The sequence below is a fragment of the Flavobacterium sp. GP15 genome, from assembly GCF_014281985.1.
GTDB lineage: Bacteria > Bacteroidota > Bacteroidia > Flavobacteriales > Flavobacteriaceae > Flavobacterium > Flavobacterium pygoscelis.
Genome location: NZ_JACFTC010000010.1, coordinates 1 through 57,671 on the forward strand (window position 1 = coordinate 1; position 57,671 = coordinate 57,671).

Sequence of the window (57,671 nt, forward strand, 5' to 3'; positions counted from 1 at the left end):
GTAATTCGTAAGAGTCATGCTTCCTGCAGCTGAACAAGTCGCTGCTGTTGTGCTAACTACTGGAGTTACTGGTGTAGCCAACTGTGTTAGGCTTATAACAGTAAAACTAGTAGAAGCCGATGAGATACATCCGGAAGTCTTATTAGTTGCTTTAACCGTGTAAGCCGTTCCTATCCCACCTCCTGTTATGACTCCAGTTGCATTAACACTTGGTCCTGTAGGTGAAAAATCATAAGTATTGGCTGCATCGTAATTCGTAAGAGTCATGCTTCCTGCAGCAGAACAAGTCGGTACTGTTGTGGTCACTACTGGAGTTACTGGAGCATTATTAACTATAATTTTTCCAGTAGCATTTACTGATCCACATCCTCCAGATAATGGAATAGTATAATTAAATGTTCCAGATGCGGTTGGTGTACCACTAATTGTGATTTTATTACTTGACCAATTTGCAGTAACACCAGCAGGCAATCCAGTTACTGTACCGATTCCTGATGCACCCGTAGTAGTATGTGTAATTGCTGTTAATGCTGAATTAATACATAATGTTGGTGTAGATGAAGCAACTCCTACAGTATTTATAGTAATAAAATCAATTTTTCCGCTTAAAGTAGCTGCAGTACATGATCCTACATGTCCATTCGTTGTTATTGTATAAGTTCCAGCAACTGTTGGAGTACCACTAATAGTTACTGTTTTATTTGTTGTATCAACATTGGAGGTCAGTCCTGCAGGCAAATTTGTCACAACAGCATTAGTAGCGCTACCTGCAAAAGTATATACCGTATTTGTGATTGCTGCTCCTGTACAAATTGTCTGATTTTGCGAACCAGTAGTTAATGTTAGCGTAGAAACTGTATTAACCATAGCGGCTACAGCTAATCTAGAGTTTGAAGTACAACTATTATTTGTTGCATCAACATAATAAGTAGTGGTTGCAGATAAATTTGGAGTTATGTAATCAGTTCCTTCATAAAGCGAAGTTCCTCCTAGTGCATTTGCATACCAATTAACTTTTCCTGCTGAGGCTGTAGCTTTTAAAGTCAAAGTTCCTGGCCCACATCTTTCCGCTCCTGCAGTTGATGCTATTGTTGGTATGGCATTAACTGTAGCAGTAACAGAAGTTCTAGTTGAAGTACAATTATTATTAGATACTTCTACATAATACGTTTTGGTTACAGACAAACTTGGGGTGGTATAAGTAGCTCCTGTAGCTATTGGTGTACCACCAGTTGCAACATCATACCAACTTATTGTACCCGAAGAAGCAGTAGCGCTCAAAGTAACACTTCCAGCACCACAAATTGTCCCTGGCGTAACAGCATTTATTGTTGGTATTGGATTTATAACAAAGTTTGTTGCTGCTCTACATGTGGAACCATTACAACTAGCATAAAAAGTCGTTGTTCCAGCAATATTTGCATTGGGTAATCCTGAACCCGATACACCAATAGGATTAAAAGTAGCACCCGTAAATATTGAAGACCCTCCAGTAGCTGTGGTAAACCATTCAATTTTGCTATTATCAGTACATCCACTCGCAATTAAATTTCCTGAACCTCCTACACAAATAGACACACTTGTAGTAGTGGGAGCACCAGAAACAGAATTTATAGTAATTGTAGAAGTAGGTAATGAAGTACATGAATTAGCATTAGTAGTGGTTACCTCATAATTACCAGCTACTAAACCAGAGAATTGTCCAGTAGAATTAGACACTGCTGCAACAACTGGAGCTAAACCAGTTAACGAATACGTTATACCCGAACCATTAACAGGCGCAGTCACTTTTATTGTTCCTGTTGAAGTAGTACAATTCGGTTGTGTAGTAGTTACTGTAGGCGCTCCAGGTAATGCCAAAATATTAACATCATCAATATTAGTAGTAGATCCTTTAAAATTTATACCTGAAACATTCGCTTGACTTCCTCCTTGGTATTTATTTGCATAGGACCCAAAACTATCAGTAAATGCAGTAATTTGTCTGTTTGGATTAGCTGTTGTTCTTGTAGGATCTAAATATATTGCTTGAGCATTAGCATTGTTTACACCTGTAGTAGCAGAACTAGTAATTTTACCTTTTAAGGTTATTGTTACTGTTCCATCTTTAGCAATATTAAAATCACCTATTAAAGGTTTGTTTGCAGTGTTAGTATACGACAAAAGACCCGCTGGACCAGTAGCTTCTATAGAATAAACTGCTGTAGCGGATAAAAAATCTATACCTGTAGGAAAAGCGAAGTCTAAGAAAACTTTTGCAGCATTTCCGCTTCCAATATTTTTTATTTGAATTTCATAGGATACTTCATTATTAACCGAATTACAAACTGATGAAGTTAACGATTTTACTTTAGTCTCCAAAATTGGAAAACAATCTGAATTAATCTGAAGATTTTCAGCTAAATCACCAGCAGCAAAAGTTGCTGAATAACCAGCAGCTCCATCCATCGCTCCATGAGTACTTGTTGGAGCAGCTCCATTGTTAGTTTTTCCAGCCGAACCCGCACTTACATTGCGTGTAATTGTAGATCCTGCTGCATTATATCTAATAATTCCGCCTCCGCCTCCGCCTCCGGGACCATGCTCATTACCACCATCATTCTCAGTGTTACCACCGTTACCTCCTTTTGCATCGATTGTAATTGTCGCTGTGCTAGGATTAGAAATATTTAAAAATACACTTCCTCCAGCTCCACCTCCACCTGCACCATCGGGAGCGCTTCCATAAGCACCTGCAGCACCATTGCCACCATTCGCTTGAATTTTACCTGTTCCTATAAGGTTTCCTGCATTTATTAATATGATAGCACCACCAACTCCACCTTTTACACCAGTAGTAGCATTATTGGCGTCACCACCACCACCACCACCACCCATGATGAGTCTATCCAAAGGAGGGGTTGTAAGATAAGATGTAAAACCAGGTCTTCCTCCGCCTGTTTTTGGAGAAACATCACCATTACCACCTTGCCATCCTAAACCACCTAAACCACCGTAACCACCGTTACCACCACCACCACCACCGGCATTGTGATCGTTACCTCCACCTCCTGCATTTCCTGGCGCTCCTCTACCAGCAGATCCTCCTGGCATCTCTTGAGAAGTATCTCCTACTTCATTAAATCCATCCCACATGTATCTGGGTGTTCCCGCTATTCCTTCTCCTTTACCTGAAATTGCAGTATTGGTTGTTGCACCAACATAGGTTGTTGAATTATTATTGCCAGAAACTAAAATAGGGCTAAAGCCTCCTCTAAATCCTCTTGCATTACCATCAATAGTAAAACCAGCAAAATTAAAAGTACCCGAAACATTAAATGCAATAACGCCACCTGAACTACCATTAAATGGCGGTGTGGTAATATTTGCGTTTAATGTTAAATTAGAATATTGTGGAACTCTAACAATTTGAAATGTCCTTTTTCCTCTTGTTGCAGTTGGAGGTGCGTTGTAAAAACTATTTTTAACACCACCACCAGTACCAGTACCTTTAAAAGTTAGATTCCCTCCAGTAAGCGGTACGTTATTTGTCGCTATTACATATTCAAAAATACCTGTATTGCCAATATTGGTAAATCCAGTACCTCCAAGACCATCTGTATATGAAGTAGAGGAACCTGAACCATATTGAGCACTATTAGTATAGTTAATTTCTGCGTCTTGCATCTGAATGATCAAAATCAAATCACCAGTTGCAATTGCTAAAGTACCAAAGTTATTTTGATACTTATCTGTTGCTGGCACTGCCCCTACTTGTATGGATTGTGCCCCTGCATTCAAAGTAAGTGTATTACTTAAAACAGGATAATAGGTATTTACAGCACTAGAAATAGTTATGGGACCATCTACTCCAGGAGTTCCACAAACTTGAGCATTTGCAGAAGAGAAAGTAAGAAGCCCTACAGTAAATACTAAAAATAAATATTTTACTGATTTAGATATATTCAAAAAAGATAATTTCGGAGCGTAGTTTTGATTCATATACTTGATATTCATTAACTATTATAATTTAAATGTTCACCATTAAATGATGAATCGATATATGTTGAAAAAGTAATATAACTGCAAAAAAGGTTGATGTATTTTAAAGATACAAAAACCAATACACTTATATACGTTAATTTACTTATTTTGGTTTTAATTTTTATTATATATTATTGAAATTTATGAATAAAACAATTTAGAAAAACACAATCAAACTTATTTTTTAATTAAAAAATAATAAAAGTGAAATTTTTATCACAAATAACAAGTTATTATTAAAAACTGTAATGTCATAATTATTAAAACGTTGCAAATGTATATAAAAAACTATTAACAATTTTTGGATATTTGTATCAACAAATGATTATTTTTATAAATTAAAAAAAAGCTGTCTTTGAACGTTTTTATTGGTATTTAATCGAAGTTATTTAGTAATCTAAAAAAAATATTTTTCGTTAAAAAATTAATCTTTTAAGATTTTTAAGATTTTAATACAGAAAACTAAGATTTTTAGCTCTTTAAAATCATAATTTTAAAACAAACAATAGGTAAGAAAAAAAATATTTAATTAATTTTAAAAAAAAAAGTAAAAATTAGAGCATTATTACTATTAAAAAAGAAATAATAGAGTAAATTCTTATCTAAAAAACATTTTAAAGTATTCTCTTGTAATTAAAGAAATAACAACTATTCTATAAAGATAAATCGCAAATTCAATTTTGTTACTGATACTTTTGAAAAAACATTAAACTATTATTTTATATATAATTAAAACACTATCGTTAATTTTTACAACAGCAAACTATTTTAAATATACTTTAAAAGTATAACCGTTTTTAAAATTTAAAAAAGACCAATAGACGAACAACTTGATTAATTAATATCTTTAGTAATCAACAACCTATTTCTTTAAACATAAATTCAAAACAATTTCTTCAAATAACTTCAGCATATGTTTATTAGTAGGATAATATCAATCTATTTTCTATTTATTTTAGCTCTTTTAAATACCAAAACAATGGCTCAATCTACTATTACAATTAATGATGTATTAGAGGATCAAAACTCCATATGTATTATCAATACAAATGCTCTTCCTGCAGCAAAAATTTTAAAGAAATATTTAGATAAAAGTTTCACTAACCCTTTTCTAATTAAAGATAATTTTAAAACCAAAAAAGCATCTATTCATCTTATAATAGAACCATTAAAAAGTAAAAAAGAGGAGCCTTCTTTTTATATTAAAAGTGACGATAAAGACATCTATTTAATCGCCACTAACGAACAACAACTTATTTATGGGGTTTACACTTTACTAGAAGAATGGGGTTTCAGAAAATTTACTGCTACTGATTATTATATACCAAAAACAAATCAATTCATTTATCCTAAAAATTTTAAAAAAACATATCGACCTTCTTTTGAATATCGTGTGCTCTATTACCCCGATGCCTTTGATAAAGATTTTAGAGAATGGCATAAATTAGATTGGCATAAAGATGATTTTAGTATTTGGGGACATACATTTAATGAGCTTTTACCATCAAAACTATTTTTTAAAAACAATCCTGAATATTTTGCTTTTTATGAAGGAAAACGAAGAGCTGAGTCAATTTGCATGACAAATGAAATGGCTTTACAAAAAATAATTGCAAAAATAACTCAAATTATTAGCGACAATCCCAATGCAACTTTCCTGTCTGTTAGTCAAAATGATGATACCGTTTTTTGTCAATGCGATCAATGTAGCATTTTAAACCAAAAACATGGTGGTCCTCAAGGGTCTCTTTATTTCTTTTTAAATAAAATTGCAAAGCATTTTCCAAAAATAAAAATAGTCACTTTAGCATATCAACACACATTTCAACCGCCAATTAATCTAAAAATAAGTCCAAATATTTACACTTTGGTATGCCCAATTGAATTAAACCGCGCTAAATCAATTTCTAGTGACAACAATAATTTGTCATTTGAAAAAACATTAAATAATTGGAAAAAATTGACGCCAAATTTATATTTATGGGATTATACAGTTCAGTTTTCAAACTATTTGTCTCCTTTTCCAAACATTAATACTTTTTCAGAAAATTATAAGTTTTTCAAAAAACAGCATATCAAAGGGTTATTTGTGCAAGGTTACGCAGATGGCCCCGGAGACTTTTCAGAATTAAGACAGTATTTGCTAGCCAAATTATTGTGGAATGCAGAAATAGATATAAAAGCAATCACAGCCGATTTTTTAAAAGTATTTTATGGCAATGCAGCTCCATACGTTCAAGAATACCTGAACCTCTTAGCCATAAATCAAGAACAATCAAAAAAAGCTTTAGACATTTACTCTGGTCCAATTCAAAACAGAAATACATTTTTATCCCCTAAAGCCATGGATGAATATGATTTATTATTAAATGAAGCAACAATATCTGTACAACAGGATTCTATTTTATCTAATAGAATAAAAAAATTGAGGCTTGCATTAGAATTTGTTTATTTCGAACAATCTAAATTTTATGGCACTGATACCCACGGAATGTTCCTTACCAATTCTGAAGGCAAGAAACAAGTAAAACCCGGTCTCACCGAAAGAGTACAACAATTTACCACAGTCTGTAATGAATTAGGGATATACGAACTAAGTGAAGACGGAATATCTCCCAATAAATATTATGAAAACTGGTTAGAAATTAGCAAAAACACAACAGTTCATTTGGGAGAAAAATTAAAGGTGAATTTTCTAACTCCACCATTTCCAGACTTTTTAGGAAAAGGATCTGCTTCTCTTGTTGATGGAATAAAAGGACACACGGATTATAATATGAATTGGGTAGGATGGTATGGAAATAATCCTGAAATAGAAATTATTACCAATAAAATAGCCATTAATCGAATTAAAATTAACTTTTTAGACAATCAGAGAAATTGGATTTTTATTCCAAGAAAAATCAAAGTATATGGCTATATTAATAACAAATGGATTTTTATAAATGAAGTTGAAAATATAGCGTTAAAAGAAAATTTTGAATTAAAATCTAAATCCATTGAAATAATTGATTCAAAATTAAGTGGTTTAGAGCGGATAAAAATTGAAGTAGAAAACCAAACCGAATTACCTTTTTGGAGAACAAGAAAAAACAAAAAACCTATGGTAATGATAGATGAAATTGAACTTTATAATCAATAAAAAAATGTTGGATTTAATGAAATTTCGCAATCTAAATTCAGATAAAATCTCAAAAAAAAGACTTTAATTGCATAATGTCAAAAAGAAGCATTTAATCAAATAATTAGCAGACTTTAAAAATGGATATAACCTCTAAATTCAGATAATTTTATTGATTTTGAGCATTACTTTCAAAAACACTATCTTTGCAAAAAATTTAAGCAAATGACTACTTTTGAGCAATTCAATCTTCCTAAATCTGTACAAAAATCAATCGATGATTTAGGATTTACAACTCCTACTCCTATTCAGGAAAAAACTTTTTCGGTGATTATGTCCGGAAGAGATATGATGGGAATCGCTCAAACGGGTACTGGTAAAACATTCGCTTACCTATTACCACTATTAAAACTATATAAATTTACGCCTGGACACACTCCAAAAATAGTAATTCTAGTCCCTACACGTGAACTTGTAGTTCAAGTAGTTGAAGAAGTAGAGAAATTGACAAAATACATGTCTGTTCGAACTATTGGAATTTTTGGTGGTGTAAATATTAACACTCAAAAAACGACAGTTTATACTGGTTGCGATATCCTTGTAGGTACACCGGGAAGAATCATGGATTTAACTTTGGATAATGTAATCCGTTTTGAAGAAATGCAAAAATTAGTAATCGACGAATTTGACGAAATGCTTAATTTAGGTTTCCGCACGCAACTGACTTCGATTTTGGCTATGATGCCAAAAAAACGTCAAAACATACTTTTTTCGGCAACCATGACCGATGAAGTAGATGCCATTTTGAATGATTATTTTGATTACCCAGAAGAAGTGACACTTTCTGCATCGGGAACACCGCTAGAAAACATCAAACAAATCACCTACCAAGCTCCCAATTTTAATACTAAAATAAATCTTTTAAAACATATTTTACACAACAACGAAGAAATGAGTCGTGTTTTAGTGTTTGTAAATAATAAAAAAATTGCCGATTTAGTTCAAGAACGAATAGAAGAGGAATTTGAAGATCAATTTGGAGTGATACACTCTAATAAATCACAAAATTATCGTTTGAGTACGATGGCTTCCTTCCAAGAAGGTAATTTACGTGGTTTGATTACTACTGATATTATGGCAAGAGGTTTGGATATTTCTAATATTACTCATGTTATCAATTTTGAAATGCCCGAACTACCTGAATTGTATATGCACAGAATAGGTAGAACTGGTCGTGCTGATGCTAAAGGAACTGCAATAAGTTTTATAGCGCCGCGTGAAGAAGAATATAAAGTAGAGATTGAAGTTTTAATGAATATGGAATTAACTATTGAAGAGTTTCCTGAAACAGTGGAGATTTCAACAAAGTTAATCGAACCTGAAAAAGACCGACAACCGATTAAGTTTTTGATGAAAAAGAAAAAACTGGAAGGTGATGGTGCATTTCAAGAAAAAAGTAAAAAGAATAAGAAAGTGAATCTTGGCGGACCGGGTGTAACTAAGAAAAAAACACATGGTTCTGTTAATAGAAACATGCTAAAAACGAGAGATAAGAAAAGAAAAGATAAAAATAAATAAAATCATTCTTAGATTTAAATTATTATAGGCAAAAATGGAAATCATTTTTGCCTATTTTTTTATAATATTAGTATTAAATAATCACATATACCATCCTGTTTTATTTATAAAAATAGCAATTTAGTAAGACTATAAATATTCAGAAAACTTCATCTAAAACTATAAAGTAATTTGTATTTTTGGCTGATGAAATTCAGTTCACTGAATTGAATTGAAAAACAAATGAGGCAAACACAACGTAAGAATGCATTTTAAACATCCCGAAATTTTATACTTTCTGTTCGCGTTAATTGTTCCTATTTTGGTGCATTTATTTCAACTGCGTCGTTTTAAAAAAGAATATTTCACAAATGTTCGCTTCTTAAAAGCACTTTCTATACAAACTAGAAAAAGTTCTAAAATTAAAAAATGGTTACTTCTAGCCTGTCGCTTATTAGTACTTACTTTCGTTATAATTGCTTTTGCACAACCATTTTACGAATCAAAAGACAGCAAAAACGCAAATAATGAATTATATATCATTTTAGACAATTCTTTTAGCATGCAAGCCAAAGGGAAGAAAGGCGAATTACTAAAAAGAGCGGTACAAGAATTATTAGAAGAAACACCCGAAAACGTCAATTTCTCTTTACTTACTGCTTCAGAAAATTTTTGGAATACCGATATTAAATCGATTCGCAATTCTTTACAAAATTTGAAATATAGTGCAACTCCATTTGAATTGGATAATATAATGGCAAAATTAAAAGCACATAAATCAGCTTTTAAAAAGGATATTGTAATCATCACAGACAGTATTGGAATAGATAAAAAGAACCTTAAAAATATAGATTTAGACAACAATATACATTTCATAATCCCTAAAGCGGTTCTTAAAAACAATATTGCTATTGACAGCGTTTACATTCATAAAACAGTAGATCAATTCTATGAAATTGGTGTTCAATTATCTACCTATGGTGATAAATTTGATCCTACCCCTATTTCCTTATACAACAATAAAACCCTAATTGCTAAAACTACTGTAACATTAGACAGCCCGAAAAAAACTATAAATTTTACCATTCCAAAACAGGCTTTTCATGGCTATGTTTCTATTAGTGACAAGGGTTTATCATATGATAATGTTTTGTATTTCAGCATTTCGAAAGCTAAAAAAACGAATGTAATCAGCATCGGAGAAGCTGTGAAAAACAATTTTCTATCTCGAATTTATACTGCTGAAGAATTCAATTTCATCAGCACTACTTTAAGCGCATTAGATTACAATAAACTAGAGGAACAAGATGCTATCGTTCTAAATGAGCTCGATGAAATCCCACAAGCATTAATCACTACACTGAAATCTTTTGTAGAAAAAGGAGGAAACTTAATCGTTATTCCTTCTGCTTCCTGTTCTATTTCTAATTTAAATTTATTGGCAACCAATTTTGGTAATCTAAAATTTAATACTTTAGAAAACACAGAAAAACAGATTACTAAAATCAATTTTAATCATCCAATATACAATAGTGTATTTGAAAAAAAAGTAGCTAATTTTCAATATCCAAAAACAAAAAAGACTTTTACTTTATCAAGTTCGTACCCTTCTGCGTTGTCGTATGAAGACCAAAGCATTTTTCTAACTTCAACTAATAATCCCATTGGAAAAGTAGCTGTTTTTGCCGCACCTATTTCTATTGAAAACTCTAATTTTCAGCAATCACCACTTATTGTACCTACTTTTTACAAGATGGCAATGTACAACCATAATAATGGCATTACTGCTTTAACAATAGGAAATAACAATCCACATATAACAGAGACTATCTTAAATAAAGATGCTATTTTAAACGTAAAAGGGGTTGAAGAACAGTTTATTCCAACGCAACAAATACTTAATAATAAAGTTAAAATGAGTTTTGGAGACTATCCAGAACAAGCAGGGAATTTTGCTGTATTTAATAAAAAAGAATGGGTAGAAAATATCAGTTTTAACTATGGTAGAACTGAAAGTGATTTGACTCCAGCTACTGAAAATATTTTATCAGAATACAAAAATTTCGAATCTATAAAATCACTTTTTAACACTTTACAAACTGATCGCACAGACAATCAAATCTGGAAATGGTTTGTTATCTTTGCATTGTTATTTCTATTTACAGAAATGGCTATAATAAGATTCGTAAAATAGAAAACCAAGCTCAAATAATTAAAATACAACTATGAAATTAATCATCAGAGACGCCAAAATTATCGATTCAAAAAGTCCTTTTCAAAATAAGACTGTAGATATTTTAATTGTTGATGGTTTTATACAGAAAATAGGAACCTCAATTCCGAATTTAGAACAACTAGAAGAGTTAAAATTAGATAATCTGCACGTTTCACAAGGTTGGTTTGACAGTAGTGTTTCACTAGGAGAACCAGGTTACGAAGATCGAGAAACGATTTCTAATGGACTTCAAGTAGCGGCTAAAAGTGGTTTTACCGCAATTGCTTTGCAACCCAACTCCTTCCCTATTATTGACAATCAATCCCAAGTTAATTTTGTAAAAAATAAAGCAACTGGATTTGCTACCCAACTTTATCCTATTGGTGCTTTAACAAAAGAAAGTGCAGGAAAAGATATGGCAGAGTTGTATGATATGCAAAAAGCGGGAGCAGTCGCTTTTGGTGATTACAATAAAAGTTTAAGTAATGCTAACTTGTTAAAAATTGCATTGCAATATGTACAAGATTTTGATGGCTTGACTATCGCTTTTTCTCAAGATGAAAATATCAAAGGTAATGGAGTAGCTAATGAAGGAATTGTTTCTACTCGTTTAGGCCTAAAAGGAATTCCAAATCTAGCCGAAGAATTACAAATAGCAAGAAATTTATTTTTACTGGAATATACTGGAGGAAAATTACACATCCCAACAGTTTCTACAAAAAAATCGGTTGAATTAATTAAAGAAGCAAAGAAAAATGGGCTAAAAGTAAGCTGTAGTGTTGCAGTACACCATTTAGTTTTGACTGACGAAAAACTTGAAGAATTCGATACGAGATACAAAGTTTCACCACCATTGCGAACAGAAACGGATAGAATAGCATTGTTGAAAGGACTAACTGAGGGTACAATTGATATGATTACATCAGATCATAATCCGATCGACATTGAGCATAAAAAAATGGAATTTGATGGGGCAAAAAGTGGAACAATTGGTTTAGAAAGTGCTTTCGGCGCATTGATGACTGTTTTACCTTTAGAAATTGTAATTGAAAAATTAACTGCTGGAAAAGAAACTTTTGGAATCGAAATACAAACTATCAATGAAGGATCATCAGCAAATCTCACTTTATTTAACCCAGAAATAGAAAGTATTTTCACAAAATCATCCATTCTTTCTAAATCTAAGAATTCTGCTTTTTTAGGTACCCCAATAAAAGGAAAAGTTTACGGAATTCTAAACCAACAAAAATTAATTTTAGCATAAAATAATGAACAATACTACAGAAACAGGAAAAACAGCAGCAATAACAAGCTATATTTTAGGAATTGGTGTTTTTATAGCGATGTCAATGAATTCTGAAGATAAGAATTCATTTGCTTCTTTTCATATTCGTCAAGGTTTGGGATTAACATTAACCTTTATTTCATTGGGATTAATCATCAGTAATTTTGATAGCTTAATGATTTCTGCTCCTATGTGGATATTTGTTTTAGTACTTTGGTCTTATGGCATCACGAGTGCTATAAAAGGCGAAACAAAACCCGTTCCTTTGCTAGGAACCTATTTCCAAAAATGGCTATCAAACATATCATAAATTTCAATTTCAAAGCACACAATCTTTGTCAAATCAATATATAAAAATGAGTTTATCTTTAGAATTTAAAATACGTGAGCCCAAAGTAAAACTAGATAAAAATCCACTTTTACTTTTACTTCATGGATATGGTAGTAATGAAGCCGATTTATTCTCTTTTGCAGAAGAGCTTCCTGAAAATTATTATATCATTTCAGCACGTGCCCCTTATGATATGCAATATGGAAGCTATGCTTGGTATGCCATCAATTTTGATGCAGATCAAAATAAGTTTTCAGATAATGATCAGGCTAAAGAATCAAGAGATTTGATTGCAAAATTCATAGATGAATTAATTCAGACTTACCCAATCGATGCGCAAAATGTGTCGTTAATTGGTTTTAGCCAAGGATCTATTTTAAGCTATGCTGTAGCGCTTTCTTATCCAGAAAAAGTGCAGAAAGTTGTGGCTATGAGTGGATATTTGAATTTAGATATTGTAGCAGAAGATTACCTTAAAAATAATTTTAGTAATTTAAAAATATTTGCCTCTCATGGAACTGTCGATCAAGTAATTCCAATTGATTGGGCGAGAAAAACGCCAGCAATACTAGAGAATTTAGGAATTGAAGTTACCTACAAAGAATATCCGATTGGTCACGGAGTGGCACCACAAAATTTCTATGATTTCAAAAACTGGCTTTTAGAGCAGCAATAAATAATCTTAAATTTGCAGTTTTCAGAAGCTATTTCTGAAAACTGCCTTAAGTGATAATTACTTCTGTTTTTGATACAACAAAGACTGATTTACTTCAAAAGAAATAGTTTCATCATTATTCACGAAATATTTCAATAAAACTTCACCCCAAATATCACCATCACTAAAATCAGCAATTATCCATCTATGGTTTAATATTTTGACTTTATTGATAATAAATTTATTCGCTCCAATTTGATCTTGACCTGTATAAGGATTCCCTTTTGGATTGGCATTAAAATCTAATAATTGCTCGGTAACAACAGGAATTAATTTTTCATATGCAATAGTTTTATTAGAACTACCAGAGTCAAAATAATTTTGTGCATTTTCATTATTTTCTAATGAGAAGTAATTTGCATCCGCCAACTTAGTAGTCACAAGATTGATACTGTCTCTCAGCTTTGCAGTAGTTTTTTTATATCTATCTTGTTCATATTTCACTTCTTTACTTAAAAACATATAAGTAAAAAGAGCTGTTAGAACACCAAGAATCGTTAGATAGAGAAATAATGATTTTTTCATTTTTTGAATTGGATTATAATGTGATTTCTAAATTATCATAAGCAAGGAAAACATTTTCTGGAAGACTTTTTTGCACCGCTTCATGAAATCCCATAACATGACTAATATGCGTAAGATAAGCCTTCTCTGGCTGTACCAAAGTTATAAAATCTAAGGCTTCTTTCAAATTGAAATGCGTATCATGAGGCTCTTCACGTAAAGCATTTATAACGAGTACTTTTAGATTTTTTAATTTTAAAATTTCGCTCTCTTCAATCGTTTTCACGTCTGTCAAATAAGCGAAATCATCAATTCTATAACCAAAAACTTGAAGATTTCCATGCATTACATTAACGGGAATTGCAGTTTTATTTCCTATAGAAAAAGGTTGATTATTAATAACTTCATTTGTCGCTACCGATGGCGCTCCGGGATATTTATTAACCGTTTCAAACACATACGAAAATCGACTTTTTAGGTTAGTAATAACTCTTTTGTTGGCATAAATAGGTATTTCGCCTTGTTTAAAATTAAAAGGACGAATATCATCAATTCCTGCGGTATGATCAGAGTGCTCGTGAGTAAATAAAATTCCGTCTACTTTACTACAATTCGAAGAAAGCATTTGTTGCCTAAAATCTGGTCCGCAATCTATGATATAAGAGAAATTATCCCAAGAAATCCAAATGGATACTCTTAGCCTTTTATCTTTAAAATCTTTGCTTTTACATACGGGATGGTCGCTGCCAATAACAGGAATACCTTGTGAGGTGCCGGTTCCTAAAAAATATACCTTCAAACTTCTTGATTTTATTTACAAAAATAGGATTAATTCTCTTTCATTAGAATGCTATTTCATTAACTTTGCAACATATTAGCCATATTAAAATAAAATGGACACAGAAATAAAATTAAAAGGTGATCGAATCATCGAACAAATACCTTCAGTAAACGATAAAGCCCTACGTATCAACCTGAATGAAAATATTTACGGAACTTTTGCAGAAATCGGAGCTGGTCAAGAAACCGTAAGACACTTTTTTAGATCTGGAGGTTCGTCTAGAACTATTGCAAAGGCAATGTCTGCCTACGATAAAGATTTTAGTGATGCCGTTTACGGAATAGAGGAAGATGGTCGTTATGTAACTGAAAGTCGCCTTAAAAAAATGCTTTCTCATGAAGTAAATCTAATTGAAAAACGTTTAAGTAGAGAAAAGCACCCCAACAAAATGTTTTTCAGTTATGCTAATACAGTTGCTACTATTGATTTTGCAAAACAATTCAAAGGACATGGTTGGGTTGGTATTAGCTATCAAATTGAGCCAGACGAAGATTACAACGAAATTATATTGCACATTCGATTTAAGGAAACAGATGTACGTTTGCAACAAGAAACACTTGGTATTCTTGGTGTAAACTTGATATATGGTGCTTATTACAAATACAACGATCCAAAACGTTTGTTGCGTTACTTATACGATCATTTAGACAAAGACCAATTAGAAATAGACACTATCAATTTCTCTGGTCCTCGTTTTGCAGATGTAGACAATCGTTTGATGAGTTTACAGTTGGTAAAAAACGGAATGACTGATGCCGTTATGTTTAATCCTGATGGCATTAATGTTTTGCCTGCTGCTATTTTATACAAAAAAAACATACTCGCTTTTAGAGGTAGTTTCCGTCCGGTTACAAAAGTAAACATGGACATGTATGAGAAATCACTAAAAATGTTTTTGAACGAGAATAAAGTAGAAAAAGAAAATACCTTGGTAGTTTTTGAAATTACACTTTCTAATCTTCGTTCTGATGGTGAAATTGACGAAAGAGATTTTATGGATCGTGCAGAATTACTTTGTTCTCTAGGACAAACCGTAATGATTTCTAATTTTCAAGAATACTACAAGGTTGTAGAATATTTCTCTAATTACACAAAAGCAAGAATGGGATTGGCGATGGGTGTAAACAACTTAATTGACATCTTTGATGAGAAATATTACCGTCATTTGAGCGGTGGAATTTTAGAAGCTTTTGGAAAATTATTTTACCGTGATATGAAAGTCTTTTTGTATCCAATGATTGATGAAAATGGTGAAATTATTAATTCTGAAAACTTAAAAGTACATCCTAGAATGAAAGAATTATACAAATTCTTTAAATTCAATGGCAAAGTGGTAGACATAAATGATTACGATGCGAGCATCCTTGATGTTTTCTCCCGTGAAGTTTTGAATATGATAAATAATGGCAAACCAGGTTGGGAAACTATGCTTCCTAGCGGTATTGCTGAGATAATAAAAGAACATCAACTTTTTGGATATGATCCAAATAAAGTTCTTAAAGAAATTAGTTAATTAATAAAATTTGAAATCCTTGACTTGTTTAACAATTAAGGATTTTTTTTATGGTATCATCATATTATTAAATGCCAAATGAAAGAAAAAAATTTAAAAATACTAAAAACAATATTCTTAGGTGGTCTATTATATGCGATTCTACAAGCTGCATTTGATCTTTATGATTTAAAAGAATTTAATTGGGTGAAATTCTTAATAAATACTATCTTTTTTGCGTTTTTTATGGGTCTGATGTTGCGTAAAAATTTTGTGAAAAATTAAATCCTAACGGGAAATTTTTGCTAAAAGCTTAATTTAATTTCAAACAAAGTTTAGAGAAAATAATTTCACTCGAAACTAAAGTTATTATTACCAAAAATATACCGTGAATTATGCTTTAATGTATATGTAGCGCAATTAGTATGTTAATAATAATCGCCCTTTTAATATTCTTTTATTTTCGAATAAAATAACTTCAATCTAAATTTTACAACTCTTCAATACAGAAGACAATCATAAAAATCAACTAATCAAATGAAAAAAAATATAATTTTAACCATCGCTTTTAGTACAATAATTTTAGCATCTTGTCAAAGCAAACAAAAAACAGATTCTTCAGTAATTCAAGAACCTTTAACAGAAGAAATGAGTTCCGATTTAAATTCAAATTCTATTGATTATAAAATCGCCGAAAATTATTTTGTGAAAAATAATGCAGGTAAACTAGAGCATCCAAAAATTGAAACTTTAGAAAAATTCAACTCTATTTTTGGTACGGCAACAACGATGGGCAAAAATGGAAAGCCAACCACAATTGATTTCTCTAAACAAGATGTAATCGCTCTTGTTTTGCCAGAGACTAATTTAGAAACTTCATTAAAAATAGTTAGCTTAGAACATGATTCAACAGCAGGAATAACATTAAAATTTAAAAAAATTGAAGGCAAAAAACAAACTTTTACAACCATTCCCAATTTTGCAATTATAGTAGATAAAAAAGATGATGCAAATGTAAATTTGCTACAAATAAATTAGTAACACTTCCTATAACAGATTATAGAAGATAAAGTAATTGACTTTTAGAAACAAACTAGAATTTTATTTTTTAAAACTTAAGCGTAAAATTCTACAATTTTTAAAACATTTAAAACAATAAAAAATCATACTTTTAGCTTAAAAACAACCTATTAGAAATTAGAATTTTGATACTCTTTTAAATCAATTCTCCATTATCATAGCCATTTGCTGTTCTAATTTCTTAATTTAAGAAAAGCTTGTATTTATATAAAATATAATTTTACATTTTTCAACAAAAAATATACATTTGATTACCTTTACACACTTAAAATAGGAACTATGTCTGTCGCAAAAAAAGATTATAAAAGAATTACCACGAAGTCACTCATTGAAATGAAGGCTAATGGAGAAAAAATATCTATGCTAACTGCATACGATTTTACCATGGCAAAAATCGTCGATTCTGCAGGGATTGATGTGATTCTTGTAGGCGATTCGGCTTCAAATGTTATGGCTGGACATGAAACGACATTGCCTATCACTTTAGACCAAATGATTTATCATGCTTCTTCGGTAGTTAGAGCTACAGAGAGAGCATTGGTTGTTGTAGATTTACCTTTTGGAAGTTACCAATCAGATCCTAAAGAAGCATTGCGCTCCTCAATTAGGATTATGAAAGAAAGCGGTGGACATGCTGTAAAGTTGGAAGGTGGAAAAGAAATTAAAGAATCGATTAAAAAAATATTGAATGCAGGAATTCCAGTAATGGGACATTTGGGTTTAACACCACAATCTATCTATAAATTTGGAACTTATACTGTTCGTGCAAAAGAAGAGGAAGAAGCAGATAAACTTTTGGAAGATGCTCAATTATTAGAAAAATTAGGTTGTTTTGCATTAGTATTAGAAAAAATTCCAGCACATTTAGCCGAAAAAGTGGCCAAAAGTATATCGATACCTGTAATAGGAATTGGCGCTGGTGGCGGTGTAGACGGTCAAGTATTAGTTATTCACGACATGTTAGGAATGAATAATGAATTTAGCCCTCGTTTTTTAAGAAGATATATGAACTTATATGACGGAATGACAACCGCTATCGGGCAATATGTTGCTGATGTAAAATCGAGTGATTTCCCTAACGCTAACGAGCAATATTAGAATACATCTACCACAAGGAAAATCTATTTTGATAATGTAATTTTATAAAAACTGAATTAAACATCGTCTAATTCAGTTTTTATATTTAGGTAACTATCTACAATAAATAAAAATCAAATAATTTTCGCTTCTGTACTAGTTTTTCATTCAGAAAGAACCGTTGAAATTTACAAAAAATTAGAAGCATTAATAAAGATTTAAATTTAACAAACCGATCTAAAAAAGCCCAAAATCTAAAAATAAATGAAAATCATATCAAATAAATCAAATCTCCAAATCCTTCACGAAGACAATCACCTTATCGTTATAAATAAACGTGTTGGTGATATCGTACAAGGCGATAAAACAGGAGACAAGCCATTATCTGATGTGGTTAAGGAATATATTAAAGATAAATATAATAAACCGGGAGAAGTTTTTTTAGGTGTTGTACATCGTTTAGATCGTCCTACATCAGGCATAATTGTCTTTGCCCGCACGAGTAAAGCACTAACAAGGATGAACGAATTATTTAGTAATCGAAAAACTCAAAAAACCTATTGGTGTATTGTCAAAAACAAACCTTTGATCGCTGAAGATAAATTGACTCATTATTTAAAAAGAAACGAAAAAAATAATAGTTCAAAAGCACATTTAAAAGAAGTTCCTGATAGTAAATTAGCTATTTTAGATTATAAAATCATAAAGGAACTCACTAATTATTTTGCCTTAGAAATTAATCTACATACGGGAAGACATCATCAAATACGGGCACAATTGTCTGCAATAGGTTCCCCAATAAAAGGGGATTTAAAATATGGTTTTGATAGAAGTAATCCTGATGGTGGTATTCATCTACATGCCCGAAAATTAGTATTTATTCATCCAGTAACTAAAGAAAATACAATTATAATTGCTCCCACTCCAGATGAAGTACTTTGGAAAGCATTATAATTTTAAAAAATGAACTTAAACTTCAACTTACTAGTATTATAAAATTGAGGTTTAAAAGTTTAAATTTAAAAATGGATTCTGCGATGATTTACCCAAAATCTAACATCCAAAAATGTATATTTGAAAGTTAAAAATTTCAACAGTAAAAATATGCAAATTGTCTTCGCCTCCAGCAACAAAAATAAAATTATAGAAATTCAAAGTATGCTTCCCAAAAGCATTCAAATTCTTAGTCTAGAAGACATTGGTTGCCTAGAAGAAATACCAGAAACCGCAGATACCATTATGGGGAATGCTATCCTGAAGGCGGATTATGTAACAAAAAAATATGGGTATGATTGTTTTGCTGATGATACAGGACTTGAAGTTTCCGCTTTAAATGGGGAACCAGGTGTTTACTCTGCAAGATATGCCGGAGAGCAGCGCAGTTCTGAAGATAATATGAATAAATTATTAGACAATTTATCAGATAAAAATAATAGAAAAGCACAATTTAAAACCGTAATTGCACTAAACATAAACGGTAAACAACAATTATTTACAGGTATAGCAGAAGGAGAAATCACTTTAGAAAAAACTGGAAACAAAGGTTTTGGATACGACCCTATCTTTCGCCCATTGGAATATACAGAAACTTTTGCAGAAATATCTTTAGAGATAAAAAATGAAATCAGTCACAGAGGAAAAGCAACCCAAAATTTGATTAAATTTTTAATAGGAATCAAATAAGTAGGCAAAAAATAGGTTTTTTACAACATAATATCCTATTCAAAGCATGAATTTCACTTAAATTTGAGTAAATAAAAAATACCAATTCTTAAATAAAATCCTAACATTCTGATAATCAAATCACAATAAATCATTAATTCTTAAAATAGCATTAGTTTATATGAATTATAAACAGTAATTTTGCACCCTATTTTAAAAATACATATGAATAAATTTGAACAATTAGGATTGAGTGAATCGTTACTGAAGGCGATTTTAGATCTAGGATTTGAAAGTCCGACCGAAGTACAGGAGAAAGCGATTCCCCTATTATTGGAAAAAGATACAGATATGGTTGCGTTGGCTCAGACAGGGACAGGGAAAACGGCAGCTTTTGGTTTTCCAGTTATCCAAAAAATTGATGCTAACAACAGAAACACACAAGCATTAATTTTATCTCCAACACGTGAATTGTGTTTGCAGATTACCAACGAAATTAAAAACTACTCTAAATACGAAAAAGGTATTAATGTGGTAGCAGTTTACGGTGGAGCTAGCATTACAGAACAAGCGAGAGACATAAAGAGAGGTGCACAAATTATTGTGGCAACTCCAGGAAGAATGCAAGACATGATTAATAGAGGATTGGTTAACATTTCTCAAATTAACTATTGTATTCTTGACGAAGCTGACGAAATGTTGAACATGGGTTTCTACGAAGATATCGTAAACATCCTTTCGACTACGCCAGACGACAAAAACACATGGTTGTTCTCTGCAACAATGCCTGCTGAAGTAGCACGTATTGGAAAACAATTCATGAAAGACCCAATTGAAATTACAGTTGGCGCTAAAAATTCAGGTTCAGCTACAGTTTCTCACGAATTTTACTTAGTAAATGCACGTGATCGTTACGAAGCTTTGAAACGTTTAGCTGATGCTAATCCAGACATTTTCTCAGTAGTTTTTTGTAGAACAAAACGTGATACACAAGCTGTTGCCGAAAAATTGGTTGAAGATGGATACAGCGCTGCTGCTTTGCACGGAGATTTATCTCAAGCGCAACGTGATGGTGTAATGAAATCTTTCCGTGGAAGACAAATCCAAATGCTTGTAGCTACTGACGTTGCTGCACGTGGAATTGATGTTGACAATATTACGCACGTAGTAAATTACCAATTACCTGACGAAATAGAAACGTACAATCACCGTTCAGGTCGTACAGGTCGTGCTGGTAAATTAGGAACTTCTATTGTAATTGTTACTAAAAGTGAATTGCGTAAGATTTCTTCTATCGAGAGAATCATCAAACAAAAATTCGAAGAAAAAACAATACCTTCTGGAATTGAAATCTGCGAAATTCAATTGTTACACCTAGCTACAAAAATTAAAGATACTGAAGTTGATCACGAAATTGACAACTACTTACCTGCAATTAATAGCGTTCTTGAAGATTTATCGAAAGAGGAATTAATCAAGAAAATGGTATCGGTAGAATTTAACCGTTTTATCAATTATTACAAGAAAAACAGAGACATTTCTTCTCAATCTGGCGAAAGACGCGAGCGTGATGATAGAGATGGAGCTCCAAGAGAGAACAATAATAGTGGCGCAACAAGATATTTCGTGAACATTGGTTCTAGAGATAACTTTGATTGGATGTCATTAAAAGACTACTTGAAAGAAACATTAGACTTAGGTCGTGATGACGTTTTCAAAGTAGACGTAAAAGAAGGTTTCTCTTTCTTTAACACAGATCCAGAACACACGGATAAAGTAATGGAAATATTGAACAACGTACAATTAGAAGGACGTAGAATCAATGTTGAAATTTCTAAAAATGATGGTGGCGGAAGACGTGATCACAATGGAAGAAGTTCAGGTGGAAGTTTTGGTGGTTCAAGAAGTGCTGCTCCAAGAAGAGAAGGTAGTTTTGCACCAAGAAGAGAAGGTTCATCAGGCGGTGGATTTAGAAGTGATAGAAATTCAGCTCCAAGAGAAGGTGGTTTCGGACCAAGAAGTTCATCTGCTCCAAGAAGAGAAGGTGGCTTTACATCGGACAGACCTAGAACGGAAGGTTCTTCTGATAGAGCTCCAAGACGTTCTGAAGGATCTGGTGATTCACCAAGACCAAGAAGACCAAGAAGAGACTAACATGCATTGTTAATCTTCTTATAATTATATAAGGAAACTACAAAATATTCAATCTTGATTTATTACTTTTAAAGTTTTAAATTAGCATATGAAATATTTTGTAGTTTTCTTTTTTTTAGTACTTTCCTCAACTGCCATTGCGCAAGTTAAAGAACCCTCCCAGAAAGTTAATGGTATCATAATCAGTAATACGACTAAAGAACCTTTAGTAGGCGTTAACATCATTAATGTAAATAAAGTAAGAGGAGCAACTACCGATTTAGGCGGTTACTTTGAGCTAGATGTGCAAGTAAATGACACCTTACACATTACGAGTTTAGGATTTCAATCCCTTCGGGTTCGAGTTACCAATGACTGGTTAAAAAATAAAAGCACAAAAATACAACTTACAGAAAAAGCCATAGCGCTAGAGGAAGTAGTCATTCGCCCATTTAACCTAACAGGTTATCTAGAAGTTGACACTAAAATCATTCCTGTTAAAGAAAATTTCAGATATAGTATTTCTGGACTTAGTCAAGGATATGAGGCGGGAGAATACTCTCCAAATGCCTTTGGAAGGGTATTAGGATCTATCTTTAATCCTGCAGATGTTCTTTATAACTTTTTTGGCAAAAATCCCAAAGAACTTAAGAAACTTAAAGAAATGAAGAAAGACGATACAGTTCGTAATCTTTTAGAATCTAAATTTGATAGAGAAATGATTGCCGTACTATTAGGAGTAGATAAAAATGAAATAGCCGAAATTTTACAACGCTGTAATTACTCCGAATCATTCATACAAACAGCTAATGACTTGCAAATTATGGATGCTATTAGCGGATGTTATGAAGAATATAAAGTATTAAAGAAAAAATAAAGTGATTTTAAATATTTAAAATAATTCCTCAATTATACTAAGTAGTTGAGGAATTATTTTTTGATAGAAATTCAAGTTATTACAATTCTCCAATAAAAAAATCCCATGGCCGTTTAGAGCTATGGTGATTAAAAAACTACTTTCAAAAAAAAAATCTCTTTGTAAGGATAATGTACTTTATAAAAGTAAAAATTAAATTTCATCTTGTACAATTTTAAAATAAATCATTAAATTTCGAAACAGAAAAAGACTTATACTAATTAGATAAAGAAAAGGTCTTTTTAAAGTAAATTCAGTTTCAAAATCAAAAAAGATTACATACATTTACTTACATAACAAGAACTAATTTTAAATATCTATTATCATGGCAAAAAGTCAAGACGCAAAGAAAACTGCGAAAAAAGAGCCTTTAAAAACAGCAAAGGAAAAGAAAGAAGAAAAAAGAGATAAGAAAAATGCTCCGAAAAGAGACTAATTACAAATAAAAAAGGCTGTTTAGAGTTCGAATACTCTTAACAGCCTTTTTAATATTTTGAGCTTAAATTTACCTTGAATAATTAGGAGCTTCTTTAGTAATTGTCACATTATGAGGGTGACTTTCGTTGATTCCACTAGCAGTAATACGAACAAAACGACCTGTTTCTTGTAAAGTAGGAATATCTTTTGAACCACAATATCCCATTCCTGCGCGAAGACCACCAATAAATTGCTGCATACTTTCGTTTAATTCACCTTTATAAGGAACACGACCGACAATTCCTTCTGGAACTAATTTCTTCACATCATCTTCAACATCTTGAAAATAACGATCTTTAGAACCTTCTTGCATTGCTTCAACAGAACCCATTCCGCGGTATGATTTAAATTTTCTTCCTTCAAAAATAATAGTTTCTCCAGGAGATTCCTTAGTACCAGCAAGCAATGAACCTAGCATTACGCAATCTGCACCTGCAGCAATCGCTTTAGGAATATCACCTGTGTAACGTATTCCGCCATCTGCAATTACAGGAACTCCAGTACCTTTGATAGCCGCAGCTACTTCAAGAACGGCAGAGAACTGAGGAAAGCCTACACCTGCAACAATACGAGTAGTACAAATTGAACCTGGACCAATACCAACTTTCACACCATCAGCACCATTTTCGACTAAATATTTGGCAGCTTCTGGAGTAGCGATATTACCCACAATAACATCCAATTCTGGAAATTTAGCTTTTACCGCTTTCAAAACGTCCACTACTCCTTTTGTATGTCCGTGAGCAGTATCAATAATTACAGCATCAACTCCAGCATTAACTAAAGCTGTTGCTCTTTCGACGGCATCAGCAGTAACACCCAACGCAGCAGCAACTCTTAATCGTCCAAATTTATCTTTATTGGCGTTTGGTTTTTGAGTTAGTTTGGTAATATCTCTAAAGGTAATCAAACCAACTAATTCATATTTATCATTTACAACTGGTAATTTTTCTATTTTATGTCCTTGTAAAACAATTTCTGCTTGTTCTAGTGAAGTTCCTTCCGGAACAGTAACTAAATTTTCAGTAGTCATTACCTCAACAATAGGTCTTGAACTATTTTTTTCAAAACGCAAATCTCTATTCGTAACAATTCCTTTTAAAATTTTATTATCATCCACAATTGGAATACCACCAATTCCAAATTCTTTCATCGCATTCTTAGCGTCTGCAACAGTCGAAGTTAATGGTAAAGTAACAGGATCGATAATCATTCCAGATTCTGCACGCTTTACTTTTCTAACTTTAGCCGCTTGTTGCTCTATAGTCATATTTTTGTGCAGTACACCAATTCCTCCTTCTTGAGCCATAGCTATTGCCATTGCGCTCTGAGTAACTGTATCCATAGCAGCAGATACAATAGGAACATTAAGCGTTATATTTCTAGAAAATTTTGATTGGATACTCACTTCGCGAGGAAGCACATTTGAGTAATTAGGAACTAATAAAACATCATCGTAAGTTAATCCTTCACCGATAATTTTAGAGTTGTGTGCGATCATTGCAATTGTAGTTGGAGTTTAATTGCGTGCAAATATAGACAATCTTAAGCGAAAAAACAGTTAAATCTTAGAATAATTAATTAATTTGCAATTCAAAGTCAATTATTTGACAAAAATTCGCATCCGTAATTCTAAACCATTCTCCAATATATTTATTTATAATGACTGAAATAAAAAAGCAATTCAAAGGTCTTTCAAATGAAGAAATAGTACAATCTAGAACAAAATTTGGATCAAATACTATTATTCAACAAAAAAAGAATGTTTTTTTGAACTCCGTACTTGAAATGATAAAAGAACCAATGTTCTTATTATTACTTACTGCAACAAGTATTTATTTTATAACTGGTGATTACGGTAATGGTATTTTTATGGGAATGGCTATCGTATTAGTTTCTGCCATTTCGCTATATCAGGAATCTAAAAGTAGATCTGCCATTAACGATTTAAAGAAACTTTCGCAACCTAAAAGCAAAGTCATTCGCAACGGCATAACATCAGAAATTCCGAGCGAGGAGATTGTCATTGGTGATCTGATCCAAACTGAAGAAGGCACATTTATTCCTGCGGACGCTACTATCATTCAATCTAATGATTTTGCAGTTAACGAATCTATTCTCACTGGGGAATCAATGGCAGTGTTCAAAAATGAAAATACGAATAATGACTCTGTTTTTCTTGGAACTATTGTTACAAGTGGTTTAGCAATTTGCAAAGTAATTGCTATTGGAAACCAAACTCAGTTAGGTAAAATTGGTCAAAGTTTAGAAGCTATAGTCGAAGAGAAAACACCGCTTCAAGTTCAAATAGGAAGCTTCGTAAAAAAAATGTCGCTTGTAGGTTTAGGAATTTTCATTTTGGTCTGGATCATCAACTATTACAATTCAAAAATGCTTCTTGACAGCTTATTAAAAGCATTGACGTTAGCGATGAGTATTATTCCAGAAGAAATTCCAGTGGCTTTTACCACCTTTATGGCGTTAGGTTCTTGGCGATTAATGAAAATAGGAGTTATTGTAAAACAGACAAAAACGGTCGAGACATTAGGAAGTGCCGATGTAATTTGCACAGACAAAACTGGAACGATTACAGAAAACAGGATGACTCTAGCAGAGTGCTACACTTTATCCGACAACCTTATAAAAGAAAATTATACAGATCCAAATAGTATTGAATTATTAACTATTGCTATGTGGGCAAGCGAACCCATTCCTTATGATGCCATGGAAATAGCGCTTCATGATGCCTATTCAAAATTAGAAATATCAGATGAACGACCTAATTTTAAATTAGTACACGAATATCCATTAGATGGTAAACCTCCAATGATGACACATGTTTTCGAGGATTTTAAAGGAACCCGAATTATTGCGGCTAAAGGCGCTACAGAAGCTTTAATAGCCACGTCAAACTTATCTGAAAAAGAAACGAAAGACATATTAGCAGCGATGAAAAAAATGGCTCTAGAAGGTTATCGTGTTTTAGGAGTTGGAATTGCTTCATTTATTGGTACTAATTATCCAAAAAAACAGCAAGAATTCACTTTTGATTTTAAAGGATTAGTAGCTTTTTACGATCCTCCTAAAGCAAATATAAAAGCAACATTCGAAACCTTATATAAAGCTGGTATTCAAATAAAAATAGTGACTGGCGACAATGCAGAAACAACCGCCACAATTGCCAAGCAAATTGGGTTTAGAAATGCCGACCAAACATTAAACGGAGATGAATTAATGGCAATGGACGAAACAACTCTAAGAAAAAGAGTAATGGAAACATCAATTTTTACCAGAATGTTTCCCGAAGCAAAACTAAAAATCATTAAAGCATTAAAGGATAATAATCAAATTGTGGCAATGACTGGAGATGGCGTAAATGATGGGCCCGCACTAAAATCAGCTCATATCGGAATTGCTATGGGAAAAAAAGGTACTGAAATTGCCAAACAAGCCGCAAATCTAATTCTTATTGATGATGATTTTTCTAAAATGATTGAAGCCATTGCAATGGGTCGGAAAATTTATAGCAATCTAAAAAAAGCAATTCAGTATATCATTTCAATACATATTCCTATTATATTAATAGTTTTCATTCCACTAGCATTGGGATGGATTTATCCTAATATTTTTTCTCCTGTACATGTTATCTTTTTAGAAATAATTATGGGGCCAACTTGCTCAATAATTTATGAAAACGAACCAATGGAAAGCAATTTGATGCAGCTCAAACCAAGGCCAATTACAAATACTTTCTTTAAACTCAAAGAAATCACAATTAGCATTATACAAGGAATCGTTATAACAATTGGTTTATTGTTTGTTTATCAGTATTGTGTAACCAATACGTTTTCTGAAGCCGCTACTAGAACTGTGGTTTTTATAACTTTAATCTCAGCAAACATTTTTTTAACCCTTACCAACCGTTCTTTTTATTACTCCATTTTTACAACATTGCGTTATAAAAATAATTTGGTTTTACTGATTATTTCTACCACTATTGTAACAACAGCTTGCTTACTTTTCATTCCTTTATTCGCCAACTTTTTCGAATTCGAAAGCCTTTCTGGTCTACAAATAGGATTAAGTATTTTAGTAGGTTCGATATCAGTATTATGGATAGAAATTTACAAAGTATTTAAAAGGAAAAAAAATGAAATATTATAAATAGCTATTACTTATTGAATAATTACGAACATCAAAAATAGAGTCTAAAACCGCATATGGATTGAGATTATAAAATAATTTTGATAAGTATTCTGCTAAACTTTAAGTTAAAACGTTAGTTTCATTTTATTTTAAAAATATATAAAAGAAAATAAAAAAGCACGCAAATAAACAGCGTTTTCAATCGGAGTTATAGAGAAAAAGACTTTATATGAAAATTATATTTCTAATGAAATTCACCAAACAACTTTGAAGCATCATTATAGGAACTTTCAAAACTCATCGGACTCAAATTAGTAATTTCTTTTTGAGCGGTAAAATAGGATAATAATTTCTCCGTAGGCATATTACCTGTTAGATCATCAGTAGCCATAGGACAACCTCCAAAACCTTGAATCGCACCATCAAAACGACGACAACCTGCTTTGTAGGCAGCATCAATTTTTTCAAACCATTTATCAGGAGTGGTATGCAAATGAGCTCCAAACTCTATTTCCGGATAAGCAGGAATTAAATTTGAAAATAAATAGGAAATCACATCTGGAGTAGAGCTTCCTACTGTATCAGAAAGTGATAAAATTTTAACTCCCATATTTGCTAATCTTTGAGTCCATTCGCCCACGATTTCCACATTCCAGGGATCTCCGTAAGGATTTCCAAAACCCATTGACAAATAAGCCACCACTTCTTTATCTTTACTAGCAGCAATTTCTAAAATTTCTTGAAGCGTAATCAATGACTCTGCTATTGTTTTATGTGTATTTCTCATCTGAAAATTTTCAGAAATTGAAAACGGAAAACCTAAATAACGTATTTCAGCATGTTCAGAAGCTAATTTTGCTCCCTGAGTATTAGCAATAATAGCCAATAATTTACTTTGAGTTTGAGATAAGTCTAATTGTGCTAGAACTTCCGCAGTATCCTGCATTTGAGGAATCGCTTTAGGCGAAACAAAGCTACCAAAATCTATACTATCAAAACCTACACGTAGTAAAGATTGAATATAAGCTACTTTCTTCTCAGTAGGAATAAACGGTTTGATGCCTTGCATTGCATCACGTGGACATTCTATAATTTTTATTGGTTTCATAGGCAGCCAAAGATACTAAAGAAATTGTTTTTACGAAATCGTTTTATCGTATTAACAAAAAAAAAATATTACAATTTTAAGTAATAAATATAAGTATTACAATTTTAGGTAATAATTTAAAATATTACTTATTTATGTAATATAATTTAAATTTTTAAATTATATTTGAAATATGATTGCAATACTTACTGCCGATATTATCAATTCACGAAAACTCCCATCTCAGAAATGGATGGACGATCTAAAAGTTTTTTTATCCCAATTTGGAAAAACTCCAAATGATTGGGAAATTTATCGTGGAGATGAGTTTCAGTTGGAAATAAAAAATCCTGAAGAGGCTTTATTAATAGCATTTCAAATTAAAGCTTTTTTTAAGTCGATTCGTTTAGATGTGAGAATGAGCATCGGATTTGGAAATAAAACCTATAAATCAAAAAAAATAACAGAAAGCAACGGAACTGCTTTTATTCGCTCTGGAGAAAAATTTGAAATTTTAAAAAAACAAAAAATAAACTTAATTGTAAATTCAAACGATTCCCTTTTTGACGAAGAATTAAATTTAATATTAAAATTAAGTTTATCTTTCATGGACAATTGGCTTCAGCAATCTGCTACTTTTATACTAGTTGCTATTCAAAATCCAACTGCCACTCAAGAGGAAATAGGTTTTAAATTAGGTATAAATCAAGCTGCTGTGAGCAGAAGACAAAAGCGTTCTAATTACGAACTAGTTATTCAAGTAGATCGCTATTTTAGAAAAAAAATTAAAACCCTTACAGCATGATTGTATTTGTAAAATTAATTTTAGCACACCTCATAACTGATTTCTTACTACAACCCAATTCGTGGATAAAAGTCAAAGAGCATAAAAAGCACAAAAGCCTTTATTTCTATCTAGATATTGCGCTGCATTTTATACTATCCTGGATCTTTGTTGGAGAACTTTCTTTTGGTTGGTTTGCCCTAATCTTAGCAATTATTCACGGGTTTGTAGCTATTATAAAACTACAGTATCAAACATCAAAAACAAAAAGAAACTGGTTTACAGTAGAGCAGAGCCTAAACACAATACTAATTCTGGTTATTGCCTTTAGTTATACTAAAACTAGTGTGAATTTCGCAGCGCTAGGAAATCAATTTTGGATCGTAATTACTGCTGTATTTTTTCTCACCAAACCTACATCGATAATTATAAAAAATATTATTTCTATCTGGACACCAGAGAATAAAAGTAAAGATAAATCACTACAAAATGCTGGAAACTACATAGGCGTTCTCGAGCGTCTTTTTATTTTAATTTTTATATTAACAGGTCATTTTGAAGCAATTGGTTTTTTATTGGCTGCAAAATCAATTTTTAGATTTGGTGATTTAAAAGAAGCCAAAGACCGAAAACTAACTGAATACGTACTAATTGGAACGTTGTTGAGTTTTGGCATTGCTTTATTAATTGGAATCCTAGTACAATTGAGTTTAGGATTTTCTTTTTAAAATTTCCTTATTAATCGCTTTTACTAAAGCAGGACCTTCATAAATAAAGCCAGTGTACAATTGTATTAAACTTGCACCAGCTTCTAGTTTTTCTATAGCATCTTGAGCTGAATGAATCCCTCCTACTCCAATTATAGGAAATGATTTGTTACTTTTTTCAGATAAAAAACGAATAATTTCTGTTGAACGCTTTGTCAAAGGTTTTCCAGATAACCCACCTATTTCTATTTTATTTACCGACATTAATCCTTCGCGGGAAAGAGTCGTATTTGTTGCAATAACACCTGCTATTTTAGTTTGATTGATTATATCAATAATATCTAGCAATTGTTCGTTCGTTAAATCGGGAGCAATTTTCAATAAAATTGGTTTTTGTTTTGGCTTTGCTAAATTCTTATTTTGCAACGTTTGCAACAATTCAGTCAACGGTTCTTTGTCTTGTAAAGCCCTTAGGTTTGGTGTGTTTGGAGAACTTACATTAACTACAAAATAATCAACATAATCAAAAAGTGTTTCAAAACAAATTTCATAATCTTGTGTTGCATTTTCATTAGGAGTCAACTTATTTTTACCAATGTTTCCTCCAATCAAAACATCTTTATTTTTTTTCAATCGTTCTACGGCTTCTTTAACGCCACCGTTATTAAACCCCATTCTATTGATGATTGCCGAATCCTCTTTCAATCTAAACAAACGTTTTTTAGGATTTCCTTCTTGCCCAACGGGTGTAAGCGTTCCAATTTCAATAAAGCCAAAACCAAAATTAGATAATTCACTATACAAACTAGCATCTTTGTCAAAACCCGCTGCTAATCCTACAGGATTTTTAAATTTTAACCCAAAGACCTCTGTCTCTAATCTCTTATCATCAACTAAATAAATTGACTTAAAAACAGAAGTTAAGCCTGGTATTTTAGACAGAAATCGAATCATCGAAAAAGTGAAATAGTGAACTTTTTCTGGATCAAAACAAAAAAGAAAAGGACGAATAATTAATTTATACATGATAGTGTTGTTGTGTTGTGCAAAAATAGAATTATCTCTTTGATAAATAAATATTTGCAAAACAATTTATATAATCATTTTTTAAACGCTAAAAAATGATCCTGAAAAAATGATTATATTTGCATAAAACAAAGTAAAATGCAACATATTATAGATCGTTTCATCAGTTACGTTATTATTGACACTGAGTCTGATGCAAATTCAGAAACTACACCTAGCACTAAAAAGCAATGGGATCTTGCCAACAAATTGGTAGAAGAATTAAAAACTATTGGAATGCAAGACGTTACAATAGATGATAAATCATATATAATGGCTACTTTACCTAGCAATGTAGATCATGAAGTACCAACGATTGGATTTATTTCTCATTTTGACACCTCTCCAGATTTTTGTGGTGCTAATATTAAGCCACAAATTGTACCTAACTATGATGGCAAAGACATCGTCTTAAATGCTGAGAAAAATATCGTTTTGTCACCTAACTATTTCAAAGATTTATTGTTATACAAAGGACAAACTTTGATTACTACTGATGGAACTACATTATTAGGAGCAGATGACAAAGCAGGAATTACAGAAATTGTTACTGCCATGGAATTCCTAATCAATAATCCTGAAATTAAGCACGGGAAAATTAGAGTTGGTTTTACTCCTGACGAAGAAATTGGTCGCGGCGCACACCATTTTGATGTGGCTAAATTTGGCGCAGAATGGGCTTACACCATGGATGGAAGTCAAGTAGGAGAACTTGAATATGAAAATTTTAATGCAGCTGGGGCTAAAATTACTTTTAAAGGAAAAAGCGTGCATCCTGGATATGCAAAAGGCAAAATGATTAATTCGATGCTGATTGCTAATGATTTTATAAACAAATTACCGCCAGAAGAAACACCACAAGAAACTAAAGGTTACGAAGGTTTTTTTCACGTTCACCATTTAACAGGAAGCATTGAAGAAACCGTTTTAGAATTAATTATTCGCGATCACAGCAAGAAGAAATTTGAAAAACGTAAAGAATTAATTGAAAAAATTACTCGTAAGATTAATAAAAAATTTGCAAAGCAATTTGGCGAAGATATTGTAATTACAGAGATCAAAGATCAATATTACAATATGAAAGAAAAGGTTGTTCCTGTAAAACACATCGTAGATATTGCTGAAAAAGCAATGAAAGAAATTGGAATTAAACCATTAATTAAACCGATTAGAGGCGGAACAGATGGCTCTCAATTGTCATACATGGGTTTACCGTGTCCTAATATATTTGCAGGAGGACACAATTTTCATGGAAAATATGAATATGTTCCTGCAGAAAGTATGCAAAAAGCAATAGAGGTAATTGTAAAAATCGCTGAACTAACAGCATTGCAAAAATCTAAATAAACCAAAAAAAAATCCCAAACTTCAATTGAAATTTGGGATTTTTAATTTTTGCTTTATTCTTATTTTTTACTCAAAGCAGCACTCATTTCCATAGAAATAGCAGAACGCTCCATTTTCAATTTTCCAGACATCGTTTCAACAACTACTGTTGTATCTGCTAATTCAGAAATTTTTCCGTGAAGACCACTTTTAGTGATTATTTTATCACCTACTTTTAATGTGCTTTCAAATTCTTTTTCGCTTTTCGCTTTTTTCTGCTGTGGTCTAATCATGAAAAAATAGATTACCACAAACATTAATATAAACGGTGCAAATTGAGTTAACTGTTCCATAATTTTAATTCTCTTTTTATTAATTAATTATTACATTAAACCACGACCAGCTTTAATGATTCTTTTACTTTTCTCAAGTTCTTTTACTAAATTATCTAAAATTCCGTTGATAAAAATACTACTTTTTGGAGTAGAATATTCCTTTGCAACTTCTAAATATTCATTAAGTGTTACTTTTACAGGGATTGAAGGGAATTTTAGAAATTCACATATCGCCATTTTAAGGATAATAGTGTCAATCTCGGCAATTCTCTCGCTGTCCCAATTAGGTGTTTTGTCTAGATATTCCTTAGCCAATTCTTTTTCGTTTAAAACTGTTTTTCTAAACAAGTCTTTTACAAAATCCTTATCCTCATTGTCTTTAAATAATTTTGGAACTCTAAAATTATCATTTTCGCCAGACTTAATTGCTTTTAATTGCTTAATAATATGGGTATTCACTAAAGGAATATCATCAACCCAAGTTAACTTATCATCTTCTAGATATTCATACAGCTTTTCATTAGGCACAATTACATCCATAAACAAATCAACGATAAATTGTCGATCTTCTTCAAATGTATTCACAGCATTACTCATGTAATCAGCATACAATTGACTAGCTTTAATATCACTCAAAAGCAATAAAATATAATCGTCATTTAAAGACCAATTATTAATTTTACGGTTTTCTAGCGCAATACTTAATGAGTTGTTTTCGGAAAGAATTTGAAAAATTTGATTTTTGATGAATTTTTCGTTCGGCTTACGCTCTTCTGGAGTTGCAAGATGCTTAAGGCTTGATTTATGTAAAAAGACAGTTTCTGTTTTACAAATTTCAATAAGCGAAGAGAGCATTATAAGGTATAAATCTTGAATATTATCGATGCTATAAAAAAGGAATTTTTCTTCTTTCTCTAGATTATCTGAACCACTTTGATGCATCGCATAAATGGACTGCATAACTTTGACGCGAATGTGTCTTCTATTTACCACCTTGTAAGAACTTTTATTAATTAGGGTGCAAAAATAAGAATTTCCTTTTTTAAAATAAAATATATAGTGGCTTATTTTAAAAGTATTCAGCAAACACCTACTACGAAGTCACGAATGGAATCGTTATAGGTGTTTGCTGAAAAAAATTATTTCTTACTATTCTCTAATTTTCTCTGATCAATACGATTTTGAGCAATGGTTAAAGCAGCCTTGTGAGTAGTTATATTATTAGCAATTGCAAAATCGAATATCTCTAAAGTAGTGTTATAGATATTTTCGGTTTTACGCATAATTTCAGCTTTATCATAATGTGCTAACTCCGCATAAACATTAATTATTCCGCCTGCATTAATCAAGAAATCTGGAGCATACAAGATGCCTCTTTCTTGAAGAATTGCACCGTGAATATTCTCATCTGCTAATTGATTATTGGCAGCACCTGCAATAACTTTTGCTTTAATTTTACGCACCGTATCATCATTTAGCGTTGCTCCCATTGCACAAGGCGCATAAATATCTACATCAGCTGTATATAAATCTTCACCTCTATAAATTTCTGAATGATACTTTGTACTTACTTCATTTAGTTTTTCTTCATTGATATCTGCAATAGTAACAATAGCACCTTCTTTTGTCAAATACTCTACTAAAGTTTCTCCAACGTGACCAATTCCTTGTACTAAAACCTTTTTACCACTCAAATTATCGGAGCCAAATTTTTGCTTAGCAGCCGCCTTCATTCCCATGAAAACACCATAAGCAGTAACTGGAGAAGGATTTCCAGAACCTCCTCTTTCTTCAGAAATACCCGTAACGTATGGCGTAACATCTCTTACAATATCCATGTCTTTAGTTTCCATTCCGACATCTTCAGCAGTAATATATCTACCACTTAGAGAGTGAACAAACTCACCAAACTTACGCATTAATTCGGGTGTTTTTTGAGTTTTAGCGTCTCCGATAATTACCGCTTTACCACCTCCTATATCTAGTCCTGTAATTGCCGCTTTGAAAGTCATTCCTCTGGAAAGACGCAAAACATCATTTAATGCTTCCCATTCATTTGCGTAATTATACATCCTTGTTCCTCCTAAAGCTGGACCCATAACTGAATTATGAATACCAATAATTGCTTTTAAACCCGTATCTTTGTCGTTACAAAATACAATTTGCTCGTGATCATCAAATGACATTTGGCCAAAAACGGGATCCATTTTTTGAAGTTCCTTCCCGGTTGTGAAAGCTGCGTTCATAGTGTAATTTTTTATAGTGATAAAATTATGAATTTGTCAAAAAGACAATTCAAATTTACACAAAAAAATAAAGATCTATTGCTGTTTTGTCAAAAAATCGTTAATTCGATAATTAAATTAATCTTTTAGTTTATTTAATGAATTTATCAAATTCGAAACTTAATTCTAAAAATAAATCAATTTCAACACAGAATATCATAAAATAATGAAAGAATTACGCTATCTCAACAAATACTTTGTCAAATATAAATACAGTTTCTTACTAGGAATTATTTTTACCATAATCGCACAAATATTCATGCTCTTTACCCCTAAATTGATTAGTAAATCATTTAAGGTTATTGAAGCCTTTGCTAAAGATAAAACAGTGGCAAAAGCAGTTATTTATGACGAATTAATTTCGAATATCTTATTGATTATTGCCACAACGATAATTGCAGGTTTTCTTACTTTTTTAATGAGACAAACCTTAATTGTAATGTCAAGACACATCGAATTTGATTTGAAAAACGAAGTTTTCCGTCAATACGAAAACTTATCTCAAAACTTTTATAAGCAAAATCGTACTGGAGATTTAATGAATCGTATTAGTGAAGATGTTTCTAAAGTAAGAATGTACGTGGGGCCTGCAGTAATGTACACCATTAATACAGTCATTCGATTTACTATAGTTATTGTATATATGTATAATGTATCGCCACGACTAACGCTGTATACAATCTTACCTCTACCTATTTTATCCTATGCTATTTTTAAATTAAGCTCTGAAATTAATGTTAGAAGTACTATTTTTCAACAGTATCTCTCAAAAGTTTCTAGTTTTTCGCAAGAGATATTTTCTGGTATCCGAGTAATCAAAGCTTACTCTATGGAAAATCAGCATCAAGCAAATATGGTGAATTTGGCAAATGAAAGCAAAAGCAAAAGTTTGAATTTAGCTAAAGTGCAATCTTTATTTGGTCCTTTGATGTTAGCTTTAATAGGAATTAGTAACCTTGTGGTTATTTATTTTGGAGGTTTAATGTATATCGACGGCACTATAAAGAACATTGGAACAATTGCTGAATTTATTTTATATGTCAATATGCTTACTTGGCCTGTAGCCTCATTAGGTTGGGTTTCCTCAATGGTTCAGGAAGCAGAAGCTTCTCAAAAAAGACTGAATGAGTTTTTAAAAATAGAACCCGAAATAAAAAACAAGAATCAAAATAAATCTATAATTGAAGGTTCAATTTCATTTGAAAATGTAAGTTACACTTATCAAGATACTAATATAACAGCGCTTAAAAACATCTCTTTTACTGTAAAAAAAGGAGAAACTTTAGCCATTTTAGGAAAAACCGGATCGGGAAAATCAACAATTTTATCTTTGATTTCACGAATGTACGATGTTACCGAAGGGGCTATTAACATTGATAAAAACGAGATCAGCAGGATCAACTTATTCGATTTACGTAATAGCATTGGAATCGTTCCTCAAGATGCTTTCCTATTCTCTGATAGCATTAAGAACAATATTATGTTTGGCAAAGCTGATGCTACAGACGAGGAAGTAAAAGCCGCTGCCAAAAGTGCGGTTGTGCATGATAACATTATGGGATTTAATAAGCAATATGAAACCGTTCTTGGCGAAAGAGGAATTACACTTTCTGGAGGACAAAAACAAAGAGTTTCTATTGCTAGAGCCATTATAAAAAACCCTCCAATTTTACTATTTGATGATTGTTTATCTGCCGTTGATACGCAGACAGAAGAAACGATATTAAATAACCTAAATGACATCTGTAAAGACAAAACTACCATAATAGTTAGTCACCGTGTTTCGTCAGCTAAAAATGCTGATAAAATCATCATTATGGATAATGGGCAAATTATTCAACAAGGTTCTCATAATCAATTGATAAATCAAGAAGGTTATTATTCTGCTTTGTATTTGAAGCAACTTTCAGAAAAAGAAATGCTTTAATTGTTGTGTAATACATATTTTTTATAGATTTTTGGATACTAGTTAACAACCATAAATTGATAGAAAGGATTATGAGAGAACATGACATGTTAGAAAAAGAAGAGATATTTTCTAAAGTTTTACGAGCTGGAAGAAGAACATATTTCTTTGATGTGAGAGCTACAAAAGCAGATGATTATTACATTACCATTACCGAAAGCAAAAAGTTTACTGAAGAAGATGGATCATTTCACTTCAAAAAACATAAAATCTATTTATATAAAGAAGACTTTACTGCTTTTGCAGAAATTCTAGAAGAAATGACTTCTTATGTCTTAAATCACAAAGGAGAAGAAGTAATTTCAGAAAGACACCAAAAAGATTTCAAGAAAGAATACGTTACTGAAAAAACAGATGACGATTTTATACCGCAAACATCAACTTTTACCAATATAGAATTTGATGATATTTAATTTTTATTTACTTACAATTAAAAAAGTCCAGAAAAACAATGTTTTTTTTGGACTTTTTTTTATAAAATAATAATTGAAAATTATTTACCAATACTTTTCAATTAGCAAATTTGTAGAGTTTATATTATTTCTTTGTAAAGAAATAATATAAACACGACTTTAAATAGATTAAAAATTTAACCCACTTATTTTTTTTTTAGTTTTCTATAACTAGATCTTGCAATTCTCCATTATCATTAAACTTAACTGCTATCAAAAGATCTGTTAGTTTTTTTCCTATTGTATAATCAAAAACGATATGTTCCTCATCATATTCTGGATAAAAAGTAACATTAACTAAATGAAGTTTTTTATACATTTCATTTTCAACTGAATTTACAAAATCAGAATGATCTATTTTTAAGTTTAATTGCTCAAAATCAATTTCATCTAAATTTTGTTCTATATATTCTTTGACTTCCGTTCCGTTATTAAAATCATTCTCAATTGCTGTTTTAGCTAGATTTTCAAATTTATTAATTTCATATAATGCTTTTTCGATGGTTTTAAAGTTTTTTGCCGTGACGTTTTTCTCGTCAAAACTTAAATTGGCAACAATTTTATTACCATTAATTACAATCTCTTTTTGATAGTAATCCTCTAAGTTATTAATGTCAATTTCTCCAAAAATTGGTAAATTATAGTTTTGAATAGTATTCATCTTTTGTATTTAATTTAATTTATATTATATTATTAATAATCAGTTACCCTATACGCAATCCGTTCTCGATCTTAAAATCAGGAGCGATCAAAACTACGTCTCCATCCTCGCCTACTGCACCAAGAACTAAACATTCACTCCCAAATTTTCCTATTTGCTTTTTAGGAAAGTTAATTACAGCGATAATTTGTCTTCCTATTAAATCTGCTTTAGCGTATCGTTTCGTTATTTGAGCAGAGGATTTCCTAATACCAATCGTTTCTCCAAAATCAATAGTGATTTGGTACGCTGGTTTTCGAGCTTCTGGAAAATCATTCACCATCATAATAGTACCAACATGCATAGCTACTTTTTCAAAATCATTCCAAGTTAGTTCCATTTTAATTTGATTTTTTACATTATTACTTATTTAAAAAAAATTAAATCTACATATTTAAGGCATTATTTTTAAGAAGGAAGCAAGAATGAACTGATAAAGAACGCTAAAATTAACATAAAAAGAAAAAAAAGTTATTTATAACGAAAAATGAATGTACTTTTGCACTGTGTAATTTAATGTTTATGAAAACCTTTTCAAACGTACCGCCAACATGTACCTCTTTTTTCAAAGAGGATTTTGTGCTTGTCGCTAAATTTTCACATTCAAAAGCCTTTGTCAATTAGACCTTCGTCTATATAAAAACAAACTACTTCCAGACGAAGGTTTTACTTAACATCATTTATTTATTCTGCGGTTTTAAAAAGCTATCTTTTTAATGCCTAAATCTAATTTAAAAAATATAAAAACATGTTTTTAAAAAAATTAGCAGTACACCAAATTATTTGGTTAGCTACCATTTCATTTTTAGTAATCACTTGTGTATTGGCTTACTTAGGTGATATTAATTACTTCTTTTTGATTGTTCCATTACTATTACTCGTTTTATTAGTTCAGGATACGTTTCAACCGAGCCATACTATTAGGAAAAATTATCCAATCGTAGGTCGATTTAGATATTTGTTAGAATCATTTAGACCTGAGATTCGTCAGTATTTCTTTGAAGGAGAATTAGACGGAAAACCTTTTAATCGCAGACAACGTTCTATTGTATATCAAAGAGCTAAAAATGTAAAGCAAACTATTTCATTTGGAATGCAAGATGATCCTAACCGTATTGGTTACGAATGGGCGGCACATTCAATTTACCCAAAAAGAGCAGACAAGCAATTTTTTAGAACTACAGTTGGAAATGAGCAATGTCTTCAACCTTATAGCGCCAGCATTTACAATATCAGTGCTATGAGTTACGGAGCTTTGAGTAAAACTGCTATTTCATCTCTAAATAAAGGAGCTCAATTGGGTGGTTTTGCCCACAATACTGGTGAAGGTGGAATTAGTGATTTTCACTTAGAAGGTGGAGATTTAATATGGCAAATAGGAACAGGATATTTTGGTAGCAGAAACGATGATGGTTCATTTTCACCAGAATTATTTAAAGAAAAAGCGGCTTATCCTCAAGTTAAAATGATCGAATTAAAACTCTCTCAAGGTGCTAAACCTGGACATGGTGGACTATTACCTGGTGAGAAAAATACACCAGAGATCGCTAAAATTAGAAATATTAAACCTCATATAGCCGTTCACTCCCCTGCTGGACACACTGCCTTTTCAAATAGTGTAGAATTGTTGCAGTTTTTACAAAAAATGAGAGAACTTTCAAATGGTAAACCAATTGGTTTTAAAATTTGTATTGGTCGTCAAGATGAGTTTATTGCTATTATTGAAGCAATGAAACAAACAGGAATTGTTCCCGATTTTATTACTATTGACGGTGCTGAAGGAGGAACTGGAGCAGCGCCTTTAGAGTTTATTGATTACATGGGAATGGCAATGGCAGATGGAGTAATATTTGCTAGCAAAGTTCTAAAAGAATATGGTCTTAGAGATCAAATCAAAATTATGGCTTCGGGAAAAATCATTACAGGTTTTGATATTGCCAAAGCGATGTCTCTTGGAGCAGATGCTTGTTACAGCGCCAGAGGAATGATGTTTGCCTTAGGATGCATCCAAGCGCTTCAATGCGACAGCGGAAAATGTCCGGTAGGTATTGCTACTCAAGATCAAAAATTGTACAAAGGATTAGATATTACTGACAAAAGTGTACGTGTTGCACATTTTCATAACAATACATTAAAAGCATTTGCAGAGTTTATTGGTGCTTGTGGTTTTGACAGTCCAAAAGCAATTACTCCAAATGTATTTTACAGACGAATTGACCATAAAACCAATGAAAGTTTTGCTTCATTATTTTTTAACGATGTTGAAAAAACTGCTAAAAACGAAAAAATAACCTTAAATTAAATCATCATGAAACCAATACCTGTTTTAACAAGTACCGATTATAACATTCTTAGAGAATTAACTAAAAACGCAAAAGACAGCACTAATATTAGAGAAATCGCTTTGCTAACACAAGAGTTAGATCGTGCCGTTATCAATAAAGATGGTGTTGTAGACGAAAGCATTGTTAGAATGAATTCGCAAGTAACCATTGAAGATTTAAAAACCAAACAGCAAATGAAAGTTCAAATCGTGATGCCATCACAAGCGAACTTAAAGGAAGGAAAGGTTTCAATATTAGCGCCTTTATGCGTAGCAATTATTGGATTTAAAGAAGATGCTGAAGTAGAATGGCAATTGCCTTCTGGCATTAAAAACTTAAAAATAATTAATGTAATCAATTCATAAGGATTTTTTATATTTCTACTAAACACCTCTTTTATAGAGGTGTTTTTTTTTGCTTATTTTTAAACTTTTAATTCTAAATCAAAGACTTATCCTTTTTTTTCAATCTAACTTACTACTTTTAAATACGGTGAAAATAGATGATGACTTCCAAAGTAAATCATTTTAAAATTTTTAATTATTTGGACAACTATAAATATTAAAAGAGATTTTATTTTTACTTGACAAAAAAAAGCCCCAAATAGTAAAATACTATTTGGGGTTTTTAAGATAATAAAATGATAATTAAGTACAATTAAAAAAGATAATTGAACTTAATTCTCCTATTAATTTATTTAACTTCCATTAATTCAACGTCAAAAATCAAAGTAGCGTTAGGTGGAATTGCACCTCCTGCACCACGTGATCCATAACCCAAATGAGATGGAATTACAAAACGAGCTTTATCACCTACTTGTAACAAAGCAATTCCTTCGTCCCATCCTTCAATAACTTGACCTTGACCTAATCTAAATTCGATTGGCTTTTTTCTAGGGTAAGAAGAATCAAAAACTTTACCATTCTCTAATGAACCTTCGTAGTGAACAGCAACTGTTTTACCACTTTCTGCTTTTTTCCCTTCACCTCTTTGGATGAATTGGTAACGTAAACCACTTTCTGTTTTTTCAAAACCTGCGGCTAATTTTTCCATTGCTGCCTCAGCTTCAGCTTTCAAAGCGATATCACGTTTGTTACGCGCTCCCTTAAAAGCAATGAAAGCTTCAATTGGATTCCAATTTTTAGCTTCTTCTCCTTCTCTAATGATTTCTATTGACTCTAGAGTATCTCCTTGCTCTACAGCATCTACAATATCTTGACCTTCTACAACATGTCCAAAAACAGTATGCTTGTTATCTAACCAATCTGTTGGAATATGTGTAATATAAAACTGAGAACCATTAGTCCCTGGTCCTGAATTAGCCATTGCTAAAACTCCTGGACGGTTGTGTTTTAAACTTGGGTGAAATTCATCATCAAATTTATACCCTGGATCTCCAGTTCCTGTTCCTTGTGGACATCCACCTTGAATCATAAAGTCTGGAATAACTCTATGGAATTTTAATCCATCATAAAATTTAACTCCTTGCGGTTTAACTTTATTTTCTAAGTTTCCTTCAGCCAATCCTACGAAATTCCCCACTGTTCCTGGAGTCAAATCGTGCGTTAGTTTTACTAAAATAGCACCTTTTGTAGTGTTAAATTTAGCATATATTCCATTTTCCATTTTTGTATAATTTTTATTGAAAGGCAAATTTACGAATTAAATTAGATAATTACCAATATTACGCGTTTAGACATTTAATGCTCAGAACACTTTATTAGCATCTATGCATTGATAAAATATTTTAAATAAAGAATTATCGACCATAAAAAAAGGCATTCCTACAGGAATACCTTTTTTTTTAAAAATATATTTAAATTATTTATTTTTCATTAAGACCCGCATTATTTAAATACGACTCTACTTGCATATCATGACCAATAAAATCTTTGAAGGCTTTATTCAAATCAACACTATTACCAACCGATAAAATGTATTTTCTAAAACGCTCGCAATTTTCTCTAGTCATACCACCATTAGCTTTCATCCAATCATAAACGGTATAATCTAAGGTTTTTGACCAAGTATAGGCGTAATATCCAGCAGCATAACCTCCACCCCAAATATGAGCAAAGTACGGGGTGTGATATCTAGTTGGCACTTCATTAACTAATAAACCATATTTTGTAAGTGCTTCTTTTTCAAATTCTAATGTAGGTTTAAAATCTGCTTCATTTTCTACTGTATGCCAAGCCATATCTAATGTAGCTGCTGCTAAAAGTTCTGTAACAACATAACCTTTATTAAAAGTATCCGCCTTTTTAATTTTATCAATTAGTGCTTGCGGAATCACCTCTTTAGTTTTATAATGAATTGCATAATTTTTTAAAACAATTGGATCTAATGCTGCATGCTCATTAATTTGAGAAGGAAATTCGACATAATCTCTTGGAACAGCGGTACCAGAAAGTGATTCATATTGCTGATTCGCAAATAGGCCGTGTAAGGTATGACCAAACTCATGAAACATTGTTGTTACATCATCAAAACTAATTAAAGATGGATTTCCATTTATAGGTTTCGCAAAATTATAGACGTTTACTATTACTGGTTTTTGTTTTAAATAATGAGATTGATTTACAAAATTACTCATCCAAGCGCCTCCATTTTTATTATCTCTAGTATAAAAATCCAAATAATAAATAGCAATTGAAGAACCATCGTTATCAAAAACCTCATACACTTTTACATCAGGATGATAGACAGGCAAATCATTTCTCTCTTTAAATGTGATGCCATACATTTGCTTTGCAGCAAAAAATACTCCTTTTTCTAAAACCGTTGTAATTTCAAAATATGGTTTTATTTCACTTTCATCTAAATCGTATTTTGCTTTACGAACTTGTTCTGAATAAAAATCCCAATCCCATGGTTCCAATTTAAAATTCCCTTTTTGAGAATCTATCAAATCTTGAATTTCCTTTGCTTCTATTTTAGCTTTAGCTACCGCTGGAGTAGCGATTTTGGCTAATAATTCAATAGCTGGAGCTGGAGTTTGAGCCATTTGATCTTGTAATTTCCATTCAGCAAAACTCTTTTTCCCCATTAGTTTTGCCTTTTGCAAACGCAATTTGGCTATTTTCTCTAATACTTCACGAGTATCGCCATCATCATTTTTCTCAGCACGAGTCCATGATGCTTTAAATATTTTTTCTCTACTAGATCGATTGGTAAGACTTCCTAAAACTGGTTGTTGTGTTGTATTTAATAATCCAATTAAATATTTACCATCATGCCCCGCTTCTGTAGCTTTTAGTTTTGCAGCAGCTATTTCACCAGCACTCAATCCTTCAAGTGCTGTAGCATTATCAAATAATACAGCTCCATTTTTACGAGCTATTAAAAGTTTATTTCCATAAAGAGTACTTAGACTTGCCAATTCCTCGTTAATTTGCTTCATTTTTTCTTTGCTCTGCGGCGTAAGATTAGCCCCTGCAAGTTCAAATTTCTGCAAATAATATTCCGTTAATTTTTTATCTTCTCCTTTTAGACTCTTTAAATCAATAGCCTTAAAACGATTGTACAATTGACTGTTTAGATAAATTTTATCATTGTGAGCAGAAAAAACAGGAGCATATTCTGCTTCTATACTTTGCAATGTCGGATTGGTATTAGAACCTGTAAGATTATAAAAGACAGTAGCTGCTCTATTTAAATCGACACCGCTGGTCTCTAAAGCCACAACGGTATTCATAAAAGTAGGCTTTGCTTTATTAGTTGCTATTTTAGCAATTTCTTGATCGTGCATTTTTAATGCATAAACAAAAGCAGGTTTAAAGTTTTCATCTTTTATCAAATTAAAAGGAGGCGCCTGATATTGTAACGTACTTCTTTGCAAAAGAGGATTTGTTGTTTTTACAGATTTTGTTTGTGCATATATGGTTTCTGTTGCCATTGGAGCTACAAAAATCACCGACGCTGTCAAAAATATTTTTGAAATAAATCGCATAATTAATATTTTAAAATTTGGGTATAAATATAGTAAAAAAGAACGTTTTAAAATTTTACTAATCCATTTTAAAACAGTTTGAAGTTCAATTTTAAGCACTACCCAATTATTAGTATTAACTTTGCACCTTAGAAAATAAAAAAAATGCGCATAGACATTGTTACTCTTTTACCTGAATTATTAAGAAGTCCTTTTGAGGCTTCGATTATGAAACGTGCCATCGATAAAGGCTTAGTTGAAGTTCACTTTCATAATTTACGAGACTATACAACCAATAAACAGAAAAGTGTAGATGACTATCCTTATGGTGGTGGCGCTGGAATGGTGATGACCGTACAACCTATTGACGCTTGTATTTCGCATTTGAAAAGCGAAAGAACTTACGACGAAATCATCTATATGTCGCCTGATGGGGAAACTCTAAATCAGAAAATGGCCAACACAATGTCAATGTATGAAAATATTATTATTCTTTGTGGCCATTATAAAGGAGTAGATCAACGCGTACGAGATCATTTTATTACTAAGGAAATCTCAATTGGAGATTACGTTTTATCAGGAGGTGAACTAGGCGCTTTAGTTTTATCGGACGCTTTAATCCGACTAATCCCAGGTGTACTAAGTGACGAAACCTCAGCACTAACGGATAGTTTTCAAGACGGATTATTGTCTGGCCCTATATATACTAGACCCGCAGATTATAAAGGATGGAAAGTTCCCGAGGTTTTAACCAGCGGAAATTTTGCCAAAATAGACAAATGGCGTGAGGACACAGCCTACGAACATACTAAAAACAGAAGACCCGATTTATTAGAATAAATCAAAATAATAGCTATTTGATTTTTTTACAATCTTTTTCACTTGAATATAAAACTACAAATCCTATTAGTTTATATTTAAGGAAAGTAAACAAGTGTATAGAGTAATAATGAACGCTGAATACTATAAATAAAACTTGTAAATTAAAACAATAGTTCTATATTTGCACCCGAATTCAGACCAACCTCTGGCGAGATCCGCGAATGTTGATTTGATAAAAACCATAATTAAAGATATCATGGCAGATTTAATGAAATTCGTTCAAGACGAATTTGTAACAAGAAAAGATTTCCCTGTTTTTGCAGCTGGAGATACAATCACCGTTTACTACGAAATTAGAGAGGGTGAAAAAACTAGAACACAGTTTTTTAAAGGAGTTGTTATTCAAAGAAGAGGTTCTGCTAATACAGAAACTTTTACAATTCGTAAAATGTCTGGTGCAATTGGAGTAGAGCGTATCTTTCCAGTTAACTTGCCTGCTTTGCAAAAAGTTGAAATCAACAAAAAAGGTGCAGTTCGTAGAGCTAGAATTTTCTACTTCAGAGAACTTACCGGTAAAAAAGCTAAGATTAAAGACAAAAGAAGATAGTTTACTGTCTCTTTATTATAAAAAATCCTCAACAGTGTTGAGGATTTTTTTTTGAGTTGAAATTTAGAAATTAAATTTGTAAAAACACAACTGCACTCCAATAACAAAACTTTACTTGTTTTTGCTAGCGGTTTTAAAAAAAGAAGTCATTTTATTAAATTCATATTTGATAGTTATTACGATATAACATTTTCATATTCGTTATTTGTTCGAACAATATTCGTTATTTCATAATTCAATTTGAACTATCAAAAACTTAGTGAAAAGGCATTTTCTTTTACGATATCGTTTTATTACCTTTGCTGTTGCGATTAAAAATAAGAATTATATATAACAATACATTATGACAAAAATTAAAGTAGCCAATCCAGTAGTTGAATTGGATGGAGATGAAATGACACGAATTATTTGGTCTTTTATTAAAGAAAAATTAATTCTTCCATATTTAGATTTAGATATAAAATACTATGATTTAGGAATGGAGAGCAGAGATGCTACTAATGATCAAATCACTATAGATTCTGCCGAAGCAATAAAAAAATACAATGTTGGTATTAAATGTGCGACTATTACTCCTGATGAAGATCGTGTAAAAGAATTTGGCTTAAAGAAAATGTGGAAATCTCCAAACGGAACTATTCGTAATATTGTTGGTGGAACTGTTTTCCGTGAGCCAATTATCATGAAAAATGTTCCTCGTTATGTACAAGGATGGACAAAACCTATTGTAATTGGTCGTCATGCTTTTGGAGATCAATACAAAGCAACTGATACCGTTATAAAAGGAAAGGGAAAGCTAACAATGACTTTCGTACCAGAAGAAGGTGAAACACAAACTTGGGAAGTGTATGACTATAAAGGTGACGGTGTTGCTATGTCTATGTACAATACTGACGAAAGCATTTATGGTTTTGCTCATTCTTCTTTTCAAATGGCATTAACAAAAAAATGGCCATTATACCTTTCTACAAAAAACACCATTTTAAAAGCTTACGATGGTCGTTTCAAAGATATTTTTGAAGAAGTTTACCAAAAAGATTATAAAACTCAATTTGAAGAAACTGGAATTACCTATGAGCACCGCTTGATCGATGACATGGTAGCTTCTGTAATGAAGTGGAATGGTGGTTTTGTTTGGGCTTGTAAAAATTACGATGGTGATGTACAATCAGATACTGTAGCACAAGGTTTTGGTTCTTTAGGATTAATGACTTCTGTTTTAGTAACTCCTGATGGAAAAACAGTTGAAGCTGAGGCAGCGCACGGAACAGTAACAAGACACTACAGACAACACCAACAAGGAAAAGCTACTTCTACAAATCCAATTGCTTCTATCTTTGCATGGACAAGAGGATTAGAGCACAGAGGTAAGTTAGATGAAAATCAAGCTTTAATTGATTTTTGTCATGCTCTGGAACAAGTATGTATTGATACTGTAGAAAGCGGAAAAATGACTAAAGATTTAGCTATGCTAGTGAAACCAGAAGGTTTGACTGCAGCTGATTATTTAACAACTGAAGATTTCTTAGCAGCAATAAAAGAAAATTTAGATGCTAAATTAGCCTAAACTTATTTCTTACTGAATTATGAAAGACAACTGGCAACAGTTGTCTTTTTTTTTAAAATACATTAACATTTTTTAAACAAGAATTAACGCGTTTTAGTTGAAATTTGCAATTCAAAATCCTAGAAATGAATCCAAAGAAAATCATTAGCCTTTTTATTATTATCTTATTTTCATCTACAGCTTTCTCCCAAGATAAGTTTACACTTAGCGGAACCATTATGGATGCCAACACCAACGAAACTTTGATTGGCGTAAACATAGTTATACCAGAGCTAAAGATAGGAGTTACCACAAATGAATATGGTTTTTATTCTATTACACTCCCACAAGGAACCCATGTCTTACAAATAAGTTCTCTAGGATACCAAACGATCCAAGAATCAATCAATTTGACACAAAACAACAAAAAAAACTTTAGTCTATCCAGTAATGAAACGGCTTTAAAAGAAGTTCTAATTACAGGATCATCAAGCAAAACCGATATTAAAAGACCTGAAATGAGTGTAAACAAACTCTCTATTTCTACTATAAAAAAAATGCCTGTAGTACTAGGTGAAGTAGATGTAATAAAATCATTATTACTGCTTCCAGGAGTAACAAATGCTGGCGAGGGCGCATCTGGTTTTAATGTTCGTGGTGGTGGTGCGGATCAAAACTTAATCTTATTAGACGAAGCTACAATATTTAACTCCTCTCATGTATTTGGTTTTTTCTCCGTATTTAATCCCGATGCAATCAAAGATTTAAAATTATATAAAGGAGGAATTCCAGCCCGTTATGGCGGTAGAGCTTCTTCTGTACTTGATATTTATCAAAAAGATGGGAGTAGTAAGGGATTTCATGTAAATGGTGGTATCGGATTAATATCCAGTAGAATTTTGGCAGAAGGTCCATTAGTAAAAGACAAAGGTTCCTTCCTAATTGGAGGTAGAAGCTCCTATGCGCATTTATTTCTAAAACTATCTGAAAAACAAAAAGACAATGCAGCTTATTTTTATGACTTAAACACAAAATTGAGTTATAAATTAAATCCAAACAACAACCTTTATTTATCTGGTTATTTTGGAAGAGATGTATTCGCACTCAACAAAAGTTTTACCAATATTTATGGAAACTCAACCTTAAACTTAAGATGGAATCATCTATTTTCTGATAAATTATTTTCAAATTTATCATTGATTTATAGTGATTATTATTACGGTTTAGATTTAGACTTTGTAGGATTTAAATGGGATTCAGGTATAAAAAACTACAATATCAAGTACGATTTTAAGAATTATATTTCTGATAAATTCAAATTAAATTATGGTGTAAATGGTATTTACTATAAATTTAATCCAGGAACCATAAAACCTACCGATGACAACTCCGGAATAAATTTTGATCAACTAGATAAAAAATATGCCTTTGAACCTGCTTTATATATAAATGCAGATCATGACCTCTCAGATAAAATAGCCATTTCATATGGAATTCGATATAGCCTTTTTTATCGATTAGGCCAATCTACTGTAAATATCTACGAAAACAATAGTCCTGTTACTTTTAATTCTGATCTTAAGATTTATGAGAAAGCAACACCAATTGGAACAGAATTCTATAAAAAAAATAAAACCATACAATCCTACGATAACTTTGAACCCCGTTTTTCTTTATCCTATCAACTTAGCGAAAACCAATCTATAAAAACGAGTTACAATAGAATGGTTCAATATTTACAGTTAATTTCAAACACCTCATCTCCTACTCCACTAGATATTTGGACACCCAGTGATAACTTTATAAAACCTCAAATAGCGGATCAAGTAGCGTTGGGTTATTTTAGAAATTTTAAAGACGGCGATTACTCTTTAGAAGTAGAAACTTATTATAAAAAAGTAAAAAACAGATTAGATTATATTGATGGTGCCAACCTAATTGCTAACAGAGCCATTGAACAAGTAATTCTAAATGGGCAGTTGCGTTCTTATGGTTTAGAATTGATGTTTAAAAAAAATGAAGGGAAATTAAATGGATGGATTTCCTATACCTTATCTAAATCCGAGCAACAAACACCAGGAAGAACAAATTTAGAATCCGGAATAAACAATGGAGCTTGGTACAGTTCTGCCTATGACAAATTACACAATATTGCTATAACTGCTGCTTATAATCTTAACGAAAAATGGTCTTTTGGTGGCAATTTCGCAATGCAAAGTGGTCAGCCTGTTACCTATCCCGATGGCCGTTACGAGTATCTTGGCATTACCGTTCCTAGTTATGGTTTGAGAAATGAAAATAGACTTCCTACATACCATCACTTAGATCTCTCCGCTACACTAACCCCTAAAAAGAATTTAGGTAGAAATTGGAAAGGAGAATGGGTTTTTAGCGTTTACAACGTGTACAATCGCAAAAATGCTGCGTCAATTAATTTTAGACAAAATGCCGATACTGGAAACAATGAAGCAGTAAAAACATCCATTTTTGGTATTGTGCCAGCTGTTAGTTATAACTTCAAATTTTAATTCTAATGAAAAAAATAGCTTTATATTTCCTAATTATGACAGCTGCTTTAGTTAGCAGTTGCGAAGACGTAGTTCAATTAGATTTAAAAACTGCTGCGCCAAAACTGGTTGTTACAGCTTCTATCAATTGGAAAAAAGGAACGACTGGAAACCAACAAAAAATATACTTAACAACAACTTCCGATTTCTACAGTCAAAACATTCCAAAAGTCTCCAATGCAATTGTGTACATAAAAAACAGCAGTAATGTTAAATTCGACTTTGTAGAAACCAGCGTAAAAGGAGAATACCTTTGTACCAATTTTGTTCCTGCTTTAAACGAAAACTATACTTTGACAATAATTAGCCAAGGAACAACATATACCGCCACAGAAACCATGAAATCAGTTGCACCTATAACCGAAATTGTACAAAATGACATGGGTGGTTTTACCGCAGATCAAATAGAAATTAAAACGTTTTATAATGATCCATCAAATGAAACAAACTTTTACTTATATAAATATTCTTACTCTAATCAAGTAAAATCTAATTTCTATGTAGATCAAGATGAATTTTTTAATGGCAACAAATTCTTCAGTATTTCACAAAATGATGAATTAAAAAAAGGAGATAAGATCGAAATAACCCATTACGGAATTTCAAAACAATATTATAATTACATGAGTGTTTTGGTCAGTATTTCTAGCAATAGTGGCGGTAGCCCATTTCAGTCTCCACCAGGAACCATAAGAGGAAACGTCATCAATACTACAAACAACTCCAATTATCCTTTAGGTTATTTCTCCTTGAGCGAGATTGATACCAAAAACTACGTGATAGAATAAAGACTATTTACCGCTTTTTTAGGAGCTATTCCAGCTTTACATTACAAGTTCTCTAGCCAAAAAGTTTTTTCTAAATTCTTGCAAGAGCTTCCGATGGTCGCTTTGCAAGAACAAGAAAAAATACTTTTTGGCTGCAAGAAGCTTTCCATTGCAATCTGGGCTAGGGACTCTGGTTTTAAGTTGCCTGTTTTTTTAACTAACTTTACAAACTACAAATCAAAAATTTTTATTTCTAGTCTAAAAAATCTGAAATCAAAATTCTTAAATCTTAAATTCCAATGTCCTCACACCATATTGTTCGCGATGATCAAGAACCTGCTTTAATAATTGCCAATGGAGCCGCATGTGATCCAGAATTATTGGGGCAATTGTTAGAATGGTCGCCTTTAGTAATCGTATTAGATTCTGCAATGGAAAGAGTCATGGAATTAAACATAAAAGTAGATGTACTTTTAGGTGATTTTGATCGTGGTTTTGACCCAGAGCAATACCAAACCTCACAATATCCAATTGAAATTATTCATACGCCCGATCAAAACAAAACAGATTTAGAAAAAGCTTTTGATTATTTGATAGAAAGAAAAATTCCAGCCGTAAACGTAGTTTGGGCAACAGGAAAAAGAGCCGATCATACTATTACCAACATTACCAACATCACAAGATACCGCGAAACCTTAAAAATTGTTATTCTAGACGACCATTCAAAAGTGTTTTTATTACCTAAAAAATTCGAAAAGTGGTACACTGCAAATACTCCAATATCTTTGATTCCCATAGGTCATGTCACCGGAATTCATTCTGAAAATTTATATTATCCATTAAACGATGATGCACTAACTATTGGTTACAGAACCGGAAGCAGCAATCGAGTAATTAAAGATGGTATTGTAAAAATAAATTACAAAGAAGGTGATTTACTAATGATGGAATGCCTAGACTAATACTGAAAAGCAAATTTAATTTTCATATATTTTGATAAAAGCAGATTACCTATCTTTACACCGAAATATAGAAAATGAAAGCGAAAACAACTACCGAAAAAACAAATCTACACCCAAGAAATCTAGATAGATTTGGATATAATTTTGAACAATTAATCAAACTCTCCCCAGAATTACAACAGTTTGTTGCGATAAACAAACATCAAATCGACTCGAGCGATAGCGAACAGGCAAAGCAAACTATCGATTTCAGTAATCCGGATGCTGTAAAAGCATTAAATAAAGCGCTATTAATTCAACATTACGATATTCAGGAATGGGATATTCCCGCTAATTACCTTTGCCCACCCATTCCTGGCAGAGCCGATTACATTCATTATCTAGCTGATTTATTAGCTGAAACTAATAATGGTGTTATTCCAGAAGGTGATAGGATTCAGGGATTAGATATTGGCGTAGGAGCTAATTGCATATATCCTATAATAGGAAATTCTGCTTATGGATGGAGTTTTGTAGCAACTGATATTGATGAAAAAGCGATTCAGAATTGCAAAAAAATAATTGCCATGAATCCTAAACTCATGGATGGAATTAGCTTGCAGTTACAAACAGAATCTCGATTCCTATTCAAAAACATAATTACTCCAGAGGATCGATTTGCATTCACGATTTGTAATCCTCCTTTTCATGCTTCTCAAGAGGAAGCGACAAAAAGTTCTATTCGAAAAGTAAATAATTTAGAATCAAGAAACACAAAAACTAAAATATTAAAACCTGTTTTAAATTTTGGCGGGCACAATGCAGAACTTTGGTGTGAAGGCGGTGAAATAGGTTTCATTACCCAAATGATATATGAAAGTGCAAAATACCCAATGCAATGTTTATGGTTTACTACTTTAGTATCTAAAAAAGAAAATAGTATTTCTTTAATTAGAATATTGAACAAAGTAGGTGCAGTCAAAATCAAAGAAATAAACATGGCTCAAGGTCAAAAAACAAGCCGTATTTTGGCTTGGACATTTATGTCTGAAAGCCAACAAAAAAACTGGAAATTTTAAAAAAGTATATATTTCACTTATCCGTTAATGATCTTTTTTCAAACTCAGAAAAAAATAAAATTATCATATTTGAAAAAAAACAAATCCATTTTAAGATTACTTCAAAAAGAGTATCGAAAAAGAACAATATGATATTTAACATAAATTAAGTTAAATTATCAGGTTTTAACGTTATTTAAGTAGTATTTTAGCAAATATAATCTTAAATAACCGAAAAATGAAAAAATTTATTTTTATTCTAACCTTGGTTTTCTCCGTCGGAATGACAGCGCAGGAAATTAAAATTTCAGGTATTGTAACTGATGAATCTAAAGCTTCGTTGCCAGGAACAACTATTATAGTAAAGGGAACGACAAAAGGAACCACATCAGATTTTGATGGTAAGTACTCTATTACTGCAAAAATAGGAGACGTATTGCAATTTTCTTATGTAGGATTAGAAACCAAAACGGTAACTATAACCGGAGCAATACTAAATGTTTCCTTAAAGGGATCTGGTGAATCATTACAAGAAGTAGTTGTAATAGGATCTCGTAATCCCACTAGAACAGTAACTGAATCTGCCGTTCCAATTGATGTAATTGCAATGAAAGACATTGCTTCACAAGGTCCACAAGTAAATTTAAGTCAAATTTTAAACATGGTGGCACCATCATTTACGTCAAATTCTACCACTGTTGCCGACGGAACGGACCACATAGATCCTGCACAATTAAGAGGTTTAGGTCCTGACCAAGTTTTAGTTTTGGTGAACGGAAAAAGAAGACATACTTCGTCATTAGTTAACATAAATGGTTCCCCAGGAAGAGGATCTGTAGGAACGGATTTGAATGCAATTCCTGCTTTTGCTATAGAAAAAATTGAAGTACTAAGAGATGGCGCTTCGGCACAATATGGATCTGATGCTATTGCTGGAGTTATCAATATCAATGTAAAGAAAAACACCAATAAATTAGATGTAAATCTCTTTTCAGGAGCAAATTTCTCTAAAGGATCTTACGATCATTCTGGTGGCGTAGATGGGGGAAATTATCAATTGGACTTAAACTACGGAACAAGTCTTGGTAAAGAAAAAAGCTTTATAAATGCAACAGCAAGCTTTCAAGTTAGAGATGCTACTAGCAGAGCAAAAGATGTAACTGGGACTTTATTTAATGCGTACAATGCCGTAGAAGATAGAGCTGCAGCTGCAGGAACAAATATAAACGCTCTATTTGGAAATATTAATAATACTGCTAACGAAACGCAAATTGTAAATGCAATCAAAACTTACTCTCCATCAGTAAGTTATTTTACAACAGCTCAACAATCAGCTATCAGTGGAGCAACTACAATTGCCCAAATGCAAACCGCTTTAAATTTTGATGCTACAGCAGGTGAATTAGCTTACCGTGGTTTAGAAAGAAAAGATTTTAATATGAGAGTAGGACAATCTTCTTTAAAAAGTGCTCAATTCTTTTTGAATGCTGCTTATCCTATTAATGATAAATTAGAAGCCTATGCCTTTGGAGGAACAAGTTATAGAGATGGAGAAGCAGCAGGTTTTTACAGAAGACCAAATCAATCTAGAGGGTATTCTGGATTATATCCTAATGGTTTTTTACCTGAAATTCATTCTACAATCAATGATGTATCCATTGCTGCAGGCTTTAGAGGTATTTTACTTGAAAATTGGAATTTTGATTTAAGCAATACTTATGGAAGAAATGCAATGGATTATTCTATAGAAAATACAGTCAATTCTTCGATGAGAGAAGGTTCTCCTACAAAATTTGATGCTGGAGGTTTAGCTTTCGCACAAAATACTACCAATTTTGACATGAACCGTAAATTTGGAAATTTAAACGTTGCTTTTGGTGCAGAGTATCGACATGAAAATTTCTCTATTAATGAAGGTGTACCAGACTCTTACAACTTATATGATATTAATGGAGGAATTGTAACCGGAACAACGCCAAACAATATTAAAGTTACTGACTTTTATAACGGCGTTTTGGGAGGATATCCCGGAGCAATTTACGGATCTGCATCTTCTGCTTATAACGGAGCAAGACCAGGTGGAGCACAAGTTTTCCCTGGATTCAGACCAGCAAATGCGATTGACAAAGGTCGCAACAGTTATGCTTTATATACAGATTTAGAATTAGATGTTACCGAAAAATGGTTAGTAAACGGAGCTCTTCGTTTTGAAAATTATTCTGATTTTGGAAATACAACCAATTTTAAAATAGCGACTCGCTACAAATTAACTGATAATATTAATTTACGTGGAGCGGTTTCTACAGGATTTAGAGCACCTTCATTACACCAAATCTATTTTAACTCAACCGCTACCCAATTTGTAGGCGGTGTACCATTTGAAGTTGGAACATTTAGTAACGACTCACAACCTGCACAATTATTAGGAATTCCAAAATTAAAACAAGAGGAATCTAAAAGTGCAAGTATCGGTTTTACTGCTAAAATTCCGTCGGCAAATCTTACTTTAACTGCCGACGCTTACATTGTACAAATTGATGATAGAGTTGTTCTTACAGATCAGTTTTCAAGACCAGGAGGAAATCCAGCACCAGGAACAGCAAATGCAAATTTGAATGCCTTGTTTGATACTGCAGGTGCAACTGCTGCTACTTTTTTTGCTAATGCTATTGACACAGAATCAAAAGGTATTGATGTTGTATTAAGTCATAAAACAAATTTCGGGAACAATGTTTCTTTAAAATCAGATTTATCCGGAACATTCTCCAATACGTACAGAGTAGGAAATATTCACGCTTCTCCAGTTTTAGAAGCTGCAGGTCAAGTAAACAGATACTACTCTGAAGCAAGCAGAGTATATCTACAAGAAGCAATTCCTAGAGTAAAAGCAAATTTAACCAACTCTCTTTCTTATAAAAAATTCGATTTCTTCTTGAGAAACGTTTATTTTGGAAAAGTAACCGATCCAAATACAGCTGATGCAAATAGCGACGGAAGAGTTGAAGGAGCAATAGTAAATGGCCAAGTGGTTGAAGTAGAACACCCAATTTGGGGAGCAAAAATAATCACTGATTTATCTGTTGGTTTCAAAATAACTGAGGCTGCAAAAATTGTGATTGGAGCCAATAATATTTTTGATATTTATCCAGATAAAAATCTTGGTCCACAAAATGTGATTAAACCTAGATTAGTCGCTGGAGCAATTGATTATACAGCTGCGCCATCTTCTATAGATTTATCAAATGCAAATCAATTTGTATATTCAAGAAACACTTCTCAATTTGGTCAAAACGGAAGATTCCTTTTTGCAAGATTAAGTTTCAGTTTCTAGTCTTTATTTTTTTAAAGTAAAACCATTCGTTGAGGCGAATGGTTTTTTTTTGGCTAAAACTTAAGTGCATAAAGAAATCTAACTTTGTACCTTTGTAATTATAAAACTTTGTACCTTAATTAAATGAATTTCCAAGTAGTATCCGATTATCAGCCGAAAGGCGACCAACCACAAGCCATTGAAAAATTAGCTCAAGGAATTATTGATGGTGATCAATTTCAAACGCTTTTAGGAGTTACTGGATCAGGAAAAACCTTTACCGTTGCCAATGTAATTCAGGAAGTGCAAAGACCTACATTAGTATTGGCGCATAACAAAACACTAGCCGCACAATTGTACTCTGAATTCAAACAGTTTTTCCCCAATAATGCGGTAGAATATTTTGTTTCTTATTACGATTATTATCAACCAGAAGCGTTTATGCCCGTAACTGGTGTTTTTATTGAAAAGGATTTATCCATCAATGAAGAACTCGAAAAAATGCGAATGTCAACAACTGCTTCATTACTTTCTGGCCGCAGGGATATTTTAGTTGTAGCATCTGTTTCCTGTTTGTATGGTATTGGAAATCCAGTAGAATTTCAGAAAAATTTGATTCCAATTGAGAAAGGACAAAACATTTCTAGAACAAAATTATTGCACCAATTAGTACAGAGTTTATATTCTAGAACAGAAGCGGATTTTAATCCAGGAAGTTTTAGAATAAAAGGAGATACTGTAGATGTTTATCCTAGTTACGCCGATGAAGCTTATCGAATTCACTTCTTTGGAGATGAAATTGAAGAAATTGAAAGTTTTGACACTAAAGATTCTAAAGTCCTCGAAAAATTTGAAAGATTGACTATATATCCAGCCAATATGTTCGTGACTTCACCTGATGTATTGCAAGGAGCCATTTGGGAAATCCAACAAGATTTAGTTAAACAAGTGGATTATTTTAAAGAAATTGGAAAACATTTAGAAGCAAAACGATTAGAAGAACGTACTAATTTTGATTTAGAAATGATTCGAGAATTAGGTTATTGCTCAGGAATTGAGAACTATTCCCGTTATTTAGATGGTCGCTTACCCGGAACAAGACCTTTTTGTTTACTGGATTATTTTCCTAAAGATTATTTGATGGTGGTGGATGAAAGCCATGTAACTCTATCACAAGTTAGCGCCATGTATGGTGGAGACAGAAGTAGAAAAGAAAATTTAGTAGAATATGGTTTCCGACTTCCTGCAGCAATGGACAACCGACCGTTGAAATTTGAGGAATTTGAAGCCATGCAAAATCAAGTAATTTATGTATCAGCAACTCCTGCTGATTATGAATTAGAAAAAACAGATGGTGTAGTTGTAGAACAAGTGATTAGACCAACTGGATTATTAGATCCAATTATTGAAATTAGACCAAGTTTAAATCAAATTGATGATTTAATTGAAGAAATTCAGGTTCGAGCCGAACTAGACGAGCGTGTTTTAGTAACTACACTAACGAAAAGAATGGCAG

General features: G+C 32.1%; 43 protein-coding genes and 1 pseudogene (1 of these 44 running past the window's edge). 31 read left to right on the top strand and 13 right to left on the bottom strand.

What is annotated here, in order from left to right; genetic code table 11:
• Positions 1-3,996 (bottom strand): annotated as a pseudogene (locus tag H2650_RS15005) (DUF11 domain-containing protein); the annotation flags it as partial.
• A gap of 1,006 nt (positions 3,997-5,002) precedes the next feature.
• Here H2650_RS15005 and H2650_RS15010 point away from each other — a divergent pair.
• The 6 genes from H2650_RS15010 to H2650_RS15035 all read left to right on the top strand — a co-directional run bounded on the left by H2650_RS15010 (position 5,003) and on the right by H2650_RS15035 (position 13,208).
• Positions 5,003-7,165, top strand: coding sequence for a DUF4838 domain-containing protein (locus H2650_RS15010; protein WP_188051642.1), 2,163 nt, complete (start codon positions 5,003-5,005; stop codon positions 7,163-7,165).
• Positions 7,166-7,369: 204 nt separating this feature from the next.
• A complete protein-coding gene (locus H2650_RS15015) occupies positions 7,370-8,722 on the top strand; it encodes a DEAD/DEAH box helicase (RefSeq protein ID WP_188051643.1) in 1,353 nt (450 codons plus the stop codon).
• A 244-nt stretch (positions 8,723-8,966) separates the two neighbouring features.
• Entirely contained in the window at positions 8,967-10,895 is a 1,929-nt protein-coding gene (locus H2650_RS15020; RefSeq protein ID WP_188051644.1) for a BatA domain-containing protein, read from the top strand.
• A 31-nt stretch (positions 10,896-10,926) separates the two neighbouring features.
• Positions 10,927-12,180: a dihydroorotase family protein gene (locus H2650_RS15025; RefSeq protein ID WP_188051645.1), complete on the top strand. Its 1,254-nt coding sequence runs from the start codon at positions 10,927-10,929 to the stop codon at positions 12,178-12,180.
• Positions 12,181-12,184: 4 nt separating this feature from the next.
• The gene (locus H2650_RS15030) at positions 12,185-12,511 is read left to right on the top strand and encodes a hypothetical protein (protein ID WP_188051646.1); all 327 of its coding nucleotides are present in this window, start codon (positions 12,185-12,187) and stop codon (positions 12,509-12,511) included.
• Between the two features lie 46 nt (positions 12,512-12,557).
• Complete coding sequence (locus H2650_RS15035; RefSeq protein WP_188051647.1) at positions 12,558-13,208, top strand: alpha/beta hydrolase; 651 nt, start codon at positions 12,558-12,560, stop codon at positions 13,206-13,208.
• Between the two features lie 57 nt (positions 13,209-13,265).
• Here the strand turns inward: H2650_RS15035 and H2650_RS15040 are convergent, their stop codons facing one another.
• Together H2650_RS15040 and H2650_RS15045 are read right to left on the bottom strand one after the other, a co-directional pair.
• Positions 13,266-13,772: a hypothetical protein gene (locus H2650_RS15040; protein ID WP_188051648.1), complete on the bottom strand. Its 507-nt coding sequence runs from the start codon at positions 13,770-13,772 to the stop codon at positions 13,266-13,268.
• A gap of 13 nt (positions 13,773-13,785) precedes the next feature.
• Positions 13,786-14,550, bottom strand: coding sequence for an MBL fold metallo-hydrolase (locus tag H2650_RS15045; protein WP_188051649.1), 765 nt, complete (start codon positions 14,548-14,550; stop codon positions 13,786-13,788).
• A gap of 94 nt (positions 14,551-14,644) precedes the next feature.
• On the opposite strand from H2650_RS15045, the gene H2650_RS15050 reads away from it, so the two are divergent.
• From H2650_RS15050 to H2650_RS15085, 8 genes are all read left to right on the top strand, one after another.
• The gene (locus H2650_RS15050) at positions 14,645-16,105 is read left to right on the top strand and encodes a TonB-dependent receptor (protein ID WP_188051650.1); all 1,461 of its coding nucleotides are present in this window, start codon (positions 14,645-14,647) and stop codon (positions 16,103-16,105) included.
• A 78-nt stretch (positions 16,106-16,183) separates the two neighbouring features.
• Positions 16,184-16,369: a hypothetical protein gene (locus tag H2650_RS15055; protein WP_188051651.1), complete on the top strand. Its 186-nt coding sequence runs from the start codon at positions 16,184-16,186 to the stop codon at positions 16,367-16,369.
• 252 nt (positions 16,370-16,621) lie between these two features.
• Entirely contained in the window at positions 16,622-17,122 is a 501-nt protein-coding gene (locus H2650_RS15060; RefSeq protein ID WP_188051652.1) for a hypothetical protein, read from the top strand.
• 321 nt (positions 17,123-17,443) lie between these two features.
• Complete coding sequence (gene panB / locus H2650_RS15065; RefSeq protein ID WP_188051653.1) at positions 17,444-18,262, top strand: 3-methyl-2-oxobutanoate hydroxymethyltransferase; 819 nt, start codon at positions 17,444-17,446, stop codon at positions 18,260-18,262.
• A 243-nt stretch (positions 18,263-18,505) separates the two neighbouring features.
• Positions 18,506-19,195: an RluA family pseudouridine synthase gene (locus tag H2650_RS15070; protein ID WP_188051654.1), complete on the top strand. Its 690-nt coding sequence runs from the start codon at positions 18,506-18,508 to the stop codon at positions 19,193-19,195.
• Positions 19,196-19,345: 150 nt separating this feature from the next.
• Complete coding sequence (locus tag H2650_RS15075) at positions 19,346-19,924, top strand: non-canonical purine NTP diphosphatase (protein ID WP_188051655.1); 579 nt, start codon at positions 19,346-19,348, stop codon at positions 19,922-19,924.
• A 204-nt stretch (positions 19,925-20,128) separates the two neighbouring features.
• Positions 20,129-22,057 (top strand): DEAD/DEAH box helicase, encoded by a 1,929-nt coding sequence (locus H2650_RS15080; protein ID WP_188051656.1) that lies wholly within the window; start codon positions 20,129-20,131, stop codon positions 22,055-22,057.
• An 88-nt stretch (positions 22,058-22,145) separates the two neighbouring features.
• Positions 22,146-22,913: a carboxypeptidase-like regulatory domain-containing protein gene (locus H2650_RS15085; protein WP_188051657.1), complete on the top strand. Its 768-nt coding sequence runs from the start codon at positions 22,146-22,148 to the stop codon at positions 22,911-22,913.
• A gap of 544 nt (positions 22,914-23,457) precedes the next feature.
• Here the strand turns inward: H2650_RS15085 and guaB are convergent.
• Positions 23,458-24,930: an IMP dehydrogenase gene (gene guaB, locus H2650_RS15090; RefSeq protein ID WP_188051658.1), complete on the bottom strand. Its 1,473-nt coding sequence runs from the start codon at positions 24,928-24,930 to the stop codon at positions 23,458-23,460.
• A 161-nt stretch (positions 24,931-25,091) separates the two neighbouring features.
• Here guaB and H2650_RS15095 point away from each other — a divergent pair, with 161 nt between their 5' ends.
• On the top strand, positions 25,092-27,593 hold the full coding sequence (locus H2650_RS15095; protein WP_188051659.1) for a cation-translocating P-type ATPase: 2,502 nt from the start codon (positions 25,092-25,094) through the stop codon (positions 27,591-27,593).
• A gap of 226 nt (positions 27,594-27,819) precedes the next feature.
• On the opposite strand, the gene H2650_RS15100 is transcribed toward H2650_RS15095, so the two are convergent.
• Entirely contained in the window at positions 27,820-28,683 is an 864-nt protein-coding gene (locus H2650_RS15100) for a hydroxymethylglutaryl-CoA lyase (protein WP_188051660.1), read from the bottom strand.
• A 172-nt stretch (positions 28,684-28,855) separates the two neighbouring features.
• On the opposite strand from H2650_RS15100, the gene H2650_RS15105 reads away from it, so the two are divergent.
• On the top strand, positions 28,856-29,467 hold the full coding sequence (locus H2650_RS15105; RefSeq protein WP_188051661.1) for a hypothetical protein: 612 nt from the start codon (positions 28,856-28,858) through the stop codon (positions 29,465-29,467).
• Complete coding sequence (locus H2650_RS15110) at positions 29,464-30,174, top strand: DUF3307 domain-containing protein (protein ID WP_188051662.1); 711 nt, start codon at positions 29,464-29,466, stop codon at positions 30,172-30,174. Before H2650_RS15105 ends, H2650_RS15110 begins: the two co-directional genes overlap by 4 nt.
• Here the strand turns inward: H2650_RS15110 and H2650_RS15115 are convergent.
• Positions 30,157-31,179, bottom strand: coding sequence for a quinone-dependent dihydroorotate dehydrogenase (locus H2650_RS15115; RefSeq protein WP_188051663.1), 1,023 nt, complete (start codon positions 31,177-31,179; stop codon positions 30,157-30,159). The genes H2650_RS15110 and H2650_RS15115 overlap by 18 nt on opposite strands.
• A gap of 138 nt (positions 31,180-31,317) precedes the next feature.
• On the opposite strand from H2650_RS15115, the gene pepT reads away from it, so the two are divergent.
• Positions 31,318-32,565: a peptidase T gene (pepT, locus tag H2650_RS15120; RefSeq protein ID WP_188051664.1), complete on the top strand. Its 1,248-nt coding sequence runs from the start codon at positions 31,318-31,320 to the stop codon at positions 32,563-32,565.
• Positions 32,566-32,624: 59 nt separating this feature from the next.
• Here pepT and yajC read toward each other — a convergent pair whose 3' ends face one another.
• The 3 genes from yajC to H2650_RS15135 form a co-directional block, all read right to left on the bottom strand.
• A complete protein-coding gene (yajC, locus tag H2650_RS15125; protein WP_188051665.1) occupies positions 32,625-32,897 on the bottom strand; it encodes a preprotein translocase subunit YajC in 273 nt (90 codons plus the stop codon).
• 30 nt (positions 32,898-32,927) lie between these two features.
• Entirely contained in the window at positions 32,928-33,839 is a 912-nt protein-coding gene (gene nusB, locus H2650_RS15130; RefSeq protein WP_188051693.1) for a transcription antitermination factor NusB, read from the bottom strand.
• Between the two features lie 179 nt (positions 33,840-34,018).
• A complete protein-coding gene (locus H2650_RS15135; protein ID WP_188051666.1) occupies positions 34,019-35,125 on the bottom strand; it encodes a Glu/Leu/Phe/Val dehydrogenase in 1,107 nt (368 codons plus the stop codon).
• A gap of 205 nt (positions 35,126-35,330) precedes the next feature.
• On the opposite strand from H2650_RS15135, the gene H2650_RS15140 reads away from it, so the two are divergent.
• Positions 35,331-37,091, top strand: a complete 1,761-nt coding sequence (locus tag H2650_RS15140; RefSeq protein WP_188051667.1) for an ABC transporter ATP-binding protein — start codon at positions 35,331-35,333, stop codon at positions 37,089-37,091.
• 71 nt (positions 37,092-37,162) lie between these two features.
• On the top strand, positions 37,163-37,543 hold the full coding sequence (locus H2650_RS15145; protein ID WP_188051668.1) for a PUR family DNA/RNA-binding protein: 381 nt from the start codon (positions 37,163-37,165) through the stop codon (positions 37,541-37,543).
• 196 nt (positions 37,544-37,739) lie between these two features.
• Here the strand turns inward: H2650_RS15145 and H2650_RS15150 are convergent, their stop codons facing one another.
• Together H2650_RS15150 and H2650_RS15155 are read right to left on the bottom strand one after the other, a co-directional pair.
• Positions 37,740-38,243, bottom strand: coding sequence for a DUF2004 domain-containing protein (locus tag H2650_RS15150; protein ID WP_188051669.1), 504 nt, complete (start codon positions 38,241-38,243; stop codon positions 37,740-37,742).
• A gap of 43 nt (positions 38,244-38,286) precedes the next feature.
• Complete coding sequence (locus H2650_RS15155; protein ID WP_188051670.1) at positions 38,287-38,622, bottom strand: tRNA-binding protein; 336 nt, start codon at positions 38,620-38,622, stop codon at positions 38,287-38,289.
• Positions 38,623-39,030: 408 nt separating this feature from the next.
• On the opposite strand from H2650_RS15155, the gene H2650_RS15160 reads away from it, so the two are divergent.
• Entirely contained in the window at positions 39,031-40,584 is a 1,554-nt protein-coding gene (locus tag H2650_RS15160; protein ID WP_188051671.1) for an FMN-binding glutamate synthase family protein, read from the top strand.
• Positions 40,585-40,590: 6 nt separating this feature from the next.
• Positions 40,591-40,971 (top strand): GreA/GreB family elongation factor, encoded by a 381-nt coding sequence (locus tag H2650_RS15165; RefSeq protein ID WP_188051672.1) that lies wholly within the window; start codon positions 40,591-40,593, stop codon positions 40,969-40,971.
• A 328-nt stretch (positions 40,972-41,299) separates the two neighbouring features.
• Here the strand turns inward: H2650_RS15165 and H2650_RS15170 are convergent, their stop codons facing one another.
• Both H2650_RS15170 and H2650_RS15175 read right to left on the bottom strand, forming a co-directional pair.
• Positions 41,300-42,232: a peptidylprolyl isomerase gene (locus H2650_RS15170; protein WP_188051673.1), complete on the bottom strand. Its 933-nt coding sequence runs from the start codon at positions 42,230-42,232 to the stop codon at positions 41,300-41,302.
• 199 nt (positions 42,233-42,431) lie between these two features.
• Positions 42,432-44,558, bottom strand: coding sequence for a M3 family metallopeptidase (locus H2650_RS15175; RefSeq protein ID WP_188051674.1), 2,127 nt, complete (start codon positions 44,556-44,558; stop codon positions 42,432-42,434).
• Positions 44,559-44,702: 144 nt separating this feature from the next.
• On the opposite strand from H2650_RS15175, the gene trmD reads away from it, so the two are divergent.
• From trmD to uvrB, 9 genes are all read left to right on the top strand, one after another.
• Positions 44,703-45,377: a tRNA (guanosine(37)-N1)-methyltransferase TrmD gene (trmD, locus tag H2650_RS15180; RefSeq protein ID WP_188051675.1), complete on the top strand. Its 675-nt coding sequence runs from the start codon at positions 44,703-44,705 to the stop codon at positions 45,375-45,377.
• Between the two features lie 238 nt (positions 45,378-45,615).
• Positions 45,616-45,966, top strand: coding sequence for a 50S ribosomal protein L19 (gene rplS / locus H2650_RS15185; RefSeq protein WP_126454599.1), 351 nt, complete (start codon positions 45,616-45,618; stop codon positions 45,964-45,966).
• 343 nt (positions 45,967-46,309) lie between these two features.
• Entirely contained in the window at positions 46,310-47,533 is a 1,224-nt protein-coding gene (locus H2650_RS15190) for an isocitrate dehydrogenase (NADP(+)) (RefSeq protein WP_188051676.1), read from the top strand.
• A gap of 125 nt (positions 47,534-47,658) precedes the next feature.
• Positions 47,659-50,040, top strand: coding sequence for a TonB-dependent receptor (locus tag H2650_RS15195; RefSeq protein WP_188051677.1), 2,382 nt, complete (start codon positions 47,659-47,661; stop codon positions 50,038-50,040).
• 5 nt (positions 50,041-50,045) lie between these two features.
• Positions 50,046-50,867 (top strand): DUF4249 domain-containing protein, encoded by an 822-nt coding sequence (locus H2650_RS15200; protein WP_188051678.1) that lies wholly within the window; start codon positions 50,046-50,048, stop codon positions 50,865-50,867.
• Between the two features lie 278 nt (positions 50,868-51,145).
• Positions 51,146-51,808: a thiamine diphosphokinase gene (locus H2650_RS15205; RefSeq protein WP_188051679.1), complete on the top strand. Its 663-nt coding sequence runs from the start codon at positions 51,146-51,148 to the stop codon at positions 51,806-51,808.
• Positions 51,809-51,882: 74 nt separating this feature from the next.
• Positions 51,883-52,866: a 23S rRNA (adenine(1618)-N(6))-methyltransferase RlmF gene (gene rlmF, locus H2650_RS15210; RefSeq protein WP_188051680.1), complete on the top strand. Its 984-nt coding sequence runs from the start codon at positions 51,883-51,885 to the stop codon at positions 52,864-52,866.
• A gap of 217 nt (positions 52,867-53,083) precedes the next feature.
• On the top strand, positions 53,084-56,176 hold the full coding sequence (locus tag H2650_RS15215; protein WP_188051681.1) for a TonB-dependent receptor domain-containing protein: 3,093 nt from the start codon (positions 53,084-53,086) through the stop codon (positions 56,174-56,176).
• 123 nt (positions 56,177-56,299) lie between these two features.
• Positions 56,300-57,671, top strand: partial view of an excinuclease ABC subunit UvrB gene (gene uvrB / locus H2650_RS15220; protein ID WP_188051682.1) — the 5' portion only. Its footprint extends 620 nt past the window's final position; the window shows 1,372 of its 1,992 coding nt (coding positions 1-1,372); the start codon lies at positions 56,300-56,302; its stop codon lies off the right edge, out of view.

Excerpts from the sequence above, each read along its gene's own strand:
- H2650_RS15165 (WP_188051672.1), top strand. The coding sequence starts at position 40,591 with ATGAAACCAATACCTGTTTTAACAAGTACCGATTATAACATTCTTAGA.
- H2650_RS15115 (WP_188051663.1), bottom strand. The coding sequence starts at position 31,179 with ATGTATAAATTAATTATTCGTCCTTTTCTTTTTTGTTTTGATCCAGAA.
- H2650_RS15070 (WP_188051654.1), top strand. The coding sequence starts at position 18,506 with ATGAAAATCATATCAAATAAATCAAATCTCCAAATCCTTCACGAAGAC.
- H2650_RS15175 (WP_188051674.1), bottom strand. The coding sequence starts at position 44,558 with ATGCGATTTATTTCAAAAATATTTTTGACAGCGTCGGTGATTTTTGTA.
- H2650_RS15055 (WP_188051651.1), top strand. The coding sequence starts at position 16,184 with ATGAAAGAAAAAAATTTAAAAATACTAAAAACAATATTCTTAGGTGGT.
- H2650_RS15190 (WP_188051676.1), top strand. The coding sequence starts at position 46,310 with ATGACAAAAATTAAAGTAGCCAATCCAGTAGTTGAATTGGATGGAGAT.
- trmD (WP_188051675.1), top strand. The coding sequence starts at position 44,703 with ATGCGCATAGACATTGTTACTCTTTTACCTGAATTATTAAGAAGTCCT.
- H2650_RS15145 (WP_188051668.1), top strand. The coding sequence starts at position 37,163 with ATGAGAGAACATGACATGTTAGAAAAAGAAGAGATATTTTCTAAAGTT.
- H2650_RS15075 (WP_188051655.1), top strand. The coding sequence starts at position 19,346 with ATGCAAATTGTCTTCGCCTCCAGCAACAAAAATAAAATTATAGAAATT.
- H2650_RS15100 (WP_188051660.1), bottom strand. The coding sequence starts at position 28,683 with ATGAAACCAATAAAAATTATAGAATGTCCACGTGATGCAATGCAAGGC.
- pepT (WP_188051664.1), top strand. The coding sequence starts at position 31,318 with ATGCAACATATTATAGATCGTTTCATCAGTTACGTTATTATTGACACT.
- H2650_RS15060 (WP_188051652.1), top strand. The coding sequence starts at position 16,622 with ATGAAAAAAAATATAATTTTAACCATCGCTTTTAGTACAATAATTTTA.
- H2650_RS15095 (WP_188051659.1), top strand. The coding sequence starts at position 25,092 with ATGACTGAAATAAAAAAGCAATTCAAAGGTCTTTCAAATGAAGAAATA.
- H2650_RS15105 (WP_188051661.1), top strand. The coding sequence starts at position 28,856 with ATGATTGCAATACTTACTGCCGATATTATCAATTCACGAAAACTCCCA.
- H2650_RS15160 (WP_188051671.1), top strand. The coding sequence starts at position 39,031 with ATGTTTTTAAAAAAATTAGCAGTACACCAAATTATTTGGTTAGCTACC.
- H2650_RS15030 (WP_188051646.1), top strand. The coding sequence starts at position 12,185 with ATGAACAATACTACAGAAACAGGAAAAACAGCAGCAATAACAAGCTAT.
- nusB (WP_188051693.1), bottom strand. The coding sequence starts at position 33,839 with ATGCAGTCCATTTATGCGATGCATCAAAGTGGTTCAGATAATCTAGAG.
- H2650_RS15195 (WP_188051677.1), top strand. The coding sequence starts at position 47,659 with ATGAATCCAAAGAAAATCATTAGCCTTTTTATTATTATCTTATTTTCA.
- H2650_RS15170 (WP_188051673.1), bottom strand. The coding sequence starts at position 42,232 with ATGGAAAATGGAATATATGCTAAATTTAACACTACAAAAGGTGCTATT.
- H2650_RS15035 (WP_188051647.1), top strand. The coding sequence starts at position 12,558 with ATGAGTTTATCTTTAGAATTTAAAATACGTGAGCCCAAAGTAAAACTA.
- H2650_RS15040 (WP_188051648.1), bottom strand. The coding sequence starts at position 13,772 with ATGAAAAAATCATTATTTCTCTATCTAACGATTCTTGGTGTTCTAACA.
- H2650_RS15050 (WP_188051650.1), top strand. The coding sequence starts at position 14,645 with ATGGACACAGAAATAAAATTAAAAGGTGATCGAATCATCGAACAAATA.
- H2650_RS15085 (WP_188051657.1), top strand. The coding sequence starts at position 22,146 with ATGAAATATTTTGTAGTTTTCTTTTTTTTAGTACTTTCCTCAACTGCC.
- H2650_RS15020 (WP_188051644.1), top strand. The coding sequence starts at position 8,967 with ATGCATTTTAAACATCCCGAAATTTTATACTTTCTGTTCGCGTTAATT.
- H2650_RS15140 (WP_188051667.1), top strand. The coding sequence starts at position 35,331 with ATGAAAGAATTACGCTATCTCAACAAATACTTTGTCAAATATAAATAC.
- yajC (WP_188051665.1), bottom strand. The coding sequence starts at position 32,897 with ATGGAACAGTTAACTCAATTTGCACCGTTTATATTAATGTTTGTGGTA.
- H2650_RS15155 (WP_188051670.1), bottom strand. The coding sequence starts at position 38,622 with ATGGAACTAACTTGGAATGATTTTGAAAAAGTAGCTATGCATGTTGGT.
- rlmF (WP_188051680.1), top strand. The coding sequence starts at position 51,883 with ATGAAAGCGAAAACAACTACCGAAAAAACAAATCTACACCCAAGAAAT.
- H2650_RS15010 (WP_188051642.1), top strand. The coding sequence starts at position 5,003 with ATGGCTCAATCTACTATTACAATTAATGATGTATTAGAGGATCAAAAC.
- H2650_RS15135 (WP_188051666.1), bottom strand. The coding sequence starts at position 35,125 with ATGAACGCAGCTTTCACAACCGGGAAGGAACTTCAAAAAATGGATCCC.
- panB (WP_188051653.1), top strand. The coding sequence starts at position 17,444 with ATGTCTGTCGCAAAAAAAGATTATAAAAGAATTACCACGAAGTCACTC.
- H2650_RS15080 (WP_188051656.1), top strand. The coding sequence starts at position 20,129 with ATGAATAAATTTGAACAATTAGGATTGAGTGAATCGTTACTGAAGGCG.
- guaB (WP_188051658.1), bottom strand. The coding sequence starts at position 24,930 with ATGATCGCACACAACTCTAAAATTATCGGTGAAGGATTAACTTACGAT.
- H2650_RS15215 (WP_188051681.1), top strand. The coding sequence starts at position 53,084 with ATGAAAAAATTTATTTTTATTCTAACCTTGGTTTTCTCCGTCGGAATG.
- H2650_RS15025 (WP_188051645.1), top strand. The coding sequence starts at position 10,927 with ATGAAATTAATCATCAGAGACGCCAAAATTATCGATTCAAAAAGTCCT.
- H2650_RS15200 (WP_188051678.1), top strand. The coding sequence starts at position 50,046 with ATGAAAAAAATAGCTTTATATTTCCTAATTATGACAGCTGCTTTAGTT.
- H2650_RS15205 (WP_188051679.1), top strand. The coding sequence starts at position 51,146 with ATGTCCTCACACCATATTGTTCGCGATGATCAAGAACCTGCTTTAATA.
- rplS (WP_126454599.1), top strand. The coding sequence starts at position 45,616 with ATGGCAGATTTAATGAAATTCGTTCAAGACGAATTTGTAACAAGAAAA.
- H2650_RS15110 (WP_188051662.1), top strand. The coding sequence starts at position 29,464 with ATGATTGTATTTGTAAAATTAATTTTAGCACACCTCATAACTGATTTC.
- H2650_RS15150 (WP_188051669.1), bottom strand. The coding sequence starts at position 38,243 with ATGAATACTATTCAAAACTATAATTTACCAATTTTTGGAGAAATTGAC.
- H2650_RS15015 (WP_188051643.1), top strand. The coding sequence starts at position 7,370 with ATGACTACTTTTGAGCAATTCAATCTTCCTAAATCTGTACAAAAATCA.